49 protein-coding genes (2 of these 49 only partly in view) are annotated in these 57671 nt (G+C 66.6%); 17 read left to right on the top strand and 32 right to left on the bottom strand.

Annotated features, from left to right (window positions below; genetic code table 11):
• Window positions 1-571, top strand: partial view of an energy-coupling factor transporter transmembrane component T family protein gene (locus ACV095_RS10360; protein WP_056390257.1) — the 3' portion only. 53 nt of this gene lie to the left of the window's left edge; 571 of the gene's 624 nt are visible here — the last part of the coding sequence; its start codon lies off the left edge, out of view; the stop codon is at window positions 569-571.
• Between the two features lie 17 nt (window positions 572-588).
• On the opposite strand, the gene ACV095_RS10365 is transcribed toward ACV095_RS10360, so the two are convergent.
• Together ACV095_RS10365 and ACV095_RS10370 are read right to left on the bottom strand one after the other, a co-directional pair.
• Entirely contained in the window at window positions 589-1788 is a 1200-nt protein-coding gene (locus ACV095_RS10365; RefSeq protein ID WP_478223391.1) for a thiolase family protein, read from the bottom strand.
• Window positions 1781-3187: a class I adenylate-forming enzyme family protein gene (locus tag ACV095_RS10370; protein ID WP_478223392.1), complete on the bottom strand. Its 1407-nt coding sequence runs from the start codon at window positions 3185-3187 to the stop codon at window positions 1781-1783. Before ACV095_RS10370 ends, ACV095_RS10365 begins: the two co-directional genes overlap by 8 nt.
• A gap of 58 nt (window positions 3188-3245) precedes the next feature.
• Here ACV095_RS10370 and ypfJ point away from each other — a divergent pair, with 58 nt between their 5' ends.
• Window positions 3246-4127 carry a KPN_02809 family neutral zinc metallopeptidase gene (gene ypfJ, locus ACV095_RS10375; protein ID WP_134165354.1) on the top strand — a complete coding sequence of 294 codons (882 nt, stop codon included), beginning with the start codon at window positions 3246-3248 and terminating at the stop codon, window positions 4125-4127.
• A gap of 75 nt (window positions 4128-4202) precedes the next feature.
• Here the strand turns inward: ypfJ and ACV095_RS10380 are convergent, their stop codons facing one another.
• Genes ACV095_RS10380 through ACV095_RS10405 form a run of 6 tightly spaced genes read right to left on the bottom strand, consistent with a single transcriptional unit; the run spans window position 4203 to window position 9251 of the window.
• Window positions 4203-4535, bottom strand: a complete 333-nt coding sequence (locus tag ACV095_RS10380; RefSeq protein WP_018761278.1) for a metal-sulfur cluster assembly factor — start codon at window positions 4533-4535, stop codon at window positions 4203-4205.
• A 12-nt stretch (window positions 4536-4547) separates the two neighbouring features.
• The gene (sufC, locus tag ACV095_RS10385) at window positions 4548-5342 is read right to left on the bottom strand and encodes a Fe-S cluster assembly ATPase SufC (protein WP_018772108.1); all 795 of its coding nucleotides are present in this window, start codon (window positions 5340-5342) and stop codon (window positions 4548-4550) included.
• A gap of 42 nt (window positions 5343-5384) precedes the next feature.
• Complete coding sequence (locus tag ACV095_RS10390) at window positions 5385-5741, bottom strand: non-heme iron oxygenase ferredoxin subunit (protein WP_018772109.1); 357 nt, start codon at window positions 5739-5741, stop codon at window positions 5385-5387.
• 20 nt (window positions 5742-5761) lie between these two features.
• Entirely contained in the window at window positions 5762-7003 is a 1242-nt protein-coding gene (gene sufD, locus ACV095_RS10395; protein ID WP_018772110.1) for a Fe-S cluster assembly protein SufD, read from the bottom strand.
• Window positions 7003-8466 carry a Fe-S cluster assembly protein SufB gene (gene sufB / locus ACV095_RS10400; protein WP_018772111.1) on the bottom strand — a complete coding sequence of 488 codons (1464 nt, stop codon included), beginning with the start codon at window positions 8464-8466 and terminating at the stop codon, window positions 7003-7005. The genes sufD and sufB overlap by 1 nt, the downstream gene beginning before the upstream one ends.
• Window positions 8466-9251 (bottom strand): helix-turn-helix transcriptional regulator, encoded by a 786-nt coding sequence (locus ACV095_RS10405; RefSeq protein ID WP_134165355.1) that lies wholly within the window; start codon window positions 9249-9251, stop codon window positions 8466-8468. Before ACV095_RS10405 ends, sufB begins: the two co-directional genes overlap by 1 nt.
• Before the next feature lie 125 nt (window positions 9252-9376).
• On the opposite strand from ACV095_RS10405, the gene ACV095_RS10410 reads away from it, so the two are divergent.
• Genes ACV095_RS10410 through ACV095_RS10420 form a run of 3 tightly spaced genes read left to right on the top strand, consistent with a single transcriptional unit; the run spans window position 9377 to window position 12079 of the window.
• Window positions 9377-10345: an ABC transporter ATP-binding protein gene (locus tag ACV095_RS10410; protein ID WP_478223393.1), complete on the top strand. Its 969-nt coding sequence runs from the start codon at window positions 9377-9379 to the stop codon at window positions 10343-10345.
• The gene (locus ACV095_RS10415; RefSeq protein ID WP_018772114.1) at window positions 10342-11109 is read left to right on the top strand and encodes an ABC transporter permease; all 768 of its coding nucleotides are present in this window, start codon (window positions 10342-10344) and stop codon (window positions 11107-11109) included. Before ACV095_RS10410 ends, ACV095_RS10415 begins: the two co-directional genes overlap by 4 nt.
• 7 nt (window positions 11110-11116) lie before the next feature.
• Window positions 11117-12079, top strand: coding sequence for a COX15/CtaA family protein (locus ACV095_RS10420; RefSeq protein ID WP_018772115.1), 963 nt, complete (start codon window positions 11117-11119; stop codon window positions 12077-12079).
• Between the two features lie 108 nt (window positions 12080-12187).
• Here ACV095_RS10420 and ACV095_RS10425 read toward each other — a convergent pair whose 3' ends face one another.
• Both ACV095_RS10425 and ACV095_RS10430 read right to left on the bottom strand, forming a co-directional pair.
• Window positions 12188-14455, bottom strand: a complete 2268-nt coding sequence (locus ACV095_RS10425; RefSeq protein ID WP_478223394.1) for a SulP family inorganic anion transporter — start codon at window positions 14453-14455, stop codon at window positions 12188-12190.
• Window positions 14456-14677: 222 nt separating this feature from the next.
• Window positions 14678-15637 (bottom strand): heme o synthase, encoded by a 960-nt coding sequence (locus ACV095_RS10430; RefSeq protein WP_018772117.1) that lies wholly within the window; start codon window positions 15635-15637, stop codon window positions 14678-14680.
• Window positions 15638-16156: 519 nt separating this feature from the next.
• On the opposite strand from ACV095_RS10430, the gene tkt reads away from it, so the two are divergent.
• The 6 genes from tkt to pgl are packed head-to-tail and all read left to right on the top strand — an operon-like array spanning window position 16157 to window position 24376.
• A complete protein-coding gene (gene tkt / locus ACV095_RS10435) occupies window positions 16157-18274 on the top strand; it encodes a transketolase (protein WP_026266206.1) in 2118 nt (705 codons plus the stop codon).
• A gap of 28 nt (window positions 18275-18302) precedes the next feature.
• The gene (tal, locus tag ACV095_RS10440; RefSeq protein WP_018772119.1) at window positions 18303-19418 is read left to right on the top strand and encodes a transaldolase; all 1116 of its coding nucleotides are present in this window, start codon (window positions 18303-18305) and stop codon (window positions 19416-19418) included.
• 5 nt (window positions 19419-19423) lie between these two features.
• Window positions 19424-21055, top strand: a complete 1632-nt coding sequence (locus ACV095_RS10445) for a glucose-6-phosphate isomerase (RefSeq protein WP_268003117.1) — start codon at window positions 19424-19426, stop codon at window positions 21053-21055.
• 15 nt (window positions 21056-21070) lie between these two features.
• Complete coding sequence (gene zwf / locus ACV095_RS10450; RefSeq protein ID WP_026266207.1) at window positions 21071-22630, top strand: glucose-6-phosphate dehydrogenase; 1560 nt, start codon at window positions 21071-21073, stop codon at window positions 22628-22630.
• Entirely contained in the window at window positions 22627-23568 is a 942-nt protein-coding gene (locus tag ACV095_RS10455) for a glucose-6-phosphate dehydrogenase assembly protein OpcA (RefSeq protein ID WP_134165361.1), read from the top strand. The genes zwf and ACV095_RS10455 overlap by 4 nt, the downstream gene beginning before the upstream one ends.
• Window positions 23569-23605: 37 nt before the next feature.
• The gene (pgl, locus tag ACV095_RS10460) at window positions 23606-24376 is read left to right on the top strand and encodes a 6-phosphogluconolactonase (RefSeq protein WP_263422505.1); all 771 of its coding nucleotides are present in this window, start codon (window positions 23606-23608) and stop codon (window positions 24374-24376) included.
• On the opposite strand, the gene ACV095_RS10465 is transcribed toward pgl, so the two are convergent.
• From ACV095_RS10465 to ACV095_RS10545, 17 genes are all read right to left on the bottom strand, one after another.
• Window positions 24329-24724: an RNA polymerase-binding protein RbpA gene (locus ACV095_RS10465; protein WP_026266190.1), complete on the bottom strand. Its 396-nt coding sequence runs from the start codon at window positions 24722-24724 to the stop codon at window positions 24329-24331. The two genes, pgl and ACV095_RS10465, sit on opposite strands and share 48 nt — an antisense overlap.
• Before the next feature lie 135 nt (window positions 24725-24859).
• Entirely contained in the window at window positions 24860-25117 is a 258-nt protein-coding gene (gene secG, locus ACV095_RS10470; RefSeq protein ID WP_018771976.1) for a preprotein translocase subunit SecG, read from the bottom strand.
• Between the two features lie 48 nt (window positions 25118-25165).
• Complete coding sequence (gene tpiA, locus ACV095_RS10475) at window positions 25166-25981, bottom strand: triose-phosphate isomerase (protein WP_018771977.1); 816 nt, start codon at window positions 25979-25981, stop codon at window positions 25166-25168.
• Window positions 25982-26104: 123 nt separating this feature from the next.
• Window positions 26105-27331 carry a phosphoglycerate kinase gene (locus ACV095_RS10480; RefSeq protein WP_478223395.1) on the bottom strand — a complete coding sequence of 409 codons (1227 nt, stop codon included), beginning with the start codon at window positions 27329-27331 and terminating at the stop codon, window positions 26105-26107.
• Window positions 27332-27341: 10 nt separating this feature from the next.
• Window positions 27342-28352, bottom strand: a complete 1011-nt coding sequence (gap, locus tag ACV095_RS10485; RefSeq protein WP_018771979.1) for a type I glyceraldehyde-3-phosphate dehydrogenase — start codon at window positions 28350-28352, stop codon at window positions 27342-27344.
• Between the two features lie 261 nt (window positions 28353-28613).
• Window positions 28614-29240, bottom strand: coding sequence for a superoxide dismutase (locus ACV095_RS10490; protein ID WP_018771980.1), 627 nt, complete (start codon window positions 29238-29240; stop codon window positions 28614-28616).
• A 102-nt stretch (window positions 29241-29342) separates the two neighbouring features.
• Window positions 29343-30323, bottom strand: a complete 981-nt coding sequence (whiA, locus tag ACV095_RS10495) for a DNA-binding protein WhiA (RefSeq protein ID WP_015937022.1) — start codon at window positions 30321-30323, stop codon at window positions 29343-29345.
• A 9-nt stretch (window positions 30324-30332) separates the two neighbouring features.
• Entirely contained in the window at window positions 30333-31352 is a 1020-nt protein-coding gene (locus tag ACV095_RS10500) for a gluconeogenesis factor YvcK family protein (protein ID WP_018771981.1), read from the bottom strand.
• Window positions 31352-32275 (bottom strand): RNase adapter RapZ, encoded by a 924-nt coding sequence (rapZ, locus tag ACV095_RS10505; protein WP_018771982.1) that lies wholly within the window; start codon window positions 32273-32275, stop codon window positions 31352-31354. The genes ACV095_RS10500 and rapZ overlap by 1 nt, the downstream gene beginning before the upstream one ends.
• 86 nt (window positions 32276-32361) lie before the next feature.
• Complete coding sequence (gene uvrC, locus ACV095_RS10510; RefSeq protein ID WP_478223396.1) at window positions 32362-34362, bottom strand: excinuclease ABC subunit UvrC; 2001 nt, start codon at window positions 34360-34362, stop codon at window positions 32362-32364.
• 86 nt (window positions 34363-34448) lie between these two features.
• The gene (locus tag ACV095_RS10515) at window positions 34449-35117 is read right to left on the bottom strand and encodes a lysophospholipid acyltransferase family protein (RefSeq protein ID WP_026266192.1); all 669 of its coding nucleotides are present in this window, start codon (window positions 35115-35117) and stop codon (window positions 34449-34451) included.
• Window positions 35104-35820 (bottom strand): HAD hydrolase-like protein, encoded by a 717-nt coding sequence (locus tag ACV095_RS10520; protein ID WP_478223397.1) that lies wholly within the window; start codon window positions 35818-35820, stop codon window positions 35104-35106. Before ACV095_RS10520 ends, ACV095_RS10515 begins: the two co-directional genes overlap by 14 nt.
• 79 nt (window positions 35821-35899) lie before the next feature.
• Window positions 35900-38824: an excinuclease ABC subunit UvrA gene (gene uvrA / locus ACV095_RS10525; RefSeq protein ID WP_478223398.1), complete on the bottom strand. Its 2925-nt coding sequence runs from the start codon at window positions 38822-38824 to the stop codon at window positions 35900-35902.
• Window positions 38825-38871: 47 nt separating this feature from the next.
• On the bottom strand, window positions 38872-39252 hold the full coding sequence (locus tag ACV095_RS10530; RefSeq protein ID WP_478223399.1) for a GntR family transcriptional regulator: 381 nt from the start codon (window positions 39250-39252) through the stop codon (window positions 38872-38874).
• Window positions 39249-41060, bottom strand: coding sequence for an ABC transporter ATP-binding protein (locus ACV095_RS10535; RefSeq protein ID WP_056390226.1), 1812 nt, complete (start codon window positions 41058-41060; stop codon window positions 39249-39251). Before ACV095_RS10535 ends, ACV095_RS10530 begins: the two co-directional genes overlap by 4 nt.
• Entirely contained in the window at window positions 41057-42877 is a 1821-nt protein-coding gene (locus ACV095_RS10540) for an ABC transporter ATP-binding protein (protein ID WP_478223400.1), read from the bottom strand. Before ACV095_RS10540 ends, ACV095_RS10535 begins: the two co-directional genes overlap by 4 nt.
• A 140-nt stretch (window positions 42878-43017) precedes the next feature.
• Window positions 43018-43797 (bottom strand): trans-aconitate 2-methyltransferase, encoded by a 780-nt coding sequence (locus tag ACV095_RS10545; protein ID WP_478223401.1) that lies wholly within the window; start codon window positions 43795-43797, stop codon window positions 43018-43020.
• Window positions 43798-43894: 97 nt separating this feature from the next.
• On the opposite strand from ACV095_RS10545, the gene ACV095_RS10550 reads away from it, so the two are divergent.
• The 3 genes from ACV095_RS10550 (at window position 43895) to ACV095_RS10560 (ending at window position 48364) form a co-directional block, all read left to right on the top strand.
• Entirely contained in the window at window positions 43895-46438 is a 2544-nt protein-coding gene (locus tag ACV095_RS10550) for a DEAD/DEAH box helicase (protein ID WP_478223402.1), read from the top strand.
• A 50-nt stretch (window positions 46439-46488) separates the two neighbouring features.
• Window positions 46489-47004 carry a GNAT family N-acetyltransferase gene (locus tag ACV095_RS10555; protein ID WP_018771992.1) on the top strand — a complete coding sequence of 172 codons (516 nt, stop codon included), beginning with the start codon at window positions 46489-46491 and terminating at the stop codon, window positions 47002-47004.
• Between the two features lie 64 nt (window positions 47005-47068).
• Complete coding sequence (locus ACV095_RS10560; RefSeq protein ID WP_478223442.1) at window positions 47069-48364, top strand: alpha/beta fold hydrolase; 1296 nt, start codon at window positions 47069-47071, stop codon at window positions 48362-48364.
• Here the strand turns inward: ACV095_RS10560 and ACV095_RS10565 are convergent.
• Entirely contained in the window at window positions 48350-49756 is a 1407-nt protein-coding gene (locus ACV095_RS10565; RefSeq protein ID WP_018771994.1) for an MFS transporter, read from the bottom strand. The genes ACV095_RS10560 and ACV095_RS10565 overlap by 15 nt on opposite strands.
• 128 nt (window positions 49757-49884) lie before the next feature.
• On the bottom strand, window positions 49885-50913 hold the full coding sequence (locus ACV095_RS10570; RefSeq protein ID WP_018771995.1) for a TerC family protein: 1029 nt from the start codon (window positions 50911-50913) through the stop codon (window positions 49885-49887).
• Window positions 50914-51250: 337 nt separating this feature from the next.
• Between ACV095_RS10570 and ACV095_RS10575 the strand changes: the two genes are divergently transcribed.
• Window positions 51251-52576: an ABC transporter substrate-binding protein gene (locus ACV095_RS10575; RefSeq protein WP_478221789.1), complete on the top strand. Its 1326-nt coding sequence runs from the start codon at window positions 51251-51253 to the stop codon at window positions 52574-52576.
• Window positions 52577-52672: 96 nt separating this feature from the next.
• Here ACV095_RS10575 and uvrB read toward each other — a convergent pair whose 3' ends face one another.
• Together uvrB and coaE are read right to left on the bottom strand one after the other, a co-directional pair.
• On the bottom strand, window positions 52673-54772 hold the full coding sequence (uvrB, locus tag ACV095_RS10580; RefSeq protein WP_018771997.1) for an excinuclease ABC subunit UvrB: 2100 nt from the start codon (window positions 54770-54772) through the stop codon (window positions 52673-52675).
• Window positions 54773-54852: 80 nt separating this feature from the next.
• Complete coding sequence (gene coaE, locus ACV095_RS10585; protein ID WP_478221790.1) at window positions 54853-56067, bottom strand: dephospho-CoA kinase; 1215 nt, start codon at window positions 56065-56067, stop codon at window positions 54853-54855.
• A gap of 88 nt (window positions 56068-56155) precedes the next feature.
• Here coaE and ACV095_RS10590 point away from each other — a divergent pair, with 88 nt between their 5' ends.
• Both ACV095_RS10590 and ACV095_RS10595 read left to right on the top strand, forming a co-directional pair.
• On the top strand, window positions 56156-56845 hold the full coding sequence (locus ACV095_RS10590) for an IMPACT family protein (RefSeq protein WP_018771999.1): 690 nt from the start codon (window positions 56156-56158) through the stop codon (window positions 56843-56845).
• Window positions 56829-57329 (top strand): GNAT family N-acetyltransferase, encoded by a 501-nt coding sequence (locus ACV095_RS10595; protein WP_018772000.1) that lies wholly within the window; start codon window positions 56829-56831, stop codon window positions 57327-57329. The genes ACV095_RS10590 and ACV095_RS10595 overlap by 17 nt, the downstream gene beginning before the upstream one ends.
• A 126-nt stretch (window positions 57330-57455) precedes the next feature.
• Here the strand turns inward: ACV095_RS10595 and rpsA are convergent, their stop codons facing one another.
• Window positions 57456-57671 carry the 3' end of a 30S ribosomal protein S1 gene (rpsA, locus tag ACV095_RS10600; RefSeq protein ID WP_018770974.1) on the bottom strand. Its footprint extends 1260 nt past the window's final position, so 216 of the gene's 1476 nt are visible here — the last part of the coding sequence; its start codon lies beyond the right edge, outside the window; it ends in the stop codon at window positions 57456-57458.

Consider the following 57671-nt stretch of genomic DNA (forward strand, 5'->3'; position numbering starts at 1 on the left):
TCACCGCGCACCGCTGGCGCTGAAGTTCGGGCTTGTGTTTGCCTGCGGCCTGGCGTCCTTCGTCATCGTGGATTGGCGCATCTCCGCTGCCGTGCTGGCCATGCTCACCGGACTGTTCCTGTTGGCAGGCGCCGGCGCGAGACGGATCTGGGGAGCCGTCCGGCCGCTGGCTCCAGTGCTGTTGGCCATCGGGTTCTTCCAGTGGTGGCAGCTCGGCGGCCCCACTGCGGCGCGGATCGTCCTGAACATCCTGGTCTGCGTGGTGGCGGCGTCCCTGCTCACCGCCACCACACCCATTCAACAGCTCCTGGATGGCGTTGTCCGGCTGGCGCGTCCGTTCAGGAGGCTCGGCGCTGATCCTGAACGCTTCGCCCTGACTATTGGCATCATGCTCCGCAGCATCCCGTTCATTGCCGGCACGTTCGCCGACGTCCGCGATTCCGCCCGGGCACGGGGCCTGGAGCGCAACCCGCGCGCATTGATCCTGCCCGTGTTCATCACCTCCGTGGCCTACGCCCGCCAAACCGGCGAAGCGCTCGCCGCCCGCGGCCTCGGCGAGGCCGAGGACTGACACAGCCCCCCTGAAGATCAGGCTGGCGCCAGCTGCCGGTACTCCAGCAGTGCCGCGGTCCCCATGCCGCCCGCCATGCTGATCATCGCCAGCCCCAGGGTTCCCGGCGTGCCGGCGCACCTCGCCTGGGCCAGCAGCCGCGTCACCAGGACGGCCCCGGACGCACCGTAGGCATGCCCCAGAGCCAACGCACCGCCGTCGAGGTTTGCCCGCTCGGGATCGATGCCAAGCTGGTCCAGGCAGGCAAGTGCCTGCGACGCGAACGCCTCATTGAATTCCACCAGGTCCACCTCGCCGGCTGACACCCCGGCACGGGCCAGCACCTCCCGCGCGGCAGGGGCAGCACCGATCCCCAGTACCTGGGGGGCCACGCCGGCTGTGCCGGTGCCGCGCACCACCAGGCCGTCGCGTGCCCCCAGCCGGCGTGCGCGCTCCAGGGAGGTGATGACGACGGCGGCGGCGGCGTCCGCGTCGAAGCAGGAGTTTCCGGCGGTAACGGTTCCTCCCGGCACGAAGGCGGCCGGGAACCTTGCCATGATGGCGGGGGTCAGGCCGGCCCGCGGCCCGCCATCGACGGAGACGGTCCCGGCAGCGGTGGCCAGTGGCACGAGTTCGCCCGCGAAACGCCGGTCCCGGGTCGCCGTGAGGGCCTTCCGGTGGCTGGCAAGGGCGAAGGCATCCTGGCGGTCCCTGCCGACTCCGTATTCCGCGGCCACCGTTTCCGCGGCGGTACCCATGTCCGGATCGCCGTAGCTGGCCGGCACAAACTGGGCGCGGGCGTAAAACTCCGGGCCGCCGTCGTCCCTCCGGTTGGCGCGCAGGGGCGCGGTGCTGGTGCTCTCCACTCCCCCAGCCAGGTAAACGGGGCTGCCTCCTGCCGCCACGAGCCGGGCCGCGAGGACGATGGCGTCCAGTCCTGAGCCACACTGCCGGTCCACGGTGATCCCGGGTACGGTGACGGGCAGACCCGCCTCCAGCAAGGCCAACCGGGCCACGTTTCCGCCGCCGCCCACCGCGTTGCCGATCACGACGTCGGCAACGGAGTCCGGATCCAAGGACAGTTCGGAGACGAGCGCGCGCAGCACCGGGGCCAGGAGTTCATGTGCCCGCAGGGTGCGCAGGGCTCCGTTGACCGGGCACACCGGGGTGCGGCGGGCGGCGATGATCACCGGCTGGCGGTCCGGTGGCAGGAGCTCAGCGTGCACCGCGTCAGCCACCAAGGGGCCGTACCCTGGGATCCCGGGTGTTGATCCACTCCAGCAGCAGGTTCCGGCTGACCTTGCCGCGGTCCGTGGTGGGAAGTTCCGGCAGGAGGTAGTACTGCAGGGGCCGCTTGTGCCGGGACAGGATGTCCTCCAGGCCGGCGCGCAGCTGCGTGGCCGTCAGCCCGCCATGGGATGCAACCACCCCCGCCACCACGCGCTGGCCGCGCAGATCGTCAGCCACGCCGGCGGCCACCGCTGCCGCCACACCCGGGACTGCCGCCAGGGCCAGTTCCACCTCGTGCGGGTAGACGTTCCTTCCGGCGGTAAGGATCATGTCCGCGCGCCGGCCAAGGATGTGCAACTCGCCGTCCAGAAGGTAGCCCTGGTCCCCCACCGTGTACCAGTCGCCGAAGGACCGCAGCGCCTCGCCGTCGTCGCCCCACAGGTAACCGTTGCTCACCATGCCGCTGCGGACGCAGATGTTGCCGTAGCCGCCATCCGGAACCTCTCCGCCGTCGTCATCCAGGATCCGGACGTCCACGCCGGGAAAGGGCCGCCCGATTCCCGTACCGCCAGCCGCCGGAACCTGTCCCGCGGCCAGGCCCAGGCCGGAGACGAAGCTCAGCTCGGAGGCCCCGTAGTACTCATAAATGGTGGCGTTCGGCGCCCAGCGCCGTGCCGCTTCCAGGGTGCGGGCATCGAGTTTGGAGCCTGCACAGATGATGGTGCGGATTCCGGAGGCGTCCACGCACCCTGTCATCCCCCGTTCGCTGAGCATCCGCAGCATGGTGGGCACCAGGACCAGCCGGGTGACCCGGTCGTGGGTGATGGCAGCGTGGACGTCGCCGACGTCGAACGTCTCCAGTGTTTGGAACTCGGATCCGGCGTAGAGGCATTCGGCCAGGGCATAGAGGTTCAGGCTGGCAGCCAGCGGCCCGGGCGCAAGGGTGACGTCGTCCTGGCGAAGCCCGAAAAACTCGATTGAAGCGTCGAAGGACTGCTGCCATGACCGCCGGGAGCGGGTAAACGCCTTGGGTACAGACGTAGTGCCGGAAGTGAGGCCGATGAGGAAGCTGGAGCCAGGCGGGCCGTCGGCCAGCACGTCGTCCGGGGAGACCTGGGCCGGAACGGCGCATGCCTCCACCCGCCGGACAATATCCTCCTGCAGCGGTGCGGGCCACGAAGGGTCCAGGACCGCGCACTGGCGGCCGCCGGCCACGGCGGCTGCGAACTTCACGGCAAAGTCCACCGAATTGGACTCGCACAGGGTACTGACGGACTTCATCTCCGGCACCAGACCCGCGGCGGCATCCAGCAGCTCCGCCCAGTCCAGTCGCCGGCCCGCGATCACCACGGCAGTGTCCTGCGGCCGTTGCCCAGCCCAGAGCTGGATCTTGTCGAGGAAAGGCACGGACCAACTTTACCGGCCGCCACGGGTTGAGCCCCCGGCCCGCGGGTATTGTGACGATATGAGTTTCAATGACAACGTGCAGCTTGATCCTTCCCAGGTCCAGGACCGTAGGGGCATGGGCACCGGCGTGAAAATCGGCGGCGGAATCGGCGGCGGCCTGGTGCTGCTCGTTGCGCTCCTGCTGGGAATCAACCCGAACATGCTCGGCGGGCTGGTGGACAACGGTGCCGGCGGACAGTCCCAGGGCACGGCACCGGCCTGCACCACCGGAGCGGACGCCGATGCCCGCCTGGACTGCCGGATCACCGGCACGGTGAACAGCCTCAATGCGTTCTGGCCCGGCTACCTGAAGCAGTACAACGTGCAGTACCCCCGCCCGGAGGCCGTGATCTTCAGCGGCGGCACCAACACCGGGTGCGGGGCCGCAACCTCCGAAGTAGGGCCCTTCTACTGCCCCACGGACACTACCGCCTACTTTGATCCCGGTTTCTTCCAGGAACTCGTGGACCGGTTCGGTTCCTCAGGCGGACCTCTGGCCCAGGAATACGTAGTGGCGCACGAGTTCGGCCACCACGTCCAGAACCTGCTGGGCGATCTGCAGCGGGCGCAGCAGGACCCGCAGGGACCGGAGTCCGGTTCCGTCCGTACGGAACTGCAGGCGGATTGCTATGCAGGCCTGTGGGCCAAGTACGCATCCACCACGCCGGACCCGTCCACCGGGCAGCCCTACCTGGAACCGCTCACCCAGCAGGACGTCAACGACGCGTTGTCGGCGGCCGCATCAGTGGGCGATGACCGGATCCAGAAGGCAGCCACCGGACGTGTCTCCCCCGAAGGCTGGACACACGGCTCCAGTGAGGAACGCCAGCGGTGGTTCAGCCGGGGCTACCAGACCGGCGACATCAAGCAGTGCGACACCTTCAGCGCCGCCACCCTCTAACCTCAATGGAACGGGGTACGACGACGGCCGGTCACCTTTCGCGGGAAAGGTGACCGGCCGTCGTCGTACTTTTTTCTAGATGTTGAAGCCGAGGGCCCTCATCTGGTCCTTGCCGTCATCGGTGATCCGCTCGGGACCCCAAGGCGGCATCCAGACCCAGTTGAGGCGCCAGTCGTCAACGACGCCGTCCAGGGCCTGGCCCACCTGCTCCTCTAGCACGTCGGTGAGCGGGCAGGCTGCGGTGGTGAGCGTCATGTCGATCAGGAGCGCACCGTCGTCATCGGAGTACTTCAGGCCGTACAGGAGGCCCAGGTCCACCACGTTGACGCCAAGCTCAGGGTCGATGACGTCCTTGAGCGCCTCTTCGACGTCCTCCAGGGCCGTGCGGCCCGGCTTGATTTCGGTCATGACAAGTCCTTACTAGGCCTGTGCTGCGGCGGCAGCCGCGATGGTGGCTGCGCCGGCGCCCTTGGCGTAACGGTCGTAGCCTTCTTCCTCGAGGCGGTCGGCCAGCTCGGGGCCGCCCTCCTCGACAACCTGTCCGTCCACGAACACGTGTACGAAGTCAGGCTTGATGTAGCGCAGGATGCGGGTGTAGTGCGTGATGAGCAGCGTGCCCATGTTTCCCTCGGAGTGCGCACGGTTGACGCCCTCGGACACAATTTTGAGCGCGTCCACGTCCAGGCCGGAGTCGGTCTCGTCCAGGACGGCGAACTTGGGCTTGAAGAGCTCCAGCTGCAGGATCTCCACGCGCTTCTTTTCGCCGCCGGAGAAGCCTTCGTTGACGTTGCGCTGGGCGAAGTCGGCGTCGATGCGCAGCTTCTCCATGGCGGCCTTGACGTCCTTGGTCCAGGTGCGCAGGGCGGGCGCCTGGCCGTCGATGGCGGTCTTGGCGGTGCGCAGGAAGTTGGTCATGGTGACGCCCGGAACCTCCACCGGGTACTGCATGGCCAGGAAGACGCCGGCGCGGGCGCGCTCGTCAACACTCATGGCCAGCACGTCTTCGCCGTCCAGCGTGATGGTGCCACGGGTGACGGTGTAACGGGGGTGCCCTGCAATGGTGGACGCGAGGGTGGACTTGCCCGAGCCGTTGGGGCCCATGATGGCGTGCGTCTCGCCGGTCCTGATGGTCAGGCTGACGCCCTTCAGGATCTCCTTGGTGCCCTGTTCCGTCTCAATGCTGACGTGCAGGTCCTTGATCTCAAGAGTTGACATGCTCTTCTTTCTTTTCGCTCGTAAGTCTGGTGCTGCGGGCGCTCAGTAGTTGTCTACTGCTGCGCCGTTCAAAACGTTGGTGACGTCCACGTAGACGTCGTCCCCGTCGAGTTCGACGGCGAAGACCGGCACGGGATCGTAGGCGGGGAGCTGGAGCGGCTGGCCGCTGCGCAGGTCGAACTGGGAACCATGCCCCCAGCACTCGATGGCGCAGCCTTCCACGTCGCCTTCGGACAGGGAAATGTCCGCGTGCGAGCAGGTGTCACCGATGGCGTGGATGTCCCCCATCGAGTCCCGGACCACGGCTACGGGGTAGCCGTCCACCAGGATGCGCAGCGCCTGCTTGACCTGGATGTCATTGGCGCTGCACACCAGCTCACCCTTGGGTTTGCCGCTCATACGTTCCTGCCTGCCTGTCTCTAGTAGTCGATTGCCGCGAGTTCGCGTTCCACGGCATCGGTCAGGCGCTCTTCGAGGGCCGGGACCTTGATCTGCTGGATGATCTCGTTCAGGAAGCCGCGGACCACCAGGCGGCGGGCAACATCCTCGGGGATGCCGCGGGCCATCAGGTAGAACAGGTGCTCGTCGTCGAACCGGCCGGTGGCGCTGGCGTGGCCGGCACCCTCGATCAGGCCGGTCTCGATCTCGAGGTTGGGCACGGAGTCCGCGCGGCAGCCGTCAGTCAGGACCAGGTTCTGGTTCTTCTCGTAGGAGTCGGTGCCCTCGGCCTGCTTCTGGATCAGCACGTCGCCAACCCAGACCGTGTGCGCACCCTTGCCCTGCAGCGCGCCCTTGTAGAGGACGTTGGACTTGCAGTTGGCCACGTTGTGGTCCACGAAGGAACGGTGCTCCAGGTGCTGGCCTGCATCGGCGTAGTAAAGGCCCAGGAGCTGTGTCTCGGCGCCTTCCCCGGCGAAGCGGACGTTGGAGTTCAGGCGCACGATCTTGCCGCCAAGAGTTACGGCAATGTGCTTGTACACGGCGTCCTTGGCAACCTCGGCGTCATGCTGTGCCAGGTGCTTGGCGTCGTCCCCCCAGAGCTGCAGGGAAACCACCGTGAGGTGGGCGCCTTCGCGAACCAGGACCTCAACGTTGCCGTTGTGGTCTGAGGTGCCGTCGTGCTCGATGATCACGACGGAGCGGCTGTTGACTCCGGCTTCGATCACCACGTGGGAGTTGGTCCGGCGGCCTGCGCCGTTGCCGGTCAGGACCAGGCGCACCGGCTCGTCCAACTCGGCGTTCGCCGGGATGGAGATGAGCTGGGCGTCGCCGGCGTTCGCGGAAGCCACGACGGCGGCACGGTCGGCGGGGACGAGGGTGGCGCCACGGGGGGCCTCACCTGCGCGGAGGGTCCGCTGGACCACGGCTGCAGGTGCCTCGACCGTAACGCCAAGGGCGCCGGCCTCCGACGGGGTATCGGACAGCAGGTTGGCCAGTTCACGCACCGGGGTGAAGCGCCATTCCTCTTCCCGGCCGTTGGGCAGGGCGAAATCGGCCACGTCATGGCTGGTGAGCCGCTCGGCGCGGGAGGCCATGACCTGTGTGCCGTGGCTGTGGTGGCGGTCCACCTTGGAGGCGACGAGGTGCTCGCCCTCCTCGGTGAAACCGGCGATCGACGGTGCGCCGACGCGCGCCTTTTCGGTAGTTGCTTCGGCAGTCATTAACCGACGGATCCTTCCATCTGGAGTTCGATGAGGCGGTTCAGCTCGAGGGCGTATTCCATGGGCAGTTCGCGGGCGATCGGCTCAATGAAGCCGCGCACGATCATGGCCATGGCCTCGTCCTCGGGCATGCCGCGGGACATGAGGTAGAACAGCTGTTCCTCGCTGACGCGGGAAACGGTGGCCTCGTGTCCCAGCTGGACATCGTCCTCGCGGATGTCGATGTACGGGTAGGTGTCAGACCGGGAAATGGTGTCCACCAGGAGGGCGTCGCAGCGCACGGTGTTGGCCGAGTGCTTGGCTCCTTCCCGGATCTGGACCAGGCCGCGGTAGGCGGCGCGGCCGCCACCACGGGCAACGGACTTGGAGATGATCGAGCTCTTGGTGTTCGGCGCAATGTGCACCATCTTGGAGCCGGTGTCCTGGTGCTGGCCTTCGCCGGCGAAGGCGATGGACAGGGTCTCGCCCTTGGCCCCTTCGCCTACGAGGTACACGGCCGGGTACTTCATGGTGACCTTGGAGCCGATGTTTCCATCGATCCATTCCATGGTGGCGCCTGCTTCGCAGATGGCACGTTTGGTCACCAGGTTGTAGACGTTGTTCGACCAGTTCTGGATGGTGGTGTACCGGACGCGGGCGCCCTTCTTGACGATGATCTCCACGACGGCGGAGTGCAGCGAGTCCGAGGTGTAGATCGGCGCTGTGCAGCCTTCGATGTAGTGGACGTAGGAGTCCTCGTCGGCGATGATCAGCGTGCGTTCGAACTGGCCCATGTTTTCCGTGTTGATGCGGAAGTAGGCCTGCAGGGGGATCTCCACGTGGACGCCCTTGGGGACGTACACGAACGAGCCGCCGGACCAGACGGAGGTGTTCAGCGAGGCGAACTTGTTGTCGCCTACCGGGATGACGGTGCCGAAGTACTCCTGGAAGATCTCCGGGTGTTCCTTCAGCGCGGTGTCGGTGTCCAGGAAGATGACACCCTGCCGCTCAAGGTCCTCCCGCAGCTGGTGGTAAACAACCTCAGACTCGTACTGGGCGGCAACACCCGAAACAAGGCGCTGCTTTTCGGCCTCGGGGATGCCCAGCTTGTCGTACGTGTTCTTGATGTCCTCGGGCAGGTCTTCCCAGGTGGCAGCCTGCTTCTCGGTGGAGCGCACGAAGTACTTGATGTTGTCGAAGTCGATGCCGGAGAGGTCCGCGCCCCAGGTGGGCATGGGCTTGCGATCGAAATACTTCAGGCCCTTCAGGCGCAGGTCGAGCATCCATTCCGGCTCGCTCTTCTTCGCCGAAATGTCCCGGACTACCTCTTCGTTGAGCCCACGGCGGGCGTTGGCGCCGACATCGTTCTTGTCAGCCCAGCCGTACTCGTAGTTGCCGATGCCGTGGAGCTCGGGATTCTTTTCCAGAATCTCCGAGATCACAGTGTTTTCGGCGACTGCTTTCTCTGATAGTTGGTCCGTCATCACGGCCTTTCTTGCTGATGGTTGATTACTTCGTCCAGGCTGGCGGGGGCTGCCGCCGGCACCGTGGCCGGTTTGGCAGGCAGCCTGCCTGTAGGAATATGTGTGGTGCAGACGTGGCCGCCGCGGGCCAGCGTGGAGAGGCGGCGGACGTCAACGCCCACCAGCCTTGAAAAGACTTCGGTCTCGACGTCGCAGAACACCGGGAAGCGGGCGGCGAGCTGCTGGATGGGGCAGTGGCCCTGGCAGAGCTGCACGCTGGAAAGCGCCGCGGGCAGCGGTGCCTTTGCCTCGATGGACGCAGCGGAGGCCACGAAGTTGTCGCGGGTCAGCGCCGCTGCGAGTGCGGTGGCGCGGTCCCGGATGTCCGGGCCGGCCTGCTCGATTTCGGGTGCGTAGCGCCGCTCCATGTCCGCAAAGCGCTCCTCGGCGAAGGCGCGCACCGCGTCCGGGCCTGCCATCTTTTGCAGCTGCTGGAGCGCAAGGGCGGCGATGTCCAGGTAGTCGTTGCCCAGGCTGGACTGGCCCTGTGAACTGAGGACGTAGCGGCGGGCCGGACGGCCGGCACCCGCGCCGGGCTTGGCCACCCGCTTGACCTCGATGACGCCCGCACGCGAGAGGTGGTCCAGGTGGCGCCGGACGGCGGCCGGGGTGAATCCCAGCATGTCGCCCAGTTCGGCCGCGCTGACGGGCCCGTGCTCCAGGACGGCAGCGAGGACCCGGTCCCGGGTGCGCTCGTCGGCATCAGCCACAGGCCCGGGCGCAGGCACGGCAGTAGCGTTGGTCATGGAATACACAACACAATCATGTCGTAATTTAGTCCCGCACTCCAGTAAGGGCAGGCTGACCTATGCCAGGCAGCTGCACAGGCCCGGGGGACGGTGCTAAATACTACATCCCGTAGAATACTGTGGTGCGATCCCCCCAGTCCCCCGTTCTGTCCATCCATGGGCTCATCAAGGACGTCGGCCCCCTTTCCAGCCTGGACGGAAAGATGCTCAGGGTTGTCAGCGGCGTTTCACTCGTTGCCGAGCGCGGACAGGTAACCGCCCTCCTCGGCGCCAACGGTGCCGGAAAAACCACCACCCTCGAATGCGCCCAGGGCCTGCAAAAGCGCAGTGGCGGCACCATCTCGCTGCTGGGCCAGGACCCGGCGGCGGCAGGCGCTGACCTCCGGTCCCGCGTCGGCGTGATGCTGCAGGACGGCGGCCTCCCGCCGTCGGCCCGGCCCCTGCCGCTGCTGCGGCACATCGCCGGGCTGTACGCCCGCCCGTGGCCGCTGGAAGACCTGGTGGGCAGGCTGGGCATCGACTCCTTCAGCCGGACCAGCGTGCGCAGGCTGTCCGGCGGCCAGAAACAGCGCCTGGCACTCGCCGCCGCCCTGGTGGGCAGGCCCGAAGTATTGTTCCTGGACGAGCCCAGCGCCGGACTGGACCCGCAGTCCCGGCAGCTGGTGTTCGACCTGATCGCCGAGTTGCGTGACAGTGGGATGGGGATCATCCTCACCACCCACCTGATGGACGACGCCCAGCGCCTGGCGGACTACGTGTACATCATCGACGGCGGCCGCAACGTTGCCGAAGGGACCGTGCGGGAACTGCTGCAGCGCAGCCCCGTTGCGGACCAGGACGGCGGGCACATCCGGACGCTGGTGTTCGAAGCCCCGCCCGGGCTGGACCTGGCAGCCGCTTTGCCGGATGACGTGGACGTTTCCGAACCCCGTGCCGGCAGCTACACCATCACCGGCGCCCTGACGCCCCGGCACCTCTCCGCCCTGGCCCGGTGGTGGGAGGCGAAGGGAATCATGCCCGCCTCAATGAGCCTTCAGGCGCGTAGCCTTGAAGACGTCTTTTTGGATATCTCGGGAAAGGACATCCGATGAGCACCGCAGCAATGCAGGAGGCCCAGCAGCCGGCGCCCCTGCTGCGCCGGGTCCTGCTGCAGGGCAAGTACGAGGCACTGACAATGCTGCGGAACGGCGAGCAGCTGATCCTGGCAGTGGTGCTGCCCCTGCTGGCACTTGTGGGCCTGACGGTCACCCCGTTCCTGGACGGAATGGGATCCAGCCGCATCAACGTGGCCGTTCCCGGAATCCTGGCCCTGTGTGCGATGTCCACGGCCTTCACCGGCCAGGGCATCGCCACCGGCTTCGACCGCCGCTACGGCGTACTCCGGTTCCTGTCCACCACCCCCTTGGGCCGCGGCGGCCTGATTGCCGGCAAAGTCCTGTCGGTCCTGGCCGTTCTGTGCCTCCAGGTGGTGGTGGTTGGCGTGGTTGCCCTGGCCCTGGGATGGCAGCCGACGGCGGCGGGCTGGCTCCCGGGGCTGGCGCTGCTCGCGCTGGGCGCGGCGGCTTTCACCGCGCTGGGGCTGCTGGTGGCCGGGACAGTCCGGCCGGAAGCCACGCTGGCCATCACCAACCTGCTGTGGATCCTCCTCGGCGCCATGGGCGGCATCGTCATCCCCGCGGGGCGACTGCCTGCCGCCGCGCAGGCAGTCGTGCACTTCCTGCCCTCCGGCGCCCTGGGCGAATCGATGCGGGCCGCCTTCCTGGACGGGGCCGTGAACGGCGGCGCCGCCCTCATCCTGCTGCTCTGGACGGTCATCGCCGGCGCCGCAGCCATCCGTTGGTTCAAGTGGAATTGAGATAACCGTGTCCACGGCTTCACGCCTCCCCCAGCTCGCCGGCCGCCTGGCCTCGCGGCTCCCACGCACCGTGGACGTCCGCATCCGCCGCCTCGCCGTCGCCTCCCTGATCGGCCAGACGCTTCTGGTGGTCACCGGCGGCGCCGTCCGCCTCACCGCATCGGGCCTTGGCTGCCCCACCTGGCCCCGCTGCACCTCCGACTCCCTGGTAAACACTCCGGAGATGGGCATCCATGGCTTCATCGAGTTCGGCAACCGGCTCCTGACGTTCGCGCTGGCCGCCGTCGCCGCCCTGATGCTGGTGTACCTGTGGAACCTCCGGAAGGAGCGCAAGGACCTCTTCCTCCTGGCACTGGGCCTGCTGGCCAGCATCCCCGCCCAGGCCGTGATCGGCGGCGTCACCGTGCTGACCAACCTCAACCCGTGGGTGGTGGGCCTGCACTTCCTGGTCTCCATGGCGCTGGTGGTCTTCGCCACCCTGCTGGTCAACCGTGCCTTCGGGCGGACCGGCCGCTTCCTTGCCACCCGGCCCGCCGCCCTGCCCGCACCCCTGCGCCCGGTGACGGCCGCCGTCGCGCTTTTCTCCGCCGTCGCCGTGATGCTCGGCGTGGTGGTCACGGGGGCCGGCCCGCATGCCGGTGACGCCGATGCTCCCCGCAACGACCTGGACTGGGATTTGTTCTCCCACATCCATGCCGTGCCCGCGTACCTGGTGACTGCCGGGACTGTAGTGGCCCTGGTCCTGGTCATCAGGCGCCGCATTACGGGCCCCTTCCGGACGGCCGTCCTGGCCCTCCTTGGCGTCACCGTGCTCCAGGCGGTGATCGGGTTTACGCAGTACTACAACGGTATTCCGGCGCTGCTGGTAGCGGCCCACATGCTCGGCGCGGCCCTGCTGATGGCGGCATCGACCAACGCCTGGGACATCGCCCGTTCCAGTGCCGTGGACTCATCCAGGGCAGCGAAGTAGGCGCCCGCCCACCCGTACAGCGCGCAGGCGCCCCGGCCCGGGATGGGGCCGGGGCGCCTGCGTTTACCGCCTTTGTATGTTTCGCCGCCTTGCAGGCGTCCCGGGAAATTACCGTTCAGCGAAGGCGTTGATCCGAAGCCCGGACCCGCCGGCCGGGTCAAGGTTCCGGATCCCCGAGGCGGTGATCTGCAGGACCTGCGCGGTGGCAATGTCGTAGAAGAGGCCCGTTGCCTGCACCTTTCCCTCCACCAGCGCCGGGCCCGTCACCGGGTGGTCCTGCAGCTTGGCCAGTTGCACGGCCACGTTGACCATCGCCAGTTGGTCCACCCGGGCGTAACCCGCCGCCGCCGCCTGCCGGCCCACCGGATGCCCTGCCAGCAGCTCCGTGTAGCTGGGCCGGGCGTGGTCCAGCCACTGTCCGAATGCCGGACCAAGCGAACTGTTGTCTTCGCCGCCGGCCTCTGCGAGCAGCGCCTTCATGGCGCCGCAGTTGGAGTGCCCGCAGATGGCGACCGACTGCACTCCCAGGCCGTTGACGGCAAAGGACAGGGCAGAATCCGTTGAGGCGTCCTGGCCATTGCCGCACACCACGTTGCCGATGTTCCGCAGCGTGAGCAGGTCCCCCGGGCCGCTGCTGGTGATCAGGTTCGGATTGACGCGCGAATCGATGCAGCCCACGAACAGGCTGTCCGGGTTCTGTCCTTCCGTCAGGTCATGCACCAGCGGACGGACCTGGTGCGCAAACCGGCGGTGGTATTTGTTGACGCCCTGCAACAACGGCTCCTTCCTTGGCGGAAGGGGCAACTCGGTGGCTTCCTCGCGCCGGGGAGCCTGGTGGGCGGCGTCCCGGAACACCGTGTTGCCGTGCTCCTCGAGGTTCACCGTGCCGCCGGCGGCCTGGTGCTGGAGCTGCCAGGCCAACAGGGCTTCCCGGAAGGAATGGTCAACATAGTCGGCGTTGAGCTCCACCACCACGTCCGCGCCGGCGGGCACCGACTGCAGGACGCCGTTGAGCTTTGGCAGCGCGAAGAAGCTGCATGATCCCGCGATGGTCACCCGCCAGGGCGACGGCGGTGCGGCGGGACGGTGCGCCTGGATGGGGGCCCGCAGGACACGCCACAGCACACTGGCAGCGGCGAGGGCCAGGCCGATCATGACTCCTTCCAACAAGTTCAGGAACACCACGCAGATGAGGGTAACCGCGTAAATGATGAGGTCTCCCGTGCGCAGGCTGGTCCGGATGTCCGCCACCTTGATCAGCCGCGCGCCGATAACCACCAGCAGGCCGGCCAGGACGGCCAGCGGGATCAGCTGGATCAACCCGGCAAAGAGGGCAGAGAAAGCCAGGACCCAGACACCGTGCAGCACTGCGGATGTCCGGGAAGCCGCTCCCGCTTCCACATTCGTGGCGCTGCGGACAATGACGCCCGTCACGGGCAGGCCGCCCAGGGACCCGGAAACGATGTTTGCGGTGCCCTGCCCGATGAGCTCCCTGTTCAGGTTGGTCCGCGGACCGGTCTGCATCTTGTCCACGGCCACGGCCGACAGGAGGGACTCGATGCTGGCGATGAGGGCCATGGTCAAGATGGCAAAAGCGAACGCGCGCCAGTTGCTGTCCGGAAGCTGCGGCAGGGCGATGGCATCGAAAATGGAGCCATCAAGGGAGATGCGCTCAACACCGGGGGCAAAGGCCACGGCCAGTGCGGTTCCTGCCGCGACGGCGGCCAGGGGGCCCGGAACACGCCGGACCGTGGCGGGCAGGAACTTCCAGCACAGCAGGATTGCCACGACGGCCAGTCCCAGCAGGGCCGCGTGCAGTTCCAGGTTGGTGATGACTGCCGGCAGTGCCGCAAGGTTCTCGAGGGCCGAGCCTGCCGGCCGGGATCCGAGAAGCACGTGGACCTGCTGCAGGATGATGGTGACACCGATGCCGGCGAGCATGGCTTTGACCACCACCGGTGAGACGGCCAGGGCGGCCCGGCCCACGCGACTGATGCCCAGCAGGAGCTGCACGGCGCCCGCGGCCGCGGTGATGGCGCAGGTCACCTGCCATCCGAACTCCTGGACCAGCCCGGCCACGACGACGGTCAGCCCGGCCGCGGGTCCGCTCACCTGCAGCGGTGAGCCGCCCAGGCTTCCGGCCACGATCCCGCCCACGGCTGCAGCGATGAGGCCTGCCATGACGGGGGCTCCCGACGCGGCTGCGATGCCGAGCGAGAGCGGGAGGGCCACGAGGAACACCACCAGGGATGCGGGTACGTCGGCGCCCAAATGGGCAGCAAACGGCGGGCGGCGGAAGGTGAAGCGGCCACGGCTTCCCCGGCCTCCCGGCGGGCTGTGGCTGGGGGCGGGAATTGTGGAGGGACGGACTTCCATGGATTTTTCCTTTGATCGAGGGAAGGGTCCACCCCACCGTAAGCAGCTGGTCATGATGGATGACACTTAAAGTGACCGATATGACAAAAATGTCATATCGGTTTCGATTCCGTGCACGCGCAGCCTGCGCGGGTTAACGCAAACGGCGGCCCCCACCACTCAGGTGGGGGCCGCCGATGGGCTTGGGCCGGGGATGTGCGTCGGCGATCTGCGCCCCGGGGCCTAGCCGGCCATGATTGCATGCCCGACGAACGGGTCCACCGCCAGCGCGATGAACAACAGCGTCAGGTAGCTGATGGAGCCATGGAAGACCTTCATGGCGCGCTTGTCCGGGATGTCCTCGCTGTGGGCGCGCGAATACAGGGCATGGGATTCATAAAGGAACCACGCGCCGGCCAGGACTGCGGTTACGGTGTAGACCCAACCGGCCCCACCCGCAGGAATCATCAGCAGGGAGCAGGCCACCATGGCCCAGGCGTACAGGACCACCTGGACGGACACCACCTTGGCGCCGGCGATGGCACCGAGCATGGGGACGTTGGCGTTCCGGTAGTCCTCGCCGTAACGCATGGACAGGGGCCAGTAGTGTGGCGGGGTCCACAGGAAGATCACCATGAACAGGACGACCGCCGGCCACTCAACAGAGTTGGTGACGGCAGCCCACGCGATCAGCACCGGGAAGCAGCCTGCTGCACCGCCCCAGACAATGTTCTGCGCCGTGCGCCGCTTGAGGATCATGGTGTAGATGACCACGTAGAAGAAGATGGCACCCAGCCCCAGCCAGGCGGAAAGCGGATTGGCTCCGAACCAGAGGATCACGATCGAGGCGGCACCCAGCAGCCAGGAAAAGACCAGCGCCTCGCGCGGGGTGACTTCACCGGTGACCAGCGGCCTGTTCTCCGTGCGGTGCATCAGCTTGTCGATGTCGCGGTCGATGTAACAGTTGAAGGCCCCGGCGCTGCCCGCAGCGAAGGCACCGCCCACCAGCGTGGCGAGGATCAGTCCGATGGATGGGAAGCCCCGCTGGGCGTAAATCATGGTGGGCAGGGTGCTGACCAGCAGCAGTTCGATCACGCGCGGCTTGGTGAGGGCGAGATACGCCTTGGCCTTACGGGCAAACCCGGCGCCGGAGGCCCGGGATGCGTTCAGCGGCGTATCTGTTGTGCTCACGGTGGCAGTCACCCGTTCTGTGTGGCAGTTGAGGCTGGCAGTGCAGCTCCGGTCGTGCGGCCCGGACCCGGGCACGGCAAGAAGGGAGGAAATGCTTCAGGTGCGTGCAACAGTCGGGAAACCCCGGACGGCGATAGGGATGCACGCCCGGCGTTGGCCTCCGAATATCATACCGCGCCGCGGGCGCTGTCCCGGCCCCGCCATATGCGCAGATGATTGCTCACGGGCCCATTCGAGCAGATTAACTCAACCCTTCGTGACGGTGATTCACAAAAGGGGAAATTGCGTCCAAAACGTGAGATTTGGGCCGCCCGCAGAATGGATAAGAGCTAAGCTGTCAACAGATCAGCACGCAGCAAGAAAGCGGTGGAAAACGCATTCCCGCTGCTGTCCGTGACTGAATGCAAGGATCAACGTTTCGATGGTGAACGGCTGGTACACACCGCAGCAGGCGCCACGCAGTGCGCCCTCAAACGGAACCGGTGTACAGCCGCCATCAGCACAGAGAGGGGCCCGGTTTTCGTGCCACATTTGGAAGAGCAAGAACTGTCATGGACCAGCTTGGACCAGCGCGCCGTGGACACCATCCGCGTCCTGGCCGCCGATGCCGTAGAGAAGGTGGGCAACGGCCACCCCGGAACCGCCATGAGCCTGGCCCCCGCCGCTTACCTTCTTTTCCAGAAGCTGATGCGCCATGACCCGCGCGATCCGCAGTGGCTGGGCCGCGACCGGTTCGTCCTGTCCCCCGGCCACACCTCGCTGACCCTTTACATCCAGCTGTTCCTCTCCGGCTACGGCCTGGAACTGAAGGACCTGGAGGCGCTTCGCACGTGGGGTTCGCTGACCCCGGGACACCCGGAGTACAAGCACACCGCCGGCGTGGAGATCACTACCGGACCGCTGGGCCAGGGCCTGGCCTCCTCGGTTGGCTTCGCCTACTCCCAGCGCCGCCAGCGCGGCCTGTTCGATGCTGATGCCCCCGCCGGCGAATCGCCGTTCGACCACACCATCTGGGTCATTGCGTCCGACGGCGACCTCCAGGAAGGCGTCACGGCCGAGGCTTCCTCGCTCGCCGGCCACCAGGAACTCGGCAATCTCGTGGTCATCTACGACGAGAACCACATCTCCATCGAGGACGATACCGACATCGCCTTCACCGAAGATGTCCTGAAGCGCTATGAAGCCTACGGCTGGCACACCCAGCGGGTGGACTGGACCAAGACGGGCGAATACAAGGAAGATGTGCAGGAGCTGTACTCGGCCCTGCTCGCAGCGAAGGCTGAGACCTCCAAGCCCTCCATCATCTCCCTGCGCACCATCATCGGCTACCCGGCGCCCAAGAAGCAGAACACCGGCAAGATCCACGGCTCCGCCCTCGGCGCCGAGGAAGTCGCAGCGCTGAAGGAAGTCCTGGGCTTCGACCCGTCCAAGTCCTTCGATGTGGACCAGGAAGTCCTGGCCCACGCCCGCTCCGTAGTGGACCGTGGCGCCGCCGCCCGCAAGGAATGGGAAGAGTCCTTCAATGCCTGGCAGGCAGCCAACCCTGAAGGCGCGGCTCTGCTGCAGCGCATCGAGGCCAGGGAACTCCCCGAAGGCGTGGACGCTGCCCTTCCGGTCTTCCCGGCAGGCAAGGACGTTTCCACCCGCGCAGCATCGGGCAAGGTACTGAACGCGCTGGGCCCGGTACTGCCCGAACTCTGGGGCGGCTCCGCCGACCTCGCCGAGTCCAACAACACCACCATCGAGGGCTCGCCGTCCTTCGTGCCGGCCTCCAAGCAGACCGGTGCCTGGTCCGGCAACCCCTACGGCCGCGTGCTGCACTTCGGCATCCGCGAGCACGCTGCTGCCTCGATCGTGAACGGCATCAGCCTGGCGGGCAACACCCGCGCCTTCTCCGGCACCTTCCTGATCTTCAGCGACTACCAGCGCCCCGCCATCCGGCTCGGCGCGCTCATGGGTGTTCCGTCGCTGTACGTCTGGACCCACGACTCCATCGGCCTGGGCGAAGACGGCCCCACCCACCAGCCGGTGGAACAGCTCGCCTCGCTGCGTGCCATCGTTGGCCTGGACGTGGTCCGCCCCGGCGACGCCAACGAAGTGGCAGCTGCGTGGAAGACCATGCTCGAAAACCACAGCAACCCTGCCGGCATCGTCCTGACCCGCCAGAACATCCCCACTTGGGAACGTGGCGCGGGCGACGCCGACGGCGACACGTTCGCTTCCACCGCAGGTGTTGCAAAGGGCGGCTACGTCCTGGCCGAGGCCTCGAAGGACGGCGCCACGGTTCCGGCCGACGTGATCCTGATCGGCACCGGCTCCGAGGTCCAGTTGGCCGTCCAGGCGCGCGAAGCCCTCCAGGCCGAAGGCATCGCAGCCCGGGTTGTCTCCATGCCGTGCGTCGAGTGGTTCAAGAAGCAGGACGCCGCCTACCGCGAATCCGTCCTGCCCGCCGCCGTCAAGGCACGCGTTTCGGTGGAAGCAGGACTGGCCCTGGGCTGGCGGGAATTCGTCGGCGACGCCGGCCGTTCCGTGAGCCTTGAGCACTACGGCGCTTCCGCGGACTACAAGCGCCTCTTCCAGGAGTTCGGCATCACGGCAGAAGCAGTGGCTGCCGCAGCCAAGGACTCCATCTCCAGCCTCCAGGCCTGAAACCCTCATCTTTTAGGAGATACAAGAAATGACTACTCCCACCCAGCAGCTCTCCGACGCCGGAGTCTCCATCTGGCTCGACGACCTTTCCCGCGGACGCCTGCAGACCGGCACCCTCCGCAAGCTCATTGAAGAGAAGAACGTGGTCGGCGTGACCACCAACCCGTCCATCTTCCACGCAGCCATCACGTCCGGCACCGACTACGACCACATCATTGCCGGCAAGGCTGCAGAAGGCGCCAGCGTGGAGGACACGATCTTCGAGATCACCACCACCGACGTTGCTGATGCCTGCGACCTGTTTGCACCCGTGGCTGCTGCCACCAAGGGCGTTGACGGCCGCGTCTCCATCGAAGTCGACCCGCGCCTTGCCTGGGACACCGCAGGGACCATCGCCGAGGCCAAGCACCTCTCGCAGCGAGTCAACAAGGACAACGTCCTGATCAAGATCCCGGCAACCATCGAGGGCCTTGAAGCCATCACGGCAACACTGGCCGAGGGCATCAGCGTCAACGTGACCCTTATCTTCTCGCTGGAGCGGTACCGCGCGGTCATCAATGCATTCCAGTCCGGCCTGGAACAGGCCAAAGAGAACGGCCACGACCTTTCGAAGATCCACTCCGTTGCCTCGTTCTTCGTCTCCCGCGTGGACACGGAAATCGACAAGCGCCTCGACAAGATCGGCACCGACGAGGCAAAAGCCCTCAAGGGCAAGGCCGGCGTGGCCAACGCCCGCCTGGCCTACCAGGTCTACGAAGAGCTCTTCGCCACCGAACGGTGGGCGCTGCTGGCCGACGCCGGGGCTCTCCCCCAGCGCCCCCTGTGGGCTTCCACCGGTGTGAAGGATCCTGCTTACCCGGACACCCTCTACGTCACCGAACTCGTGGCCCGCGGCGTGGTGAACACCATGCCGGAAAAGACGCTGGATGCCACCTTCGACCACGGCGTGGTTACCGGTGACACCATCACCGGCACCTACGCCGAAGCAAACGCAACCCTCGACGCCCTTGAAAAGCTCGGGGTCTCCTACAACGACGTCGTGGCACTCCTTGAAACCGAAGGCCTGGACAAGTTCGTGGCCAGCTGGAAGGAACTGCTGGCCGACGTCGAAGGTGCCCTGGCCTCTGCACGGAAGGCTTCCTAACACCTATGAGCACTCTCAGCTTCGACGCCACCGGCGCTGCTCAGCACGCGCTTGAACAGCACCTTCCCGCCCTGGTGGAGGACCGGGTCGCCACGCGGATCTTCGCCAAGGACCACACCCTGTGGGGTCCCGACGCCGAATCGGAGTCGGCAATCCGCCTTGGGTGGGTGGAGGCGGCAACAGTCTCACAGCCTTTGGTCAAGGACATCCTGGAACTCCGCGACGCCCTGCGCGCGGAGGGAGTGAGCAGGATCGTGCTCTGCGGCATGGGCGGATCCTCGCTGGCCCCTGAGGTCATCGCGGGCACCGCCGGCGTCGAGCTGACAGTGCTGGACAGCACGGACCCGGACCAGGTCCGGGCTGCCCTGGCGGACCGGCTGGGCCAGACCGCAATCGTGGTCTCGTCCAAGTCCGGCTCCACCCTGGAGACCGACTCGCAGCGCCGGATTTTCGAGCATGCCTTCACCGAGGCCGGCGTGGACGCCAAGAGCCGGATCATCATCGTGACGGACCCGGGATCGCCGCTGGACAAGGCCTCCCGTGAAGCCGGCTACCGCGCCGTCTTCAACGCCGACCCCAACGTGGGCGGCCGCTACTCCGCGCTGACAGCGTTCGGCCTGGTTCCTTCCGGCCTGGCCGGCGTGGACATCCAGGCATTCCTGGACGAAGCCGAGGAAGCTGCCGAGATCCTCAACGACGACGCCCCTGAAAACATCGGGTTGGCACTGGGCGCCGCGCTGGGCGGAACCAGCCCGCTGCGGAACAAGGTCGTCATCGCCGAGGACGGCTCCGGCATCGTTGGCTTCGCGGACTGGGCTGAGCAGCTCATCGCCGAGTCCACGGGCAAGCTGGGAACCGGGATCCTGCCGGTCGTCGCGGGGCCGCAGGCCCCGGAGGTAACCTCCGGTGCCCCCGACGTCCTGGTGGTGCGGCTCGTCGCCGCGGATGCCGACGTCGAACCCGGTGACAACCAGGTGGCCATTGCCGGCGGCCTTGCCACCCAGATGATGGTGTGGGAGTTCGCCACCGCCGTTGCGGGGCGCCTGCTGGGGATCAACCCCTTCGACCAGCCCGACGTTGAGGCCGCCAAGGTGGCAGCGCGTGGGCTGCTGGACGCCCAGCCGGAGCCCACGCCTGCGGCATTCGTCGACGGCGCCATTGAGGTGCGCGGCGGGGACTGGCTCGGAAACGCCGCCACGGCGGAGGGCGCCGTCAAGGCCCTGCTGGGCACCCTGGCCGCGGACAGCTACCTGAGCGTCCAGGCGTACTTCGATCGGCTGGCGTTCGCCGGGCTGGAGGGTATCCGGGACGAACTTGCCGCCGCGACCGGCCGTCCGGTGACGTTCGGCTGGGGTCCGCGCTTCCTGCACTCCACCGGCCAGTTCCACAAGGGCGGTCCCGCCATTGGCGTGTTCCTCCAGGTCACCGCCACCCCCGCCGAGGATCTGGGGATCCCGGACCGGCCCTTCAGCTTTGGCGAACTCATCGCCGCACAGGCAGCAGGCGACGCCCAGGTCCTGGGTGGGCACGGACGTCCCGTGCTCCGCCTCCACCTCACCGACCGTGCCGCCGGCGTGGCGCAGCTGCAGGACATCGTCGCTGCCCTGTCCACCCGCGCATCCGCTACCGAAAGCTAAGGCGCAGAAGCAACCATGCCAGAAACTGAATACGGCAGGAAGGGCGCGGGCCGCGGGCGTAATCCGTTGCGCGATCCGCGTGACCGCCGTTTGAACCGGATTGCCGGTCCGTCGTCGTTGGTGCTCTTTGGGGTCACGGGTGATTTGGCCCGGAAGAAGCTCATGCCTGCGGTGTATGACCTTGCCAACCGCGGGCTGTTGCCGCCGAGTTTCGCGCTGGTGGGTTTTGCCCGCCGGGAGTGGGACAAGGAAGATTTCGCCGCCGAGGTGAAGGCCTCGGTGCAGGCCCATGCGCGGACGCCGTTCGATGAGGCCGTGTGGAACCAGTTGTCCGAGGGCATCCGGTTTGTCCAGGGCGAGTTCGACGACGACGCGGCCTTTGAGCGCCTTGGTGAGACCATCAAGGAACTCGACGACGTCCGGGGCACCCGGGGGAACCACGCGTTCTACTTGTCGATCCCGCCCAAGGCGTTCGAGCAGGTCTGCCGGCAGCTCTCCAAGCACGGCCTGGCGCAGGCCGAGGGGGACAAATGGCGGCGCGTGGTGATCGAAAAGCCGTTCGGTCACGACCTGCAGTCGGCCAGGCAGTTGAACGACATCGTCGAATCGGTGTTCCCGCCGGACGCGGTGTTCCGGATTGACCATTACCTGGGCAAGGAAACGGTGCAGAACATCCTGGCGCTGCGTTTCGCGAACCAGTTGTTCGAGCCGTTGTGGAACGCCAACTACGTGGACCATGTCCAGATCACCATGGCCGAGGACATCGGCACCGGCGGCCGGGCAGGATATTACGACGGCGTGGGCGCGGCCCGCGACGTGATCCAGAACCACCTGCTGCAGCTGCTCGCTTTGACGGCGATGGAGGAGCCGATCTCCTTCAACGCCGATGACCTGCGGGCAGAGAAGGAAAAAGTCCTCGCCGCGGTCAAGCTCCCGGACGACCTGTCCACGCACTCGGCCCGCGGGCAGTTCACCGGCGGCTGGCAGGGCGGCGAGCAGGTCCAGGGCTACCTGGAGGAAGAAGGCATCCCCGCCGATTCCACCACCGAAACCTACGCCGCTGTCCGGGTGGACATCCACACCCGCCGCTGGTCCGGAGTGCCGTTCTACCTGCGGGCCGGCAAGCGCCTGGGCCGGCGCGTGACCGAAATCGCGGTGGTCTTCAAGCGCGCCCCGAACCTGTTGTTCCGTGACCACGGGGAGGATGACTTCGGGCAGAACGCCGTGGTGATCCGGGTCCAGCCCGATGAGGGCGTGACCATCCGGTTCGGTTCCAAGGTCCCGGGCACGCAAATGGAAGTCCGCGACGTGACCATGGACTTCGGCTACGGGCACTCGTTCACGGAGTCCTCGCCGGAGGCGTACGAGCGGCTGATCCTGGACGTGCTTCTGGGTGAGCCGCCGCTGTTCCCGAGGCATGAGGAAGTGGAGCTGTCCTGGAAGATCCTTGACCCGTTCGAGGAATACTGGGCGTCCCTGAGTGAGCAGCCCGAACCCTACGCCCCCGGTTCCTGGGGCCCCGCCTCGGCCGATGAGCTGCTGGCCCGTGACGGACGAACCTGGAGAAGGCCATGATCGTTAACCTGCCCGACACCACCACCTCGAAGGTGTCCAAGAAACTCATGGCCCTGCGCGAGCAGGGCGGCGTGATCGCGCTGGGCCGGGTCCTGACCCTGGTGGTCGTGACCAAGTCCGGGCTCGAGGAAGAAGCGATCGAGGCCGCGAACGACGCCAGCCGGGAACACCCCTGCCGGATCATCGTCCTCGCCGACGCCGGGAAGGACGCCGAAGACCGGCTCGACGCGCAGATCCGGGTGGGCGGGGACGCCGGCGCCTCGGAAGTGATCGTGCTGCGCGGCTACGGCCAACTGGCCCACGAGTCCGAGTCCCTGGTGGCCGCGCTGCTGCTCCCGGACGCCCCGATCGTGGCCTGGTGGCCGCACGGCGCCCCCGCGAACGCGTGCGAGACCTCCATCGGCGCGATCGCGCACCGCAGGATCACCGACTCCGCGAACGAACCCGACCCCCAGGCCGCACTGGAACGGATCCACCGCACCTACAAGGCCGGCGACACCGACCTCGCCTGGACCCGGCTGACCAACTGGCGGATCCAGCTCGCGGCAGCCCTGGACGAAGTGGACTCCTCACCGGTCACGGCCGTCGCGGTCGAAGGCGCCTCGGACTCACCCTCCACCATCCTGCTGGCAGCCTGGCTCACCCTGACCCTGGACGCACCCGTGACCATCGTCGCGGACCCGGCAGGGACCGGCATCCGCCGCGTCCGCCTCAGCCGCCCCGGCGGCGACGTCCAGCTCTTCCGCCCCGGACTTTCCGTCGCCGAACTCACCCAACCGGGACAGCCCGCCCAACGGATCTCCCTCCCACGCCGCAGCCTCCGCGACTGCCTCGCCGAAGAACTCCGCCGCCTCGACCCGGACGAAGTCTTCGGGGAAGTGATTACTATGGGACTGCCACGTACCAATCTAAGGAGCGTCCGACCCAGTGAGCGTTGACCCACGAGTAAGCATCCATCCAGATTCGTCCGTCCTCATGGCCGCCATCGCGGCCCGCCTGATCACCAAGCTCGTTGATGTGCAGGACAAGTACGGCGAAGCCACCGTGGTGCTCACCGGGGGAACCGTGGGGATCGGCACGCTGAAGGCGGTTGCGGACTCACCGGCAGCGCCCGCCGTCGACTGGTCCAAGGTCAACTTCTGGTGGGGCGACGAACGATTCGTCGGGTCTGCCGATCCTGAGCGGAATACCAGGCAGGCGTTCGACGCACTGCTGTCCCACATCCCCGTCGATCCGGACCGGGTGCACTCCCCTGGTTCTTCGGATGAGTTCGGCACTCCGGAGGAAGCCGCCGAGGACTACGCCCGCCAGCTGCGGGAAGCCGCAGCAGACGAACACGCGGCCGACATGTCCGACGACCGGCCGGAGGAGCCATCGTCGCTCCCCCGGCTGGACGTGGTGCTGCTCGGCGTGGGGCCCGACGCACACATCGCATCGCTGTTTCCGGAACAGGCCGGCATCCGCGAAAAGGAGCGCACGGTGGTGGGTGTCAGAAACTCCCCCAAGCCGCCGCCGCTGCGGATCTCGCTGACCCTTCCCGCCATCAATACGGCGGCGGAGGTTTGGATGGTTGTGGCCGGTGAGGACAAGGCAGGAGCTGTGGGGCTGGCGCTGGCAGGGGCGAACCCTGTGCAGGTACCGGCGTCCGGCCCCCGTGGAACGTCCCGAACCCTGTGGCTGATTGACGAGAATGCAGCCTCACGTGTCCCGCAGCAGTTGGTCCGGAAGGACGCCGCGGGCGCGTAGCTTTTCCAGCGCTCCGGCCAGGACGTCTTCGGCGTCCTGGGCGGAGCGCCGTTCTTTAACGTATTCCAGATGGCTCTTGTAGCCGTCGTCGAAAGGGTCGTCAGCAGCCGCGGCCCGTCCGTCCCTGGTGGCGGGTCCGCCACAACGCCTGCAGTCCCACGTCGCGGGAATCTGGTCCTCGGGCATCTTCAGGAACACGGGCTGCGTCTCATGCCCCCTGGCACACCAATAGGACACCCGGATACGGGGAAGAGGGCGCGGGGACGAGTCGTTGGACTGCAGGCTCGACCCGGACCCTGCAGTAACCCCGGCGCGGGTGCCCCGGAAGCCTGATGACGGATGGACCATTACGACTCCTGCCTCGAAGCGGACGCCGGGGACCTGCAGCTTAAACAAGACTGTGGCCACCGGGTGAACCGACAGCCACAGTCTAATTGGCAGGCCTACCGGGCGGCAGGGCCTAAAGGACCTTGTACAGCAGGGTCAGGAATCCCCGGTCCCGCTGAACCGCATGATCAGGCCAAGGGCGATGATCACCACGCCCCACGTCACGCCCAGGATGATGGTGAAGCGGTTGAGGTTCCGTTCTGCCACGCCTGAAGAGCTGAGGCCCGAGCTCATGCCGCCGCCGAACATGTCGGACAACCCGCCGCCGCGTCCCTTGTGCAGGAGGATCAGCAGCGTCAGCAGGAGGCTGGTGATGCCCAGGAGGATCTGCAGAATGACATGAAGAACGTCCACGACGGCCTTTCAGAAGTTGGGATTACGGGAGTTTTCGCTGGCTGGGGACTAGTCCGCGACCAGGTGGCTCTCGAACCTGACAATATTAGCAAACTCGGCGGGGTCGAGGCTTGCGCCTCCCACCAGCAGGCCGTCCACGTCGCGTTCCTGCAGGATCGCTGCCGCGTTGTTGGCCTTTACCGAACCGCCGTAGAGAAGGCGGGTCTTGCCGGCTGTCCCGGCACCGAACAGCGATTCCAGCTCGGCGCGGATGGCGGCGCACATTTCCTGTGCGTCCTCCGGTCCTGCCACTTCACCGGTGCCGATGGCCCAGACGGGCTCGTAGGCCACCACCAGTTCGGCGGCCTGTTCGGCCGTCAGGCCGGACACTCCGGCACGGAGCTGCTGCAGCGTGTGGTCGACGTGGGTTCCGGCCTGGCGGATCTCAAGGCCTTCGCCGACGCAGAGGACCGGGGTGACCCCGTGCCTGAAGGCGGCCTTGACCTTGGCGTTGAGGACGTCATCGGATTCGTTGTGGATGGTGCGGCGTTCGCTATGGCCCACCAGGACGTACTTGCAGCCGAGCTTGTTCAGGAACTGCCCGGAAATGTCGCCGGTGTAGGCTCCTGAATCGAACTGGGACAGGTCCTGGCCGCCGTAGGCGACCTGCAGGTCGTCGCCCTGGACCAGGGTCTGGACACCGCGGAGGTCCGTGAACGGCGGGAAGACGGCCACCTCGACGCGGCTGTAGTCGTGCTTGGCGTCGGAGAGGGTCCAGGCCAGCTTCTGCAGGAGCGTGATGCCCTGGACGTGGTCCATGTTCATTTTCCAGTTGCCCGCGATGAAGGGCTTGCGGTCGAAAGCGCCGTTCGTTGACGTAGTCACGTAATCTCCAAAAAGTTCTTGATATGTGTGCGGCCGGCAGGCTGCCGCGGGCAACCTGCCGGCCGGAGGACTGCGAAGTCCGTTTACTGCTGGGAAAGCAGCGGTGGTTCTACCGGCCTGGCCCTACCGGTCCAGGACGCTGAGGCCGGGGAGTTCCTTGCCTTCAAGGTATTCCAGGCTGGCGCCGCCGCCAGTGGAAATGTGTCCGAACTGGTCATCACTGAAACCCAGCGTGCGCACAGCGGCAGCGGAGTCCCCTCCGCCCACCACGGTGAACCCGCCGGTTTCGGTGAGGGCCTGGGCGATTGCACGGGTGCCGGCCGAGAATGCCTCGAATTCGAAGACACCCATGGGGCCGTTCCAAAAGACTGTCCGCGCGCCCTTGATCCGTTCGGAGAAGGCAGCCGCTGTATCCGGCCCAATGTCCAGGCCGATGCCCTGGGCGCCGAAGCTGCTGCCTTCAATGGCGTCGGCTGCCACGGTCTCGTGCCTGGCGTCGGCGGCGAACTTCTCTGCCACCACAACGTCCGTGGGGACAACGAATTCCGTGCCGGCATCGGCCGCGCGCTTCAGGTAGTCCTGGACGACGGTGATCTGGTCCTCCTCAAGGAGGCTGGAGCCAACCTTGTGGCCTGCTGCCGCCAGGAACGTGAAGAGCATGCCGCCGCCCACCAGGATGGTGTCAGCCTTGCCGATCAGGTTGTCGATGACCGCGAGCTTGTCCGAGACCTTGGAGCCGCCGAGCACCACCACATAGGGGCGCTGGGTGTCGGTGGTCAGCTTTCGGAGGACTTCCACTTCGGCGTGCACCAGGTCGCCCTGGTATGACGGAAGCCGGGTGGCGACGTCATAGACACTGGCATGCTTGCGGTGGACGGCGCCGAAGGCGTCATCCACGTAGGCGCCGTTGCCGCCGGTGAGCGCCACGAGCTCATCCGCGAAGGCTCCGCGTTCAGCGTCGTCCTTGCTGGTTTCGCGGGCGTCGAAGCGGACGTTCTCAAGGACCAGCGCTTCACCGTCCTGCAGCGACGCGGCGGCTGCCTTGGCGGCATCGCCGACGGTGTCGGCTGCAAGGGTGACCTTGAAGCCTGCCAGTTCGGCGAGGCGGTCCACTGCGGGGCGGAGGGAGCACTTGTCTTCCGGGGCGCCCTTGGGGCGTCCCAGGTGGGCTGTTACCAGCACGCGGGCACCGGCGTCCGTGAGCTTTTGCAGCACTGGCAGGGAGGCCTTGATACGGCCATCATCAGTGACTGTAGAGCCGTCGAGCGGCACATTCAGGTCACTTCGAACCAGAATGTACCGCCCGCGGACACCTTCAGCGATCAGTTCGTTGAGGGTGTGAGATGTCATGTGTCTAACCCTAGCCCAGCTTGGATGCGACGAGCTCCGTAAGGTCTACGAGGCGGTTGGAGTAGCCCCATTCGTTGTCATACCAGGAAACAACCTTGACCTGGTTGCCGATGACCTTGGTCAGGCCGGAGTCGAAGATGGAGGATGCGGGGTCGCCGACGATGTCGGAGGACACGATGGGCTCGTCCGTGTAGGTCAGGAAGCCCTGCAGTTCCTCGGATTCGGCGGCGCGCTTGAGGGCTGCGTTGACTTCCTCCACGGTGGTCTCGCGGGAGACGGTGACGGTGAGGTCGGTGGCCGAGCCGGTGGGCACGGGAACGCGGATGGCGTAGCCGTCCAGCTTGCCCTTCAGCTCAGGCAGGACCAGGCCGATGGCCTTGGCGGCGCCGGTGGAAGTGGGGACCATGTTGATGGCGGCAGCGCGGGCGCGGCGCAGGTCCTTGTGCGGGCCGTCCTGCAGGTTCTGGTCTGCGGTGTAGGCGTGGACGGTGGTCATCAGGCCGCGTTCGATGCCGAATTCGTCGTTGACCACCTTGGCCAGCGGGCCGAGGCAGTTGGTGGTGCAGGAGGCGTTGGAGATGATGTGGTGCGTGGCGTTGTCGTACAGGTTGTGGTTCACGCCCATCACGATGGTGATGTCCTCGTCCGAGGCGGGAGCGGAGATCAGGACCTTCTTGGCGCCGGCATCGATGTGCTTCCGGGCATCGGCGGCCTTGGTGAAGAAGCCGGTGGACTCGATGACGATGTCCACTCCCAGTTCGCCCCAGGGGAGGTTGGCGGGGTCGCGCTCAGCCAGTACCTTGACGACGTTGCCGTTGACGACGATGTTGCCGTCCTTGACCTCAATGGTTTCCTTCAGGCGGCCGCCCACGGAGTCGTACTTGAACAGGTGGGCCAGGGCTTCGGGGCTGGTGAGGTCGTTGACTGCAACGATCTCCAGGTCGGCGCCCTGTGCCAGGGCTGCGCGGAAGTAGTTGCGGCCAATACGGCCAAAGCCGTTGATACCAATACGGGTCGTCACTTTTTCAGTCTCCTTGGTGCTTTCAGAAGCACAACTAGTTGAGCGGGCTATCAAGCCAACTAACAGATCCCGCACGCCATTGGGCAGAGATGATTTACAAACGGAGGGCGACCAGCCTCATTGCTGAAGGCTAACCGCCTTCCGTGACCTATCTTACGTTTAACTGGGTCCGCCCCCGCAAGTGCGGGGGCGGACGGTCCACATTGCGGGTGGTTTAAGTCCGAATGTGAAGTTTGTTACAGCAGGGTATGGTACCGCCCACTACGGGAGGGTGATGAGTCCCGTGGCGTTGGTGCGTGCTGCCTCGAAACGCTTGGCAACGTCCGCCCAGTTGACGATGTTCCAGAAGGCCTTGACGTAGTCGGCCTTCACGTTGACGTAGTCCAGGTAGAAGGCGTGCTCCCACATGTCCAGCATCAGCAGCGGGGTGGTTCCCAGTGCCGTGTTGCCCTGCTGGTCGTACAGCTGCTCGATGACGAGGTTTCCGCCGATGGGCTCGTAGGCGAGGAAGCCCCAGCCCGATCCCTGGAGGCCCAGGGCAGCGGCGGAGAACTGTGCACGGAAGGCATCGAAGGAGCCGAAGGCGTCATCGATCGCGGCAGCCAGCTCGCCCTCGGGCTTGTCGCCGCCGTCCGGGGAGAGGTTCTTCCAGAACACGGAGTGGTTGATGTGGCCGCCGGTGTGGAACGCGAGGTCCTTGGAAAGCCGGTTGATGTTGGCGAAGTCGCCCTTTTCGCGCGCCTCGGCCAACTGGGCGAGGGCGTTGTTGGCGCCTGCCACGTAGGCGGCGTGGTGCTTGCTGTGGTGCAGTTCCATGATCCGCGCGGAAATGTGCGGTTCGAGGGCGGCGTAGTCGTAGCTGAGTTCCGGCAATACGTACTCGGTCACAAAATCCTCCAATATCGTGGACCCGTCAGGCCCGGTTGGTAACTCTCGGATTGTGCATCCGGGCAGCTGGTGCCCGGAATTATTTTTGATTCTATGGGGCGGTTACTCGTCCAGCATTTCGGGCGTCACATTGGCGTCCGTTCCGGGAATGCCCAGGTCAAGGGCGCGCTTGTCCGCCATGGCCAGCAGCCGGCGGATCCTGCCGGCAATAGCATCCTTGGTCATGACGGGGTCGGCCAGGCGGCCCAGCTCGTCCAGGCTGGCCTGCTTGTGCGCCACCCGCAGTTCGCCTGCGTACTTCAGGTGGTCCGGAACGTCGTCGCCGAGGATTTCCAGTGCCCGGTCCACCCTTGCCCCTGCCGCCACCGCTGCCTGTGCGGAACGGCGCAGGTTGGCGTCGTCGAAGTTGGCGAGGCGGTTGGCGGTTGCCCTGACCTCCTTGCGCATGCGGCGCTCCTCCCAGACCATCAGGGCGTCGTGGGCTCCCATGCGGGTCAGGAGTGCGGCGATGGTGTCACCGTCGCGAATCACCACCCGGTCCACTCCCCTGACTTCCCTGGCCTTGGCCTGGATGTCCAGGCGGCGGGCCGCGCCCACCAGGGCCAGGGCGGATTCTGGCCCCGGGCAGGTGACCTCCAGCGATGATGACCGGCCGGGTTCCGTGAGGGAGCCGTGGGCCAGGAAGGCCCCGCGCCAGACGGCCTCGGCGTCCGCCGCGGAACCGTTCACGACGGCGGACGGCAGGCCGCGCACGGGGCGTCCGCGTCCGTCCAGGAGGCCGGTCTGGCGTGCCAGCGCCTCGCCGTCACGGACTACGCGGACGACGTAGCGGCTGGCGCGCCGGAGTCCGCCGGCGGAAACGACGATGATTTCGCTTTGGTGTCCGTAGACCTCTGCGATGGCGGCACGGAGCCTGCGCGCCGTAGAGGCCAGGTCCACTTCCGCCTCGATGACGATCCGGCCGGAGATGATGTGCAGTCCCCCGGCAAACCGGAGCATGGCGGAAACCTCAGCCTTGCGCACTGATGACTTCTTGATGTCCAGACGGGACAGTTCTTCCTTGACTGATGCTGTCAGTGCCATGGCACCTTCCTAACTGTTCCCAAAAATGTCCTGGTACGCCGTCGCCAGCCGCAGCGGCTCGTGGACAGGGCGGCGTCCCGACGCCCCTACTTTACCCAAGACCACCTCTGCGCCGATCATGCCGGCGGCCTTCTCGAACTCCCGGCGGTCCGGTATGGAGGTGGGATCGGCCAGGACCACGTCCACGCTGAACTCCGGCGCGTAGCGCCGCAGGACGTGGAGATGGTCCGCCGCCGTCATGCCCGTGGTTTCCTTGGTGTCCGTGGCAAGGTTCATGGTCAGGCAGCGTTTGGCGGGGGTGCTGCAGAGGGCCTGGCGCATCTCCGGCAGGAGCAGGTGCGGCAGGACGGACGTGTACCAGGAGCCCGGACCCAGGACCACCCAGTCCGCCAGTTCGATGGCCGTCAGGGCGTCCGTGCAGGCCGGCGCCGCTTTCGGCAGGAGGCGGACCTCCTCGAGTGAGCCTGCCACGGCACAGCGGGCCTGGCCGTGGATGGTTTGCAGCGCGGTTGAGCCGTCAGGTGCGGTCACGCGCACATCACCTTCAATGGTGAGTGGCACGGTGGACATCGGCAGGACCTGGCCGCGGGCGCCCAGCAGGGCACCCGCCCATTTGAGCCCTGCGACGGTGTCCCCCAGCAGTTCCCAGAGCGTGACGATCAGCAGGTTCCCCATGGCGTGCTCGTCCAGCGATCCGCCGGGTCCCTTTGCGGCGCGGAACCGGTGCTGCATGACATCGCGCCAGGTACGGCCCCAGTCGGTGTCGTCGCAGAGCGCAGACAGCGCCATGCGGAGGTCTCCCGGCGGAAGGACACCGTACTCCTCGCGCAGACGCCCCGACGACCCGCCGTCGTCCGCCACTGTGACCACCGCAGTGAGTTCGGAGGTGAGCAGGCGGAGCGCGGACAGCGAGGCCGCAAGGCCGTGGCCGCCGCCCAGGGCCACCACGTTGGGGCCCTTGTCCTGCTGGCCCGAGCCCTTGCCGGCGGCAGGCGGCACCAGGGGCAGTGCTCCGGTGAAAAGTGCCATTATTCGCGGCCCAGATCCCGGTGCGCGGTGGTCACCGTGACCCGGGGGTACTGCGCAAGTTTCTTGGAAAGTTCCACGGCGACCGCAACGGAGCGGTGCTTGCCGCCCGTACAGCCGACGGCGATGGTGGCGTAGTGCTTGTTCTCCCTGCGGTAGCCCTCCAGGACGGGTTCGAGTGCCAGGACATACCGGTCCACGAAGTTCTTGACGCCTTCGGCCTCGAGCACGTAGTCGCTGACGTCCTTGTCCAGGCCCGTCAGCGGGCGCAGCTGCGGTACCCAGTGCGGGTTGGGGATGAACCTGACATCGGCCACATAGTTGGCGTCCACCGGCAGGCCGTACTTGAAGCCAAAGCTCATGACATTCAGCCGAAGCGCCACCGGACCGGTTTCGCTGAACAGTTCGGTGATGGCGGTGGCCAGCCCGTGGACGTTGTAGTTGGAGGTGTCGAGGACGACGTCGGAGCTGTCGCGCAGTTCCTGCAGCAGCTCACGTTCGGCAGCGATGCCGTCCAGGATGCGTCCGCCGCCCTGCAGCGGATGGGGCCGCCGCCCCTGTTCGAACCGCCGGACCAGGACGTTGTCGCTGGCGTCGAGGAACAGGACGCGGAAGGTGACACCGCTCGCGGCGAGTGCGCCCAGGGCTGCGCGGATGTCCGCGAAAAGGCCCTTGCTGCGGACGTCGATCACCACTGCCAGCCGGGGGATGGACTGCGGGGCGTGCGAAACAAGCTCCGCCAGCGTGCCCAGCATCTGGGGCGGGAGGTTCTCCACGACATACCAGCCATGGTCCTCCAGGGCGTCCGCGGCGGTGCTGCGCCCGGCGCCGGACATTCCGGTGACCACCAGCAGTTCCGCTTCGAGCGGTTTGACGGGCTCCAGCCCGTCCTGATCCGCTCCGGATCCCGCCGTCGTGTCTGCCATGAAGCCTGCCCCGTTTCCTCGTTGTCCACCGGCAGCCGTGATGGCACTGCCCGTCCTTTACCCTAGCTAAATTTCCGGGAACTCCGCTAAGTCTCGATGATTTCGCCGGTGGTCATGTTGATCGCGGGCACGGCAACGGCCTCGGGCCCGTCAGCGGCGAAGTGGTTCACGATGGCGCTGGCGAGTGCCGGACCAATCCCCTTTGCCTGCGAAAGCTCTTCCACGGTTGCGGCCTTCACGCCCTTGACCGATCCAAAGTGGGCCAGCAGGGCCTTGCGCTTGGAGGCGCCCAGGCCCGGAACAGCGTCCAGCGCGGACACGGCCATGGCCTTGCCGCGCTTTTGCCGGTGGAAGGTGATGGCGAAGCGGTGCGCCTCGTCACGGATCCGCTGGAGCAGGTACAACCCCTGGGAGGTTCGGGGCAGGATGACGGGAAAGTCGCTGTCCGGAAGCCACACCTCCTCCAGCCGCTTGGCCAGGCCCACCACGTAGACGTCGTCGATGCCCAGGTCCTTCAGGGCGCGGGCCGCTGCGTTCACCTGTGGCTGCCCGCCGTCCACCACCACCAGGTTGGGCGGGTAGGCGAACCTGGCCTTGGGTGCAGGAGTGGTGGTGTCCAGCACGGCGGCGTCCACGTCCCGTTCCAGGCCGTCGGATGCCAGGACGGATTCGTCCACCTGCGCGGACTTGTCCTGCAGGTAGTGGCGGAACCGCCGGGTCAGGACATCATGCATGGCCGCCGTGTCATCGGCGGCCGCGGGGCCGGTAATGGAGAACTTGCGGTAGTCCGACTTCTTGGGCAGCCCGTCCTCCACCACCACCATGGATGCCACCACGTTGGTGCCCTGGACATGGGAGACGTCGAAGCATTCGATCCGGAGCAGGGGCACGGGCAGGTCCAGTGCCTCCTGGAGTTCCTGGAGGGCCTGGGACCTGACGGTGAGGTCCCCGGCGCGCCGCGTCTTGTGCAGCTTCAGCGCGTGCTCGGCATTCTCGCGGACGGTGGACATCAGCGCCGCCTTGTCTCCGCGCTGCGGCACCCGGATGTCCACCTTGGCGCCACGGATGCCGCCCAGCCATTTGGCAAGGTCCTCCGCGTTGCTGGGCGCCACGGGCACCAGGACTTCGCGCGGCAGCCGGCCATGGGTGTCGCCGTCCTCGCCGTAGACCTGCTGGAGCAGGTGCTCCACCAGGTCCGGAGTGGTGAAGTCCTCCACCTTTTCCACCACCCAGCCGCGCTGGCCGCGGATCCTGCCGCCGCGGACGTGGAACACCTGGACGGCGGCTTCCAGCTCATCCTCATGCAGGGCGAAGACGTCTGCATCCGTGTCCTCGGACAGCACCACGGCGTTCCGTTCGAAGACCTTGCGCAGGGCCGTGATGTCGTCGCGGAGCCGGGCGGCGTGCTCATACTCCAGCTTCGCCACGGCGTCGGCCATCTGCTTTTCCAGCTTGTTGATGAACCGCTTGGCCTCGCCTCCCATGAAGGCGCAGAAATCCTCGGCAAGTGCCTTGTGGTCCTCCGGCGAGATCCGGCCCACGCAGGGCGCGGAGCACTTGTCGATGTATCCCAGCAGGCACGGCCGCCCGCTGGCCTCCGCCCGCTTGAAGACGCCGGCGCTGCAGCTCCGGACCTGGAAGACGCGGAGCAGGGTGTCCATGGTCTCGCGGATGGCCCCGGCGGTGTACGGGCCGAAGTAGCGGGTCCCCTTCCGCTTGTCCCCCCGCATGACCTGTACCCGGGGGTACTTTTCGTTCATGGTCACGGCGAGGTAGGGATAGGTCTTGTCGTCCCGGAACACCACATTGAACCGTGGCTTGAATTCCTTGATCCAGGTGTATTCCAGCTGCAGCGACTCGAGTTCGCTGCCAACGACCGTCCACTCGACGCTGCTGGCCGCGTGCACCATGGCATAGGTCTTGGGCAGCAGTCCGGCCGGGTTGGCGAAATACGAGTTCAGCCTGGACCGCAGGCTTTTCGCCTTGCCCACATAGATGACCCGGCCGTGCGGATCACGGAACCGGTATACGCCCGGGTTGGTGGGGATTTCACCGGTTTTGGGCCGGTAACTTGCTGGATTTGCCACCTATCAAGTCTACTGAGTCGCGCCGGGTCTCCCTGCCAGCCGGCCAGGACGGGGTCCGTTCCGGCTGTCCCTGGCCGGCTTGCCGGCTATTCCGGGGTCTTGCTCTGGTTGTAACTGGCCGAACGTTCCTGGCCGCTGAGTTCGGCGATGGCGTCCATGATGCGGTCCGTGACCTCGCGGCGGGCAGGCAGGGAGTGGTCCGGGCCGGTCTTGTCGAAGTACAGCGGCTCCCCCACCTTCATGGTGAAGTGCTGCGGCCTGACCCCCTTCTCGCCGGCGCGCTGCAGCTTCTCGGTGCCGATCAGTCCCACGGGAATCACCGGCGCCCCGGTAGTGAGCGCCAGCCAGCCGACCCCGGTGCGTCCCCGGTAGAGGATGCCGTCCCGGGAACGGGTTCCCTCAGGGTAGATGCCGATGCCGCGGCCTGACTCCAGGATGTCCAGCAGTGTCTTGAGCGCCTGGACACTTGCGGCCTGTTCGCCGCGCTCCACCGGAATGGAGCCCACGGATTCGAAGAACGCCTTCATGACCTTGCCCTTGACGCCGCCGGTGGTGAAGTATTCGGCTTTGGCGAAGAAGGCGACCGGCCGCGGCATCAATGCCTGGACGATCACGCTGTCGAAGAAGGACAGGTGGTTGGGAGCCACGATAAACGGGCCGTCGGAGGGGACATTGTCCAGCCCGACGACGGTGGGCCGGCAGGTGCCGGAGATCAGGTTGCGGGTGGTCCAGCGGACGGCATCAAACATTTCCATCGTTGCTCACCCCGCTCATTGCCGCGACGTGGACGGCCTGCAGACGCTCGATGACCGCGACCAGCTCCTCATCGGTGCTGACGACAGCCACGGAGCCGGCTTCCTCCAGTTCCCCGTCCGGAGCGAACCCCCATGCGACGCCGATGCAGTCCAGTCCGTTGGCGATGGCCCCGGACACGTCCTGGGCGCGGTCCCCCACCATAATGGCGTGCTGCGTGTCCAGGTCCCGCAGGGCGGCGGCGATGATCTGGGTCTTGCCCAGGGGAACACCGTCCACTGCCGCTTCGTCATCGCCGGAGCCGTGGATTCCGTGGAAGAGGCCGTCGATGCCATGATGCGCCAGCACCGTATGCGCCAGACGCTGTGGCTTTTGGGTGGCTACTGCCACAGGCCGGCCCGCTGCGGCGAAGGATTCAAGGATCCCGCGGATGCCCGGGTACAGCCGGCTTTGGGCGATTCCGGTGGCCACGTAGTGTTCGCGGTACCGGCGGACCACCTCTTCCAGGCGGCCCGCCGGTACCTTTGCCACGTTGAGCAGGGAATCGCTCAGCTTGGGGCCGATCATCGCGTTGAGCAGGTCCTGGCCGGGAACCGGGAGCCCCAGTCCGCGGAGGGCCGCGGCAATCCCCTCGGTTATGCCACCTGCCGGGTCGACAAGAGTGCCGTCCAGGTCAAAGATCACGGGCACTGTTGTTGAAGTCACCGGGTTAGTTTCTCATGACAGCAGGAGTGCCTGAAACTCGCATTCCCCGTGAGGAATATTTCCGTGGAATTTCCTCCGGTCAGCCGAGTATCTCGGCCAGGAACTTCCCGGTGTGGCTGGTGCCGGACTTGGCCACCTGCTCCGGCGTTCCGGCCGCGACAATCTGGCCGCCGCCCGAACCGCCGTCGGGCCCGAGGTCAACCAGCCAGTCGGCACTCTTGATGACGTCCAGATTGTGCTCGATGGTGATCACCGTGTTCCCCTTGTCCACCAGCCCCTGCAGGACCATCAGCAGCTTGCGGATGTCCTCGAAGTGCAGGCCAGTGGTGGGCTCGTCCAGGACGTAGATGCTGCGGCCGTTGGAGCGTTTCTGCAGCTCCGCCGCGAGCTTGACGCGTTGCGCTTCACCGCCGGAGAGGGTGGTGGCAGGCTGTCCGAGGCGGACATACCCGAGTCCCACGTCCACCAGGGTGTTCAGGTGCCGTGCGATGGGCGAGAAGGCCGCGAAGAACTCGGCGCCCTCTTCGATGGGCATGTTGAGGACGTCGGCGATGGTCTTGCCCTTGTAGTGCACCTCCAGGGTCTCCCGGTTGTAGCGCGCACCGTGGCACACCTCGCAGGGGACGTACACGTCAGGCAGGAAGTTCATCTCGATCTTCAGCGTGCCGTCGCCGGAGCAGGCCTCGCAGCGGCCGCCTTTGACGTTGAACGAGAAACGGCCGGGCAGGTAGCCGCGGACCTTGGCCTCGGTGGTTTCGGCGAAGAGCTTGCGGATGTTGTCGAAGACACCGGTGTACGTGGCCGGGTTGGACCGCGGCGTGCGGCCGATGGGGCTTTGGTCTACATGGACCACCTTGTCGAGGTGCTCCAGGCCCTGGACCGTCTTGTGCCGTCCGGCCACCTGCTTGGCGCCGTTGAGCTTGTTGGCCAGCACCTTGTAGAGGATTTCATTGACCAGGGTGGACTTGCCCGAACCACTCACGCCCGTCACCGCGGTGAAAAGACCCAGCGGGAAGGCTGCGTCGACGTTCAGGAGGTTGTTCTCCCGTGCGCCCAATACCTTGATCTCGCGCTTCTTGTCGTACTTGCGCCGCTGCCGGGGCACCTCGATGGCCTTGCGGCCGGACAGGTAGTCGCCGGTCAGGGACTCCTTGTTGTCCAGCAACTCCTTGTAGGTCCCCGAGTGGACCACCTGGCCGCCATGCTCGCCCGCGCCGGGTCCGATGTCCACGATCCAGTCGGCCACGTGGATGGTGTCCTCGTCGTGCTCCACGACGATCAGGGTGTTTCCCATGTCGCGGAGCCGGGTGAGGGTTTCGATGAGCCTGCGGTTGTCCCGCTGGTGCAGCCCAATGGAGGGTTCATCCAGGACGTAGAGGACGCCCACCAGGCCGGAGCCGATCTGGGTGGCGAGCCGGATGCGCTGCGCTTCGCCGCCGGACAGGGTGGCCGAGGGGCGCTCCAGGTTGAGGTATTCCAGCCCCACGTCCAGCAGGAAGGTCAGGCGGGCCTGGATCTCCTTGAGGACCTGGTGGGCGATCTGCGCCTCGCGCCCGGTCAGCACCAGGTTGTTGAGGAAATCCGCGCAGTCCCGCATGGGCAGGGCGGCAACCTCGGCGATGGACTTGCCGTTGATCAGCACCGACAGGGATGCCGGGTTGAGCCGCGCGCCGTTACAGGCGGGGCAGGGAACCTGCCGCATGTACTCCTCGTAGCGGTCGCGGGCCCAGTCGGAATCGGTCTCGCCGTGCTTGCGGTGGACGTACTGGATGGCGCCTTCAAACCCGGTGCTGTACTTGCGTTCGCGGCCAAAGCGGTTGCGGTACTGCACCACCACCTTGTGGTCCTTGCCGTGCAGGATGGTCTGGCGCACGTCCTTGCCCAGCTTCTCCCACGGCGTGGTCATGGAGAAGCCAACCTCCTTGGCCAGGCCCTCGAGGAGCCGGTTCCAGTACTCCGTGGTGGCAGTACCCAGTGACCAGGGCGCGATGGCTCCCTCCGACAGGGAGAGTTCCGGGTTGGGAACAATGAGTTCCTCGTCAACCTCGAGGCGCGTGCCGATGCCGCTGCAGGCGGCGCAGGCGCCGAAGGGGTTGTTGAACGAGAAGGAGCGCGGCTCGATTTCGTCGATGGCCAGGGGGTGCTCGTTGGGGCAGGCGAGGTTCTCGGAGAACGCCCGGATCCTTTCGGGGGCGTCCGCGTCCACGTCGACGAACTCCGCCAGGACCCGGCCCTCGGCCAGTCCCAGCGCGGTCTCGATGGAGTCGGTGAGCCGCTGGCTGATGCCTTCCTTGACCACCAGGCGGTCAACCACCACTTCGATGGTGTGCTTGAACTGCTTGCCCAGCTTGGGGGGATCGTTGAGCTGGACGAGGTTGCCGTCCACCCGCGCCCGGGAGTAGCCCTTTGCGGTGAGTTCCTTGAAGAGGTCCACGAACTCGCCCTTGCGGCCACGCACCACCGGCGCCAGGACCTGGAAGCGGGTTCCCTCGTCGAGTTCGAGGAGCTGGTCCACAATCTGCTGCGGCGTCTGCTTTGACACGGGTTCACCACAGACGGGGCAGTGCGGCCTGCCGACGCGCGCCCACAGCAGGCGCATGTAGTCGTAGATCTCGGTGATGGTTCCTACAGTGGACCGCGGGTTCTTGCTGGTGGATTTCTGGTCGATGGAGACAGCCGGGGAGAGCCCTTCGATGAAATCGACGTCGGGCTTGTCCACCTGGCCCAGGAACTGGCGTGCGTAGGCGGACAGCGATTCGACGTAGCGGCGCTGGCCTTCGGCAAAGATTGTGTCGAACGCCAGCGAGGACTTGCCGGATCCTGAGAGGCCGGTGAAGACGATCATGGCGTCGCGCGGCAGGTCGAGGTCCACGTTGCGCAGGTTGTGCTCCCGCGCGCCCTTCACCACAAGGCGGGAGAGGTCCGGGCGCTGCGGGGCGGCGGCGGCAGGGACCGCGAAGGACGTGGAGGGGGCAGGGGTTTCTTCAGCTACGGCTTTAGGCACCCCATTATGCTAATCGAAAACTTTTTCGAACACTCGCGGTTCCGCCGTCAGGAAACATCGTAGGCGGCCGCCAGGATTTTCACGGCCTCGGCAAAGCTGGCCCCTTGGGATTTGGCGACGGCGGCGTATGCGGCGGCTGCGGCGGACAGGCCGCCCAGGCGCTCGTCACGCGCGGCAACCACCGTACCGTTCCGGCCACGGGTGGTGACGATCCCGGCGGCCTCCAGTTCCTTGTACGCCCTGGCCACGGTGTGCGGGGCGACGTCGAGCTTCTCCGCCAGGGCCCGCACGGCAGGCAGCCTGGTGCCCGGCGCCAACGCGCCACTGTCCGCCAGATGGATGACCTGAAGCCGGAGTTGCTCGAACAGCGCCACGCTGCTGGCCGGGTTGGGGCGCCAGGACCCCGGGAAGTCGCCTGCGGCGCTCACAGGCCGCCCTCCAGGATGCCCGCACGGCCGTCGCGTTCGGCGAACTGTGCGTTGTACAGCCGGGCGTAGTAGCTGTTGGCGGCAAGGAGGCTGTCATGCGTGCCCTGCTCGACGATCCGTCCATGGTCCATGACGAGAATTAGATCAGCGTTCCGGATGGTGGACAAACGGTGGGCAATCACGAAACTGGTCCGCCCCTGGCGCAGCCGCTGCATCGCCTGGCGGATGAGCACCTCCGTCCTGGAATCGACCGAACTTGTGGCCTCATCCAGGACCAGCACACTGCGCCCGGCGAGCTGCGCCCTGGCGATGGTGATGAGCTGCCGCTGCCCCTGGCTGAGCTGCTCGCCGCCGTTCTCCAGGACTGTGTCGTAGCCGCGCGGCAGGGACCTGATGAAACGGTCCGCGTGCGTTGCCTCCGCGGCGGCAACTATGGCCGCATCGGCAGCGCCTGGCAGCCCGTAGGCGATGTTTTCCCGGATGGTCCCGGCAAAAAGCCAGGAATCCTGGAGCACCACGCCGAACCTGCCCCGCAGCTGGTCGCGGGGAATTTCCGCGATGTCCCTTCCGCCCATGGTGATCCTGCCGGACGAAGGTTCCAGGAACCGCATCAGCAGGTTCACCACGGTGCTCTTGCCCGCGCCCGTGTGCCCCACGATGGCCACCGCCTGGCCCGGTTCCACCGTGAAGGTGAGGTTGCTGACCGCCGGAACGGAACCGGGATAGCTGAAGGTGACGTCATGGAAGACGATGCGGCCGGCGGCGGGAGCGCCGGCCGCTGCGCCGGCCGGTTCCTGGAGGTCTTCCCCGGCATCGAGGAGCACGAAAACCCTTGCCGCCGAGGCTGCGCAGGACTGAATAACGTTGAGCAGGCCGCCGATTTGCCCCACCGGCTGGGTGAACAGCCGGCTGAATTGGATGAAGGCCTGGACGCCGCCGATGGTCATGGCGCCTGCGATGACCTGCAGCGCACCCACCACTGCGACAGCAATGTAATTGAGGTTGGACATCAGCACCATCAGCGGCTGGACCACACCGGCTGAGTACTGGGCTTTGGCTGCCGCCCGGGCCAGGCGGCCGTTGCTGCGGCTGAAGACCTCCGTGGCCTGCGCCTGCCGGCCAAAGGCCTTGATGACTTCATGCCCGCTAATGAATTCCTCCACGTGCGCGTTGAGTTCGCCGGTCTCCTTCCATTGCCTGGCGAAATGCTCCTGGGACCGCCGGGCCACCAGGACGGTGATCCAGGTGGAAACGGGGACGCTGGCAATGGCAATGGCCGCGAGCAGCGGCGAGATCCACAGCATCATGGCCAGCGACCCGCACAGCATCAGGACGGACACGATGAGCTGGGTCAGAACCTGGTTCAGGGCCTGGGCAATGTTGTCGATGTCGTTGGTGGCCCGGCTCAGGACATCCCCGCGGGAGCGTTCCCGGAAATACGTGGAGGGGAGCCGGTGCAGCTTGTCCTCAAGCGCTGCTCGCAGGCCATACATAAGTCCCTGCACCGCACGTGCCGTCAGAGCGCCCTGGATCCAGTTGAAGAGGGAAGCGAAAACATACATCAAGGCCACGGCTGCCAGCAGGACTCCGAGGCGCTGGTCCAGGCTTCCCTGGAAGATGCCCTGCACCACCATGTCCGTGGCGTCGCCCAGATACTTGGGGGCGGCAACGTTGACCCCTGCGAAGGCGCACGTTGCCGCCACGGCCCCCAGCATCTGCAGCCGGAACGGGCGCAGCAGGCCAAGGAGCCTGCGGGCGGTCGGCCAGAACCTGTGCGCCGATTCCGCGGATTCCTCCACCGCCGTCACAGCGTGCCGTCCAGCGCGAGCTGGGATTCTGCGATTTCCCGGTAGGTGGCGGACGTTTCCAGCAGCTCCCTGTGCGTTCCCTGCGCAACCAGCCGGCCGTCGTCGAGCACCAGGATGAGATCCGCGTCTTCGACCGCGGAAATGCGCTCGGCCACGATGATGACCGTTGCGGCGGCGAGCGCCTGGTCAAGTGCGCGCCGCAGCCTGGTGTCGGTGTCATAGTCCAGCGCGGAGAAGCTGTCGTCAAAGAGGTAGAGGGGCGCTTTGCGCAGGAGGGCCCTGGCGATGCAGAGCCTTTGCCGCTGGCCGCCCGACAGGCTGGCGCCGCCCTGGCCGACGGGGGTGGCAAGTCCAAGCGGGAGGTCGCGCATGAAACGCATGGTCTGGGCAGCCTCCAGGACAGCCCACAGTTCCTGGTCCGTGGCGTCGGGGTCCGCCATCCGCAGGTTGTCTGCGATGGTTCCCGTAAAAAGGTGGGAGTGCTGGGGCACGATAGCCATGGCAGCGCGGAGTTGGTCCAGGGGCAGGTGGCGGATGTCGTGGCCGGCAAGGGTGATGCGGCCGTGGGTGGGGTCCAGGAAACGCGGGATCAGGTTCAGCAGCGTGGTCTTGCCGCTTCCGGTGGAGCCCACGATTGCTGTGGTGGTACCGGGAGCTGCCGTGAAACTGATGTCCGCGAGCACGGGCGCTTCTGCTCCCGGATAAGAGAAGGCGACATCCTGGAACGCCAGCGTTGCCTGCCGCCCCGGCAGCACGGCGCCGGGCGGTGGAAGCGCGGCTGCCTTGTCACTGGCTGCCTTGTCACTGGCTGCCCTGTCGTTGGCCGCTCGGTCACTGGCCGCAGTGTGATTGCCCGGATCGCCGACGGACGGCTCGGTGTCAAGGACCGCCTGGATGCGTTCCGCGCAGACTGCCGCCCGCGGCGCCGTCATGAGCACGTACATGGACATCATGATCGCCAGCAGTATCTGCATGATGTAGGCGATGAACGCCGTGAGCGCCCCAAGGTTCATCTGGCCTGCCTGGATCCGGTGCCCGCCGAACCACACCACCGCAACCGAGCTGGTATTGACCACCAGCATGATGATGGGCAGCATCCCCGCCACCAGGAGCGCGGACTGCAGGTTGTTGGCGGTGAGGCCGGCGTTGGTTTCCGCAAACCGCCGGACCTCATGGCCCTGGCGGACAAAGGCGCGGATGACATCCACCCCGATGATCTGCTCGCGAAGAATCCCGCCGGACCGGTCCAGCAGGTCCTGGCCCTCACGGTAGAGCGGAATCAGCCGCCTGACAATCAGGTACATGATCAGCAGGAGCAGGGGCACGATGACGATCACCACCAGGGACAGCGCAACATCCTGCTGCACGGCCAGGACGATGCCGCCTACGCCCATGGCGGGCCCGGCAAAGAGCATGGTGAAGACAAGCACCGCGAAGGCCTGGATCTGCTGGACATCGTTGGTGGCGCGGATGGTCAGGCTCTGTGTTCCGAACAGGGCCACGTCCTGGGAGGACAGGGACTGGATCCGGGTGAAAACCTCGGCCCGCAGGCGGTGCCCGATCCTCATGGCCACCACCGCCCCGAGGTAGCCGGCAGCAATGGCGGACGCTGCCTGCACCACGGCAATGACGGCCATGAGCACGCCAAGGCGCGAGACCACCCCCGGCTCCCCTGCGACAATCCCGTCATCGATAATGGCGGCGTTCACGGTGGGCAGCAGCAGGTTTGCCGCCGCCTGGATCAGCTGAAGGAAAACGATCGCCCATACATACGCGTATTGACCGGCAAGCTGCCGCTTCACGAGTCCGACCAGCAAAATACCCCCTGTAAATGCATGGGCCGAAGAGGGGGCCAGCGGCTTGACCCCTAAACCACAGTCGCCATTGTAAGCCAGATCACTTTTCACTGCTGTCACAGCCTGTGACGGGCGTGGAAAACCCGTTGGCCGGGTACCGGTTAGCCGGCCTTGCGGCCCACTGCGAAGATGCGGCGGAAAGGCAAAACGGTGCCGTGGACCCCGCGGGGGTAGGCGTCCCGCAAAGAGGCCGCGTACTCGGTCTCGAAACTCCTGGCGTCCTCCTCGCCCAGGGCGGCCATCACAGGCCGCAGTGCCGTGCCCCGGACCCATTCCAGCACGGGGTCCGGCCCCGGCAGGACCTGCAGGTAGGTGGTTTCCCACGCATCCGCCGCGCAGCCGGCGTCGAGCAGGATCCGCAGGTATTCCTCCGGCTCCCCCACTGCCTCCCCGCCCCGCAGCACACCGTCCAGCTTTGCAGCCCAGCGGTCCGACCCCGCGAGGTTCCGCATCAGGGAGTGCGAGGGGGCGTTGAAATTGCCGGGTACCTGCAGGGCGAACCAGGCCCCCGGCCGGAGCACTTCCAGCCACTTGCGCATCATGTCCTGGTGGCCCGGAACCCACTGCAGGGCGGCGTTGCTGACCACAACGTCCGTCTCCGGACTGGGCATCCAGCCCTCGATGCCGGCCTGCTCAAAGCGAAGGGAGGGCTTCTCCTCCGCCAGTGCCGACGCCTTTGCCAGCATGTCCGCGGAGGAATCCAGGCCCAGGACCCGGGCGCCCGGCCAGCGGTCAGCCAGGGTTGCCGTCAGGTTCCCTGGCCCGCAGCCCAGGTCAACCACGCGCTTGGGCCGGTCGGCATGGATCCGGGCCGTGAGATCGAAGAACGGCCGGTTCCGGTAGTCGCCGAACTGGACATACTTGGCGGGGTCCCACTTCATGAATCTCTCCAGCTTCTGACGCGCACACGGGCAAGGCGTAGCCTAACCCGCCAGGGACTCCGGATCCGGCCGCAACGTGGCACTAAGGTTGAAGTCAATGAAACTCGTTGACCAGCTGATCGATCTGCCCGCCCCCGCCCCATCCGCCGCCGTCGACCCCGACGCCCTTTACACCCGGTTCGTGGAGTGGACGGAAAGCCGGGGCCTGTCGCTGTACCCGGCACAGGACGAGGCCATCATGGAGCAGGCAACCGGGGCGAACGTCATCCTGGCCACGCCCACCGGCTCAGGGAAGTCCCTGGTGGCCATTGCGGCGCACTTCCAGGCCATGGCCCAGGGCCGCCGAAGCTATTACACGGCACCGATCAAAGCCCTGGTGTCCGAGAAATTCTTCGCGCTCTGCGACATCTTCGGAGCAGAGAACGTGGGCATGATCACCGGCGACTCCGGGGTGAACCAGGATGCTCCCATCATCTGCTGCACCGCCGAGATCCTGGCCAACATCGCGCTCCGGGAAGGCGCCGCAGCCGAACTCGGTGCGGTGATCATGGACGAGTTCCACTTCTACTCCGACCCGCAGCGCGGCTGGGCCTGGCAGGTCCCCCTCCTGGAGCTTCCGCAGGCCCAGTTCCTGCTGATGTCCGCCACCCTGGGCGATGTCACCCGGTTCGAGGAGGGGCTCACGGCGCTGACCGGACGTGCGACCACCACCGTCAGTTCCGCCGAACGGCCCATTCCGCTGCACTACTACTACCACCAGACACCCGTCCACGAGACGCTGGAGGAGTTGTTGTCCACCCGGCAGGTGCCCGTCTATGTGGTGCACTTCAGCCAGCTCGAAGCGATCGACCGTGCCCAGAACCTGATGAGCATCAACGTGTGCACCCGGGAGGAAAAGGACAAAATCGCGGAGCTGATCGCCAACTTCCGGTTTGCCGCGGGCTTTGGGAAGACGCTGAACCGCCTGGTCCGCCATGGGATCGGTGTGCACCACGCCGGAATGCTGCCCAAGTACCGGCGGCTGGTGGAGCAGCTGGCGCAGGCGGGGCTGCTGAAGGTCATTTGCGGCACGGACACCCTGGGCGTGGGCATCAACGTCCCCATCCGGACGGTGCTGCTCACGGCTTTGAGCAAGTACGACGGCGTCCGCACCCGGCTGCTCAACCCGCGTGAGTTCCACCAGATTGCGGGCAGGGCAGGCCGTGCGGGCTACGACACCGCCGGGACAGTGGTGGTGCAGGCACCCGAGCACGTGACTGAGAACGTCAAGGCGATGGCCAAGGCCACCGCCAAGTTCGGCGATGACCAGAAGAAGCTGCGCCAGGTGGTGAAGAAAAAGCCGCCCGAGGGCTTCGTCTCCTGGGGTGAGCCCACGTTCAAGCGGTTGGTGGAATCGGTACCGGACCCGCTGACGTCCAGCTTCACGGTAACGCACGCCATGTTGATGAACCTGATGGAGCGGCCCGGCGACCCGTTCGCGGCGGCCCGGCGGCTGCTCACCGAAAACCACGAGCCGCGCGCTTCCCAGCTGCGGCTGATGAAGAAGGCCCTGGGCATTTACCGGGAACTGCTGGCCGCCGAAGTGATCGAACGCATCCCGCCGGAGGAGCAAGGCCCCGATGGCCGTTCCGTCCGGCTGACCGTCCATCTGCAGCCGAACTTCGCGCTGAACCAGCCGCTCTCCCCCTTTGCGCTTGCCGCACTGGAGCTCCTTGACCCGGAGTCGCCGTCGTACGCCCTGGACGTGGTGTCCGTGATCGAGGCGACCCTGGAGAAACCGCGGCAGATACTGTCGGCGCAGCAGAAGAAGGCGCGCGGCGAAGCGGTGGCCGCCATGAAGGCTGAGGGCATCGACTACGACCAGCGGATGGCCATGCTGGACGAGGTCACCTACCCCCAACCGCTCGCGGAGATCCTGGGCGAGGCGTTCGAGGTCTACCGGAAGGCCGCGCCGTGGGTGGGCGACTTTGAGCTTGCACCCAAGTCGGTAGTGCGCGACATGTACCAGCGGGCGATGAACTTTGGCGAATTCGTCCAGTTCTACGGCCTGGCCCGGTCCGAAGGAATCGTGCTGCGGTACCTTGCCGATGCCTTCAAGGCGTTGCGCCAGACTGTTCCGCAGGACATGCTTCGCGAGGACCTGGAAGACCTGATCGCCTGGCTGGGTGAGCTGGTGCGGCAGGTGGACTCCAGCCTCCTGGACGAATGGGAGGAGCTGGCCTCCGGGGCGGCGCCGACGCCGCATGACGCGCCGCCTCCCCCGCCGCCGTCGCTCACCTCCAACATCCGCGCCTTCCGGGTGATGGTGCGCAACGAGATGTTCCGGCGGGTGGAACTGTTCGCTGACGAGGACGCCACGGCGTTGGGCGAGCTCGACGGCGGTTCCGGGTGGGGTGCCGAACGCTGGGAAGACGCGCTGGACGACTACTTCGACGAACACGATGACATCGGGACCGGGCCCGACGCCCGCGGTCCGGGCCTGCTCATGATCACCGAGGAACCCGGAACGTGGAAGGTGCGCCAGATCTTCGATGACCCGGCGGGCAACCACGACTGGGGGATCTCCGCCGAGGTGGATCTTGCGGGCTCGGATGCCACCGGGACAGCGGTGGTCAAGGTGACGGAGGTTAACCGGCTCTGACACCGACCTGGCCGGGGCAGCCGTCCCGGCGCCGGCGGTAAGCTCGGAGAATGAGTGCAATCCGCCCCGCAACCCGCCACGACGTGCCCGCCATCCTCCGAATGATCCATGAACTGGCCCATTACGAGAAGGAACCCGACGCCGTCCGGAACACGCCCGAGCGCCTGGAACAGGTGCTCTTCGGCGACAACCCCCGCGTATTCGCGGCCATGGCCGAAAACGCGGCGGGCGAGGTGCAGGGCTTCGCGCTGTGGTTCCTGAACTACTCCACCTGGGAGGGCGTTCACGGGATCTACCTGGAGGACCTTTACGTCAGCCCGGAAGCCCGGGGCGAAGGCCACGGCAAGGCGCTGCTGCAGCACCTTGCGGCGATCGCGGTCGAGAATGGCTACGCACGGGTGGAATGGAGCGTGTTGGACTGGAACGAGCCCTCCATCAACTTTTACCGCCGCCTGGGTGCGCGCCCCATGGACGGCTGGTCCACCTTCAGGCTGACCGGCGAATCACTGGACCGGTTCGGCCGGGCCACGTCCCGCGACTCCCTTCCCGCTTCTGCCCGTGGCTGACGCGCGCCGGGTCCAGGCGACCGCCGTCGGGCATGACATCAGGGCCCGGCATGAATTCCGTGGCATGCGCACGGTGGAGCACTACTTCACAGTCCCGCTGGACCATTTTGCTTCGGAGGACCATGCCCTGGCCGGCGGCCAGCCTCGCGGCGAAACCATCACGGTTTTCGCCCGGGAGTACGTGTCTGCCGCGCACAGCGAAGAAGCCGCCGCGCGGCTGCCCTGGCTCCTCTTCCTGCAGGGCGGCCCGGGCGGCCGCGGCAACAGGTGGGGTTCCCTGGGTGGCTGGAGCAAAGCCGCGGCGCAGGACTTCCGCATCCTGATGCTTGACCAGCGCGGCACGGGCCTCTCCTCGCCCATTGACCGGAACACCCTGCCCGGCCGCGGAAGCGCGGCGGAGCAGGCGGCCTACCTGGAGCACTTCAGGGCGGACTCGATCGTGGCGGACGCGGAGTTGATCCGCCACGCCCTGGAATCACCGCCCTGGACGATTTACGGCCAGAGCTACGGCGGCTTCTGCGCGCTTACATACCTGTCCTTCGCGCCCGAAGGTCTGCGCGAGGTGATGGTCACGGGCGGCCTTGCCCCGCTCACCGGTTCCGCGGACGACGTGTACCGGGCCACGTACCAGCGGGTGGCGGCCCGCAACGACGAGTACTTCCGCTGGTATCCCGAGGACAGGAACGTTGTGGAGCGGATTGCCCGCCACCTGCGCTCCACGCCGGAATTCCTGCCCGACGGCGGGCCCCTCACCGTGGAGCGGTTCCAGATGGCGGGGGCGTTCCTGGGCGGCAACACGCGCGTGGACAGCCTCCACTACCTGCTCGAGGACGCCTTTGTGGACACGGCGGCCGGACCGCGCCTGTCCGACGCGTTCCTGGAGCAGCTCCAAGGCGTCATCTCCCGCCGGTCCAACCCGCTGTACGCGCTGATGCACGAATCCATCTATGGCCAGGGCCAGGCCACCGATTGGTCAGCGTGGCGGATGCTCGGCGAAAACCCCTGGTTCCGGCCGGATGCCGACCCGCTGCTGCTCACCGGGGAGATGGTGTATCCGTGGTACTTCGAGCAGGACCCTGCCCTCCGGCCCCTGCGGGAAGTGGCGGAACTGCTGGCCGGCAAACAGGACTGGAAGCCGCTGTACGACGCGCGGGTACTGGCCCGCAATACTGTTCCCGTGGCTGCGGCAGTCTACTCGGACGACATCTACGTGGACCGGGAGCTTTCGCTGCGGACCGCCGCTGCGGTGCGCGGGCTGCAGGTCTGGGAGACGGCGGACTTCCATCACGACGGAATCGCCGACGACGGTGAGCGGATTTTTGCCCGCTTGCTGGGCATGGTGCGGTCAGGCGGCCGCTGACCGGCGGTGTGACAGGCGCGTGGCCACCGCTGCGGCCAGGACGGCCGCCCCGATGGTCCCGCCCAGAAGGTTCAGGCCCAGGTAGCCGGCAACACCCAGGACAAGTCCCGACACCGCGCCGCCCAGAGCCCCCGCGGCCCCCATCAGCATGTCGGAGACACCCTGGACCGCCACCCGGGCTTCCTGCCCCACGCTTTCCGCCAGGAGCGTGGAGCCGGAAATCGTGGCCGCAGACCAGCCCATGCCCAGCAGGACCAGCCCGGTGGCCACCGCGGCGGTTGAGGACTGGCCGAACCCGGCAACGGCCACCGCCGCGATCAGCAGCGTGAAGCCGATCATGATGGTCTCCATCCTGCCCGCCCTGTCGGTCAACCAGCCCATGACCGGGGAGAGCGCAAACATCCCGGCGATGTGAAGTGAGATGGTGAAGCCTATGATGACCAGCACGTCCCCCTCGGCAACGTGCCCGGCGTGCGGACCGGGTCCCTCCACGAGGTGCTGGAGGTGCAGCGGCGTCATCGACATCACGCCGACCATCACCGCGTGGGCTGCCACGACGCCCGTCACCGCCAGCAGTGCTGTCCGCGATCCACGGATGGCACGAAGCCCCCGGCTGAGCGAACCCGGGGAGGCAGCTGCGGCGGCCGCGGAGACAGTGGGTGGGGCGTCCATGGGAGGGGCTTGCGAGGGGGCGGCGGCAGCGACCCCGGTTCGCGCTGCCGCCGACGGCGGAACGGCTCCACCAGGGCCGGCGGCCGCACGTTGGCGTGCCAGCAGCAAGGGGTCGGGGCGAAGGCCTGCGAACAGGATTACAGTGGCAATGAGGAGCCCGGCCCCGGAAATCACAAAAGGACCAGCAACCGGAGGCAGGCCCAATGCTGCCCCCACGGCTGTGCCCGGCTGGATCAGGTTGGGTCCGGCAACGGCGCCGACAGTCACGGCCCAGACCACGGTGGACAGCGCCCGCCCGCGGTGTTCGGCAGGAGCGAGATCGACGGCGGCAAACCTTGCCTGCAGGCTCGCGGCCGTGCCCACCCCTATGCCTGCCGATCCAAGCAGCAGCAGGACGAAGAGGCCGGAGACAACGGCCAGCACCATCAGCACGGCGCCTGCCAAAGCGGCCGAGAGACCGGCCACCTGCCCGGCCCGGCGTCCGCGCCGTTCCGCCAGCGATGCCAGCGGCAGTGCCGCGGCCGCGGCCCCGAGGGTCATCACCGTGGCAACGGCACCCGCCCAGGCGCTGGAACCGGAGAGTTCCACGGCCAGGATTGAGCCTATGGAGACGGTTGATCCCGTCCCAAGTCCACTGAATACCTGGGCCACGCTCAAGAGCACAACAGTGCGCCGCTGCACGTGGCGCACGTCCTGCTCCATCACAAGTGTGCGGGCCATGTTCAGAGCATAGTCCCGGCGCGGCGCACGCCACAGGGGTTTTTGCCCGCTGCCTCAGGAAGGGTTAAATGCCGGATCCCGGCCGCGCGTGCGGCCGGGATCCGGCGGATTTGAGCGGGCGGGGGCGCCTAGTCGACGTCGCTGTGGCTCCTGCGGACGTCTTCCTCAAGCCGGGGATCCATCTTGGCAGCCTGCGCCTTGGAGCTGACCAGGCTGGCGACCACGGCGATGATGATGGTGCCCACAATGACGGCAAGGGAGACGAACGTGGGAATCTCCGGCGCCCATTCGATGTGGTGTCCACCGTTGATGAAGGGCAGCTCGTTCACGTGCATGGCGTGCAGGACCAGCTTGACGCCGATGAACGCGAGGATGAAGGACAGTGCGTGCTTCAGGTAGATGAGCCGGTTCATCAGGCCACCGAGCAGGAAGTACAGCTGCCGCAGTCCCATGAGGGCGAAAAGGTTGGCCGTGAAGACAATGAAAGGGCTCTGGGTCAGGCCGAAGATGGCGGGAATGGAGTCAACCGCGAACAGCAGGTCCGTGAGGCCGATGGTGATGAAGACGATCACCATGGGGGTGAACACCTTCTTGCCGTTCACCGTGGTCCGCAGCTTGCCCCCGTCGAACTTCTCGGACATGGGGATGACCTTGCGGATCCTGGCAATCAGCGGGTTTTCCCGGTCTTCTTCCTCTTCGCCCTCGTCCTGGGCCTGCTTCCAGGCCGTCCACAGCAGGAATGCGCCAAAGATGTAGAACACCCAGCTGAACTGTTCGATGACGATGGCGCCCAGCATGATGAAGATGCCTCGCAGGACCAGCGCGATGATGATGCCCACCATCAGCACTTCCTGCTGGTACTTCCGGGGCACGGAGAACCTGGCCATGATGATGATGAACACGAACAGGTTGTCGATGCTGAGGCTGTATTCGGTGACCCAGCCGGCCACGAACTGGCTGCCGAACTCGGCACCCGTGAAAGCGAACATGGCACCGGCAAAGGCCAGGGCGAGGCTGACATAGAAGGCTACCCACAGACCGGCTTCCTTCATGGACGGCTCGTGCGGCCGCCGGACCACCAGGAGGAGATCGATCAGGAGAATCAGGCCAAGGACGACAAATGAGCCGACCTCGAACCAAACAGGCAAATCAAGCACAGGGAAGCCTTTCGCAGGGTACACAAAAATGGTGTAAGTCTCTCCGGCCTGCCTGTGCACTTGGTGCTGATGCGGCGGCCCGCTACGCCCGGCAGGGCAACTGTGCCCTGCGTGTTGACGATCGTAGCGCTTGGGATACTCCCCTACGTGCCATTAACTGTACCCCAGGGGGCTGACCGGCGCGCCCCGGGACGCGGGCGCACGTCGCTGGATAACGTTTTCCCCCAAACCGTTGACGGCCGCCGGCACGCTTGCAATAATCACGTCCAGGCGGGAAAGCGGTTTCTCGCTTCGACCCGGCGTCCCGGCGTCATTCCCAGAAAATCAAGGTTGGTCAATGAAGACTCCTCATCGCACTGGCGTGGTGGCCAAGGCCCTTGCCACCGCCGCCGCGCTGGCCATGCTGGCCAGCGGCTGTTCGTCCTCCCCCTCTTCATCGTCGGGCGACGGCGGAAACGTCACCATCCGCTTCACCTGGTGGGGCAACGACCTGCGGAACAAGCAGACGCAGCAGGTGATCGATGCATTCCAGGCTTCGCATCCCAACATCACCGTCAAGGCTGAGCCCGGGGTGTGGAGCAGTTACTGGGACAAGCTGGCCACCACCACGGCCGCCAACGATTCACCGGACGTGATCCAGATGGACCAGGCATACATCGCCGAGTACGGCGGCCGGGGCGCGCTGCTGGACCTGTCCAAGCAGGGCAACGTCGACACGTCCAAGATTGACCAGGACGCCCTGAAGTCCGGCCAGGTGAGCGGCAAGCAGTACGGCCTGAGCACCGGGCAGAACGCCAAGGCCGTGATGATCAACACCAAGATGTTCCAGGACTACGGGGTTCCCATCCCGGATGACAAAACCTGGACCTGGGACGACTACGCCCGGACCGCCGCCCAGATCGCGGCGGCTGCGGGCAAGGCCGGCCAGACCAACTACGGCAGCTCCTACTCCCTGACCGACTCCGACCTGAACACCTGGGCCATGCAGCACGGCGAGTCGCTGTACTCGGCGGATGGCGGCCTCGGCTTTGACGAGGGCACGGCAGCGTCCTTCTTCCAGAACGTGTTGAACCTGCGTAACAAGGGCGCCGCCCCACCGGCCAACATTGCCACCGAGGACATCAGCGCCCCCGTGGAACAAACCCTGTTCGCCACCGGCAAGACGGCCATGTCGTGGTGGTGGACCAACCAGGTGAATGCGCTCCAGTCCGCACTGAAGACCGAGGTGAAGATCCTGCGGGCACCCAGCTCCACCGGCAGCGCCAAGGACAACGGCATGTCCTACAAGCCGTCCATGTTCTGGTCAGTTTCCTCGCGCAGCAAGCACCCCAAGGAAGCCGCAGAAGTGGTCAACTACATGCTCAACAACCTGGATGCGGCCAAGACCATCCTGACTGAACGCGGCTTCCCCACCAACTCCGAGGTCCAGACGGCGATCGACCCGCTGCTGACCCCTGCGGACAAGGCCGCTGCCGCGTTCCTGAAGGACATCAAGCCGGACCTGAAGAGCGGTCCGCCGGTACCTCCCACCGGTTCCTCCGGCGTGCAGGCGCTTATCCAGCCGTACAGCACTGATGTCCTGTTCGACCGGAAATCCCCTTCAGATGCAGCGAAGGGCCTGATGCAGGAAGCAAAGGGAATGATCGACTCCGCCAGGAAGTAAGGCAACAGCACCACAGCAGAGAAAGCGCGACGGCGGGCACCCGGGGTGGGTGCCCGCCGTTTCCGGTCATGGCTGCGGCTGCCTGGAAAGCAGCGCCTAGGCGTGGCCGGCCGCCTGCATCTGCCGCAGCTCCTTCTTCAGGTCGCTGACTTCGTCGCGGATGCGGGCCGCCACCTCGAACTGCAGTTCAGCCGCAGCGCCGTGCATCTGTTCCGTCAGCTGCTCGATCAGGCCCACCAGGTCCTCGGCCGGTGCAGCGGCCAGCCCGTCCGCACGCACCTGCGCTGCGCCCTTGGCGCCCGACTTGCTGCGCTTGGCACCCTTGGCCAGCCGGTTGTTGTTCAACAGTTCCTGGGTGTCGGCGTCCTCGCGGGCCAGCTGGTCCGTGATGTCCGCGATCTTCTTGCGCAGCGGTTGCGGGTCAACGCCGTGTTCCTTGTTGTAGGCCACCTGGATGGCGCGCCGCCGGTTGGTTTCGTCGATGGCGTTGGCCATGGAGTCAGTGATCCGGTCCGCGTACATGTGCACCTGGCCCGACACGTTGCGGGCGGCACGGCCTATGGTCTGGATGAGCGACGTTGAGGAGCGCAGGAAGCCTTCCTTGTCTGCGTCCAGGATACTTACCAGGGAGACCTCCGGCAGGTCCAGTCCTTCACGGAGCAGGTTGATGCCCACCAGGACGTCGAAGCTGCCGAGGCGCAGCTCCCGCAGGAGTTCAACGCGCCGCAGCGTGTCAACGTCGGAGTGGAGGTACTCCACCCTGATGCCGTGCCCCAGGAGGTAGTCCGTCAGGTCTTCGGCCATGCGCTTGGTAAGCGTAGTGACCAGGACCCGCTCATCCTTCTCCACCCGGGTGCGGATCTCGCCCAGCAGGTCATCGATCTGGCCCTTGGTTGGTTTGACGATCACTTCGGGGTCGATCAGCCCGGTGGGGCGGATGATCTGCTGGACGAAGCCGTCGGCCTTGCCAAGTTCGTACTTGCCGGGGGTGGCGGAAAGGTAGACGGTCTGGCCGATCCGTTCCAGGAACTCATCCCACTTGAGGGGCCGGTTGTCCATGGCGGAGGGCAGCCGGAAGCCGTGGTCCACCAGGGTCCGCTTCCGGGACATGTCGCCTTCGTACATGGCACCGATCTGCGGGATGGTCACGTGGGATTCATCCACCACCAGCAGGAAGTCGTCCGGGAAGTAGTCCAGCAGGCAGTGCGGCGCAGATCCGCCGGGGCGGCCGTCGATGTGCCGCGAGTAGTTCTCGATGCCGTTGCAGAAGCCCATCTGCTGCATCATTTCGAGGTCGTAGGTGGTCCGCATGCGGAGGCGCTGTGCCTCCACCAGCTTGTTCTGGCCCTCCAGGACCGCCAGCCGCTCCGCGAGCTCGGCCTCGATGGTCTTGATGGCGCGGCTCATCCGCTCCGGCCCGGCCACGTAGTGCGACGCGGGGAAGACGTACATCTCCGTCTCCTCCCGGATGACATCGCCCGTCACCGGATGGAGGGTGTAGATGTTTTCCACTTCATCCCCGAAGAACTCGATCCGCAGCGCCAGTTCCTCGTACATGGGGATGATCTCGACCGTGTCGCCCCGTACCCGGAACGTGCCGCGGTGGAAGTCCATGTCGTTCCGGGCATACTGCATGGACACGAACTTGCGCAGCAGGGCATCCCGGTTCATCTCCTGGCCCCTGCGCAGCGTGACCATCCCTGCGATGTATTCCTCCGGCGTTCCCAGGCCGTAGATGCAGGACACGGTGGCCACCACGATGACGTCACGGCGGGTCAGGAGGGCATTGGTGGCGGAGTGGCGCAGCCGTTCGACTTCCTCATTGATGGAGGAGTCCTTTTCGATGAACGTGTCCGTCTGCGGGACGTAGGCTTCGGGCTGGTAGTAGTCGTAATAGGAAACGAAGTATTCCACCGCGTTATTGGGCAGGAGTTCGCGGAACTCGTTGGCCAGCTGGGCGGCGAGGGTCTTGTTCTGCACCATTACCAGGGTGGGGCGCTGCACCTGTTCGATGAGCCAGGCAGTGGTGGCGCTCTTACCGGTACCCGTGGCACCGAGCAGCACCACGTCCTTCTCGCCGTTGTTGATCCGCTCCGTCAGCTCCGCGATGGCCGCCGGCTGGTCGCCCGCGGGCTTGAATTCGCTGATGACCTCAAAGGGCGCTACAACACGGTTGATCTCCTGCGCAAGGCTCATGGATCTAATCTACAACCGGGCACCGACACTGGGCGGTCCCGTCCGTTACAGGCGAACAGCCGCCCGTCCAAGGACCTGCCTCAGGACGCGTACGACGGCGGCACCCACCCTGTTGCCTCGGCCCAGGCGGACATGCGCGGCCAGGCAACGTCGGTGAACCAGGGCTCCTTGGCGTCCGCGTAGGCCCTGGTGGTGGCGGAGTCCGCGAAGCGTCCTGCCAGGTCCGCCTTGTGCGCTTCGTAAAGCCGGACCGCGGAGGGGTCAGTCCGCAGCCAGTCGCGGAACATCAGCGCGTAACGCCACCCGGCCGAGCCGGCGGCCCGGACATGGACGTTCACGGCCCGGCACGGGTCCGCATTGGCGTGGAACCGCTTCTGCCATCCGGCATGATCAGGGGCGTTGGGCTTCGGGGTGTCCGATTCGGCTCCCCGTACTGCCGGGAAGCCGGCAGCCGCCAGGAGCGGTGCGATCCTGTCCGCGGTTTCCAGGTCGGGCACCGCCACTTGCAGGTCGATGACGTCCTTGGCGGCCAGGCCGTGAACGGAGGTGGAGCCGATGTGGTCCACGGCCAGGATAAGGCCGGGCGCAGCCGCTTCCAGCCGGGCCGCGATCCGGGCCGCCTGCCGTGCCCATTCCTTCCGGTGCGGCTCCAGCACCGGTCCCCCCTTCCGCGGTGCTCGGGTCCCGGCCGCCAGGTTGCGCGCAAACGGCACCAGCCGCCCGTCCCAGAGCCTGTCTACCTGCTCAAGCAGGTGCAGGATGGTGCCGGAGTTGTCCAGGACGACGTCGGCAACGGCCAGCCGTGCCTCCCGGGTGGCCTGGGCGGCCATCCGCGCACGCGCCGCTTCGGCGGTCATGCCGCGCTGCTCCTGCATGCGTTGCATCCGCACCTCGTCCGGGGCGTCCACCACCAGCACCAGGTGGAAGGCGGCCCCCTGCCCCGTCTCCACCAGAAGGGGGATGTCCTGGACCACAATGGCGTCTTCCGGCGCCGCTGCCGTGATGGCGGCGGCGCGGGCGCGTACCAGGGGGTGGACGATGGCGTTCAGCGCAGCCAGGCGCTCCTGGTTGCCGAACACCGCCCCGCCGAGCCGTGCGCGGTCCAGCCGCCCGGCGCCGTCGAGCATGTCCGCGCCGAACTCCCCCACAATCCGCTCGAGGCCCTCGGTGCCGGGCTCAACCACCTCCCGTGCCAGCGCATCTGCGTCCACCAGCACGGCGCCACGTTCCTTCAGCCGCGCGGCCACCACCGATTTCCCTGAAGCGATCCCGCCCGTCAGCCCGATTTTCAGCACCCCGCCAGCCTACTAGTCCCCGGCCGCAGGTCCGCCGCCTGGAAGCAGGGAGGTGAGGCCGCCGGCGGGTGGGCCTAGACTGGGGCGGATGCAAGAGCAAGACAGCCGGTCAGGCACCTACACCACGCTGGCGGCCGGCCGGGACTTCCGGCACGAACTCGAGATCAAGCGCTCCCGGTTCATCACGGTCCTGCGGAGGGCCGGCACGGAGGCTGCGGCCCGTGACCTGGTGGCGGACCTCCGCCGGGAATTCCACGACGCGCGCCACCATTGCTCGGCGTTTGTCCTTGGGCCGGACCGCACCATCCAGCGCTCCAGCGACGACGGCGAACCTGCCGGGACTGCAGGCATCCCCATGCTCGAAGCCCTGCTGAAGAGGGAGACCGCACCCGGGGTGACCGACCTCAGTGACACCAGTGCCGTCGTCGTGCGTTATTTCGGCGGCGTCCTGCTCGGCGCCGGTGGGCTGGTCCGGGCCTACTCCGAGTCGGTTTCGGCAGCCCTGGACCTGGCGCCCCTGGTCCGCCGCAGCAGGCTGCGGATCTGTTCCACGGCGGTACCGCACGCCGCCGCAGGGCGGCTGGAGAACGACCTGCGTGCCACCGGCGCCGTCATGGCGGAGACCAGCTACCAGGACCGGCACACGGTGCTGCGGATTGCCGTGCCGGACCACGCAGCCGCCATAGCTGCCGCAACTGACCGCGTCCTGCAGCTGACGGCAGGGTCTGCCACGCTCACGCCCGGTGAAACGGAATGGGTGGATGAAGCCATCACCTGAAGTGACCCTGGTGGACGTCGATGAAGCCGTAGCGGACCAGCTGCTCCAGCTGGCCAAGCGCGACGCCTCCCCGGATGAAGTCGCTCCCCCACTGGGCGGCCCCGGCTGGAACCTGGAGCGCACCGCCTGGTTCTACAGCTACCATCACGCTGCGGCAGCCGGGTTGGGAGGCCCCGCAGCGGAAAAGTCCTGGGCCGTCTTCAGCGGCAGCCGGATTGCCGGCTCCGTGCGCCTCAAACGGAACGCTGGTGCCGACGTGCCTTCCGCGGAAACCGGGATCTGGCTTGGCCGGAGCTTCCGTTCGCGCGGGATCGGCACCGCCGCCCTGGACCTGGTCCTGGCGGAGGCCCGCCGGGCCGGCCTGAGGCGCGTCACCGCGCGTACCCTGGCTGGGAACCACCGCGCCCAGCGGCTGCTCGCGGCAGCCGGGGCGGCACTGACCTCTGACGGCGAAGGGACGGTCCTCGCCGTCGTCGACCTGTAGGCCCGGCTGACCGCAACGCCCCATGCGTTGTCGGGCAGCTGCCAGCCAGCTGTCGCGTTAAAGCACAACGGGCCCCCGCTTTCGCGGGGGCCCCTTGCGTCAGCCCGGAATCCGGGCCGGCGGCAATTAGTTGCCGGTCAGCTTCTCGCGCAGGGCAGCAAGTGCCTCGTCCGAAGCCAGGGTGCCGGCACCGGTGTCGGTGGCAGCAGGCTCGGAGGAGTAGCTGGTGGCGCCGGAATCGCCGTCACCGGACGTTGCGGCAGCAGCGTCGTCAGCAGCGTGCTGGGCAACCTGCTTCTTGTGGGCTTCCCAACGGGCCTGGGCGTCAGCGTACTGCTGCTC

This window comes from Arthrobacter sp. JDC6 (assembly GCF_056484025.1).

What these genes read in the sequence shown, in the direction of transcription:
- ypfJ (WP_134165354.1), top strand. Translation starts at nt 3,246, where the DNA reads ATGAGTTTCAATGACAACGTGCAGCTTGATCCTTCCCAGGTCCAGGAC.
- ACV095_RS10380 (WP_018761278.1), bottom strand. Translation starts at nt 4,535, where the DNA reads ATGACCGAAATCAAGCCGGGCCGCACGGCCCTGGAGGACGTCGAAGAG.
- sufC (WP_018772108.1), bottom strand. Translation starts at nt 5,342, where the DNA reads ATGTCAACTCTTGAGATCAAGGACCTGCACGTCAGCATTGAGACGGAA.
- ACV095_RS10390 (WP_018772109.1), bottom strand. Translation starts at nt 5,741, where the DNA reads ATGAGCGGCAAACCCAAGGGTGAGCTGGTGTGCAGCGCCAATGACATC.
- sufD (WP_018772110.1), bottom strand. Translation starts at nt 7,003, where the DNA reads ATGACTGCCGAAGCAACTACCGAAAAGGCGCGCGTCGGCGCACCGTCG.
- sufB (WP_018772111.1), bottom strand. Translation starts at nt 8,466, where the DNA reads ATGACGGACCAACTATCAGAGAAAGCAGTCGCCGAAAACACTGTGATC.
- ACV095_RS10405 (WP_134165355.1), bottom strand. Translation starts at nt 9,251, where the DNA reads ATGACCAACGCTACTGCCGTGCCTGCGCCCGGGCCTGTGGCTGATGCC.
- ACV095_RS10415 (WP_018772114.1), top strand. Translation starts at nt 10,342, where the DNA reads ATGAGCACCGCAGCAATGCAGGAGGCCCAGCAGCCGGCGCCCCTGCTG.
- ACV095_RS10425 (WP_478223394.1), bottom strand. Translation starts at nt 14,455, where the DNA reads ATGGAAGTCCGTCCCTCCACAATTCCCGCCCCCAGCCACAGCCCGCCG.
- tal (WP_018772119.1), top strand. Translation starts at nt 18,303, where the DNA reads ATGACTACTCCCACCCAGCAGCTCTCCGACGCCGGAGTCTCCATCTGG.
- ACV095_RS10445 (WP_268003117.1), top strand. Translation starts at nt 19,424, where the DNA reads ATGAGCACTCTCAGCTTCGACGCCACCGGCGCTGCTCAGCACGCGCTT.
- zwf (WP_026266207.1), top strand. Translation starts at nt 21,071, where the DNA reads ATGCCAGAAACTGAATACGGCAGGAAGGGCGCGGGCCGCGGGCGTAAT.
- ACV095_RS10455 (WP_134165361.1), top strand. Translation starts at nt 22,627, where the DNA reads ATGATCGTTAACCTGCCCGACACCACCACCTCGAAGGTGTCCAAGAAA.
- pgl (WP_263422505.1), top strand. Translation starts at nt 23,606, where the DNA reads ATGGCCGCCATCGCGGCCCGCCTGATCACCAAGCTCGTTGATGTGCAG.
- ACV095_RS10465 (WP_026266190.1), bottom strand. Translation starts at nt 24,724, where the DNA reads ATGGTCCATCCGTCATCAGGCTTCCGGGGCACCCGCGCCGGGGTTACT.
- ACV095_RS10480 (WP_478223395.1), bottom strand. Translation starts at nt 27,331, where the DNA reads ATGACATCTCACACCCTCAACGAACTGATCGCTGAAGGTGTCCGCGGG.
- whiA (WP_015937022.1), bottom strand. Translation starts at nt 30,323, where the DNA reads ATGGCACTGACAGCATCAGTCAAGGAAGAACTGTCCCGTCTGGACATC.
- ACV095_RS10500 (WP_018771981.1), bottom strand. Translation starts at nt 31,352, where the DNA reads ATGGCACTTTTCACCGGAGCACTGCCCCTGGTGCCGCCTGCCGCCGGC.
- rapZ (WP_018771982.1), bottom strand. Translation starts at nt 32,275, where the DNA reads ATGGCAGACACGACGGCGGGATCCGGAGCGGATCAGGACGGGCTGGAG.
- ACV095_RS10515 (WP_026266192.1), bottom strand. Translation starts at nt 35,117, where the DNA reads ATGGAAATGTTTGATGCCGTCCGCTGGACCACCCGCAACCTGATCTCC.
- ACV095_RS10545 (WP_478223401.1), bottom strand. Translation starts at nt 43,797, where the DNA reads ATGAAGTGGGACCCCGCCAAGTATGTCCAGTTCGGCGACTACCGGAAC.
- ACV095_RS10550 (WP_478223402.1), top strand. Translation starts at nt 43,895, where the DNA reads ATGAAACTCGTTGACCAGCTGATCGATCTGCCCGCCCCCGCCCCATCC.
- ACV095_RS10555 (WP_018771992.1), top strand. Translation starts at nt 46,489, where the DNA reads ATGAGTGCAATCCGCCCCGCAACCCGCCACGACGTGCCCGCCATCCTC.
- ACV095_RS10560 (WP_478223442.1), top strand. Translation starts at nt 47,069, where the DNA reads ATGCGCACGGTGGAGCACTACTTCACAGTCCCGCTGGACCATTTTGCT.
- ACV095_RS10565 (WP_018771994.1), bottom strand. Translation starts at nt 49,756, where the DNA reads ATGGCCCGCACACTTGTGATGGAGCAGGACGTGCGCCACGTGCAGCGG.
- ACV095_RS10575 (WP_478221789.1), top strand. Translation starts at nt 51,251, where the DNA reads ATGAAGACTCCTCATCGCACTGGCGTGGTGGCCAAGGCCCTTGCCACC.
- uvrB (WP_018771997.1), bottom strand. Translation starts at nt 54,772, where the DNA reads ATGAGCCTTGCGCAGGAGATCAACCGTGTTGTAGCGCCCTTTGAGGTC.
- ACV095_RS10590 (WP_018771999.1), top strand. Translation starts at nt 56,156, where the DNA reads ATGCAAGAGCAAGACAGCCGGTCAGGCACCTACACCACGCTGGCGGCC.
- ACV095_RS10595 (WP_018772000.1), top strand. Translation starts at nt 56,829, where the DNA reads ATGAAGCCATCACCTGAAGTGACCCTGGTGGACGTCGATGAAGCCGTA.